Source organism: Pantoea sp. 18069 (genome assembly GCF_902706035.1).
Lineage (GTDB): Bacteria > Pseudomonadota > Gammaproteobacteria > Burkholderiales > Burkholderiaceae_C > Comamonas.
Genome location: NZ_CACSJA010000001.1, coordinates 112,899 through 168,114 on the forward strand (window position 1 = coordinate 112,899; position 55,216 = coordinate 168,114).

A 55,216-nucleotide genomic window follows, 5' to 3' on the forward strand; every position below is an offset into this window, starting at 1 on the left:
CGGCTTGATCTGCGCTTTTATTGACTGAATGCCGCTTTCCATGGACCACGCTACCGCCGCGCCGCCGCCCTTCATCGACGCGCACCACCACTTCTGGGATCTGACGCACAACCCGCACCCCTGGCTGCAGGACGCGCCCGTGGCCCACTTCCGCTACGGCAGCTACGAAGCGCTCAAGCGCAACTACCTGCCGGGCGATTTCGCGCGCGACACAGGTGCCTGCGCCCCCGCGGCCAGCGTGCACATCGAGGCCGAATGGAGCCGGGCCGCGCCCGTGGACGAGACCCGCTGGCTCACGACGCTGGCGCAGCGCTACCAGCGGCCGTCGGTGGTGGTGGCGCATGCGGATCTGGGCCATGCACAGGCGCGGCATGTGCTCGCGGCGCAGGCCGCTTTCCCCATGGTGCGCGGCATTCGCCACAAGCCCGTGGTGTCCCTGACGGCGCAGGAGGCGCGCCGTGGGGAGCCAGGCTCCATGGACGACACGCGCTGGCGCGACGGCTATGCGCTGCTGGCGCAGTTCGGCCTGTCGTTCGACCTGCAGGCGCCCTGGTGGCATCTGGAGCAGGCACTGGATCTGGCGCGCGACTTTCCGGCCACCACGCTGGTGCTCAACCACACGGGCCTGCCTTCGGAGCGCAGCGCGGCGGGCCTGGCCGGCTGGCGGCGCGCCCTGGCACGCCTGGCCGACGCCCCCAACACGGCCTTGAAGATATCGGGCCTGGGCCAGTTGGGCCGGCCATGGACGGCGCGGGACAATGTGCCGCTGATCCAGGAAGCGATTGCCATTTTTGGCGCCGAGCGCTGCATGTTCGCCAGTAACTTCCCCGTGGACAGCCTGGTCACCAGCTACGGCGCCATCGTGTCCGCCTTTGCCCAGGCCATTGCCCCCCTGACCCCGGCCGAGCAGCAGGCGCTGTGGGCCGGCAATGCGGCGCGCATCTACCGCATTGCGGGCTGGGCCTAGGCCCGCGCCTCATGCGCTGGCCGCGAGCTCCGCGCGCATCCACTGCACAAAGGACTGGATGCGCGCATCGTCGGCGCGCTCCTGCGGGTAGACCAGGTAGTAGGCGTACTCCACCGGCAGGCTCAACTCGGGAAACAGCCGCAGCAGCCGGCCCGCCGCCAGGTCCTGCCGGACCCAGTTCTTCTTGACCAGCGCCACGCCCTGGCCGTCGATGGCCGCATCGATGACCAGATGGCTGGGCCAGAACGCAGGCCCGCGGCTGGTGTCTATGTCATGCATGCCCATGTGCGCCAGCCAGGCGGCCCAGTTGGGGTTGCTCACATCGTCATAGGTGCTGTCATCGTGCAGCAGCACATGGTGGCGCAGGTCGCTGAGCGTTTGAATGGGATGCGCGCCCTGCTGCAGCGCCGGGCTGCACACGGCAAATACATCGACCGGCAGGCACAGCTCGGCCTGCAGGCCGGCATACACGCCGCGCCCGTAGCGCACTTCCATGTCGACGTCGTCCCGGGTGAAATCCACCATGTGCTTGGAGGTGGAGATCTTCAGGTCCAGCCCGGGAATGGCCTGGGCCAGGCCGCGCATGCGCGGTATCAGCCATTTGACCGCAAAGGTCGGCGGCAGATTGATCTTGAGCGCCGGCGAGCTTTGCTCGCGGTGCAACTGGTAGGTGGCCACGGCCAGCTGGCGAAACGCCTCCTGCACGCCCGGCAGATAGGCCTTGCCCGCGGGCGTGAGCGTGAGCGTCTTGGAGTCCCGGATGAACAGCGCGATGCCCAGATTGGCTTCGAGGGACTTCACCTGATGGCTGACCGCCGACGGCGTGACGAACAGCTCTTCGGCCGCTTTGGTGAAACTCATGAGCCGCGCCGACACTTCAAAGGCGCGCAACGGATTCAAGGGGGGAATTTTCCGGGGCATGGAGAAAAAGCGGGGCTTGGGGATGTAGTACCCCAGAGGATAGCGAAGCCGCGTGCCCGCGTACAGCCAGCGGCCCGCGCCGCTTCTCCACCCGCAGCAACCGGCAACCAGCATCAAGCCACGGCAGGCAGGCCCTTCAGCAGTTTGTCCAGCGTGATCGGGTAGTCGCGCACGCGTATGCCGGTGGCGTTGAAGATGGCGTTGGCCACGGCTGCGGCGGCGCCGCAGATGCCCAGCTCGCCCACGCCCTTGGCCTTCATCGGCGAGGACATGGGGTCGGTCTCGTCGAGGAAGATCACTTCCTGGTGCGCGATGTCGGCATGCACCGGCACCTCGTAGCCCGCGAGGTCGTGGTTGACGAAGAAACCATGGCGCTTGTCGATGGCAAGCTCCTCCATCAGCGCCGCGCCCACGGCCATGGTCATCGCGCCCATCACCTGGCTGCGCGCGGTCTTGGGGTTGAGGATGCGGCCCGCGGCGCACACGGCCAGCATGCGCCGCACGCGGATCTCGCCGGTGTCCGCATCGACGCCGACTTCGACGAAATGCGCGCCGAACGTCGACTGCTGTTGCTTGCTGGCGAGATCGCCGAATTCGATCTTGTCCTCGACTTCGAGGCCGTCTTCGCCCGCGGCCTGGGCCAGCGGCGCGCAGCGCCCGCCCGCGCTGACCTGTCCATTGGCGAACTGCGCCTCGCCGGCGCTCCAACCCAGCTTTCTTTCGACTTCAGCGCGCAGCTTCATGCAGGCCGCGTAAACGCCCGAAGTCGCGCTGTTCGCGCCCCATTGGCCGCCCGAGCCGGCCGATGCGGGAAACGCCGAGTCGCCCAGGCGCACAAACACTTTCTCCAGCGGCACGCCCATGACTTCGGCCGCGGTCTGGGCAATGATGGTGTACGAGCCCGTGCCTATGTCCGTCATGTCGGTTTCCACCGTGACGACGCCGCGGCTGTCCAGGCGCACGCGCGCGCCCGAAGTCATCACCAGGTTGTTGCGAAACGCCGCGGCCATGCCCATGCCCACGAGCCAGCGGCCATCGCGCACCTGGCCCGGCTGCGCCTGGCGCCGGCTCCAGCCGAAGCGCTCGGCGCCGGTGCGCATGCATTCGATCAGCCGGCGCTGCGAGAACGGCCGCTCGGGATGCTCGGGGTCGACCTGCGTGTCGTTGCGCACGCGCAGCTCGATGGGGTCCATCGCCAGCCGGTGCGCGAGCTCGTCCATCGCCACCTCGAGCGCGCTCATGCCGCTGGCCTCGCCGGGCGCGCGCATGGCATTGCCTTCGGGCAGATCGAGCACGGCCAGGCGCACGCCGCTTTCGCGGTGGGGCGCGGCATAGAGCAGCCGCGTCTGGTCCACGGCCGGCTCGGTCGAGCCGCCGGGCAGATTGCCCGACCAGCTTTCGTGCGAGAGCGCCGTGAGGCGGCCGTCGGGCGTCGCGCCCAGGCGTATGCGCTGTATGGTCGCGGGCCGGTGCACGGTGTTGTTGGCGATCAGCGGGCGCTGCAGCGCGACTTTCACGGGCCGCTTGACGGCGCGCGCGCCCAGCGCCGCGAGCAAGGCGTCGGCGCGCACCCAGAGCTTGCCGCCAAAGCCCCCGCCGATGAAAGGCGACACCAGCCGCACATCGGCCTTCGGGATACCCAGCGTCCTGGCCACGTCCCCCGCGCTCCAGTCGATCATCTGGTTGGACGTCCACAGCGTGAGCTGCTTGCCGCTCCATGCGGCCGTCGTCGCATGCGGCTCCATCATCGCGTGCGACTGATCGGGCGTCGAATAGGTGGCGTCCAGCGTCACCTCGGCCTTTGCATAGGCAGCGGCGAAGTCGCCGACCACCGAATGCGCAGGATTGTCCTTGGAGCCCGGCGCGCGCGGCGCGCCATCGCGCGCTTCGGCGAGATCGTATTTTCCATCGGCAGGTGCATAGGTGATGCGCACCAGCTGCGCCGCGGCGCGCGCTTGCTCGAACGTGTTGGCGACGACCAGCGCCAGCGCCTGGTGGTAGTGCGCTATCACCGGGCCGCCGAGCAGCGGCGCGGTATTGTTCCTGGCCTGGCCCAGCTGGCCCGCATTGCGCGCGGTGACGATGTGCAGCACGCCGGGCGCGGCGCGCGCGGCTTTCAGGTCCATGGCCGCGATGCGGCCCTTGGCGATGCCCGCGCCGACGACCCAGCCATAGGCGGCATCGGCCGCGACGTCATGGCGTTCATAGGCATAGGGCGCCGTGCCCGTGGTCTTGAGCTTGCCGTCGACACGGTCGATGGGTTGGCCGATGTACTGCAGCCGGTCTATGGGATTGGTGGTCGCGGGAGTATCGAATTTCATGCTCAGGACCTCGCTTGCAGCAGGGCGGCGGCGAGCGTGCGCTCGACCAGGGGCAGTTTGAAGGTGTTGTCGTGCGTGGGCGCGGCGCCCGCGAGCAACTGCGCCGTCACGGCCTGCGCGCCTTGCGGCAGCAGGCTTTCCGCGCGCGGCGAACGCCAGGGCTGGTGGGCGACACCGCCCAGCCCCACCCGGCCCGTGCCATCGGGCTGCACCACCAGCGCCACCGACACCAGCGCGAATGCATAGGATGCCCGGTCGCGCACCTTGCGATAGATATGCGCGCCACCCAGCGGCCCGGGCAGCGTGACCGCGGTGATCAACTCGCCCGCTTCGAGCACGGTCTCGAGGTGCGGCGTCTGGCCCGGCGGACGGTAGAAGTCGGCGATGGGAATCACGCGTGCCTGGCCATCGGGCCGCACGGTCTCGACGGCGGCGTCGAGCACGCGCATCGCCACCGCCATGTCGCTCGGATGCGTGGCGATGCAGGCGCTGCTCGCGCCTATCACCGCATGCTGGCGCGTCACGCCGCCCAGCGCGCTGCAGCCGCTGCCGGGCTGGCGCTTGTTGCAGGCCTGGTCGGTGTCGTAGAAGTAGGCGCAGCGCGTGCGCTGCAGCAGGTTGCCCGCGGTCGTGGCCTTGTTGCGCAGCTGGCCCGAGGCGCCGGCCAGCAGGGCGCGCGACAGCAGCGCATAGTCGCGGCGCACGCGCATGTCGGCCGCCAGGTCGGTGTTGCGCACCAGCGCGCCTATGCGCAGCCCGCCTTCGGGCGTGGGCTCGATCTTGTCGAACGCCAGGGCGTTGACATCGACCAGATGCTGCGGTGCCTCGATCTGCAGCTTCATCAGGTCAAGCAGATTGGTGCCGCCCGCGATGAACTTCGCGCCGGGCTGGCGCGCAACGGCAGCCGCGGCCGCGGCAGGGGTTCTGGCGCGCTCATAGGTGAAAGCCTTCATGCGAGACCTCCGACTTCGGCCATCGCGTCGACGATGTTCGCGTACGCGCCGCAGCGGCACAGATTGCCGCTCATGCGCTCGCGCAGTTCATCGACCGACAGCAGCGGCTGCGCGCTGAGATCGGCACTCACATGGCTGGGAATGCCCTGCCTGATTTCATCGAGCACGGCCACGGCCGAACAGATCTGCCCGGGCGTGCAGTAGCCGCACTGGAAGCCGTCGTGCTTGACGAATGCCGCCTGCATGGGGTGCAGCTGCTGGGCCGAGCCCAGCCCTTCGATGGTGGTGACCTGCGCGCCTTCGTGCATGACGGCCAGCGTGAGGCAGGCATTGATGCGCCGCCCGTCGACGATCACCGTGCAGGCGCCGCACTGGCCGTGGTCGCAGCCTTTCTTGCTGCCCGTGAGATGCAGGTGTTCGCGCAGCGCGTCGAGCAAGGTGGTGCGGGGGTCGAGTTCGAGCCTGCGCGCCTGGCCATTCACGTGCAGCGACACCGCCATCAGCGCAGAGCTGCTGGCCGTTGTGGCGGGGGCGGGGGCCGGGACCGTCTCCACGGCCTGCGCCGCCCTGGCGCCCGCGGCAGTGGCGGCGCAGGCGATCAGCGCATCGCGGCGCTTGATGACAGGCACTTCAAGGCGGTTCATCGCGGCTCCTTTTTTTCGTGGGAATCCGCATTACCGTTTCTGAACGCAGCGCAGTCAACACCTTGAGCGGCGCCTGCGGGCACAAGGCGGCGCTGGCCTACAACGCGGGCTTGCTGCGCGGCAATCTGCGCTGCGGTGTCGTCGGTGCGTTCGCCAGCATGGCCGCGCTGCGCGCCTGCGCGGCCTGGACCAGCGGCGAGATCAGCTGGGTTTCGGGCAGGTTGTGCCAGTACTTGCGCGGCATCTCCTTGCGCATGGCCGCGATCTTGAGCCGGGCGGGATTGAAGATATGCGCGTAATAGGTGAGCCACAGGCCTTCGCCGGCGTCGGCATCGGGCGCGTCGTCGGCGCGCGCCCCCGGGCCCCAGCTGAGCACGCCGGGCCGCCCTGCGAGCGGCTGCACGGCAAAGCGGGGCTGCACGCCCTGGTCGGCCAGCGCCGCGATGTCGGGCGCCTGCGGCCACCAGCGCAGGCTGCACTGGGGCGTGAGAATCGCCCAGCGCATGTTGGCGAAGCGCTGCACAAAGAACGGCGCCGCGGCCTGCACGATATGGTGCTCGGGCTCGAACCAGGCGACATGCAGCGGCCCGCTGCCGTCCTGCGGATCGTCGGCCAGCGCCACAGGGCGAAAACGCACGAACGCATGGGCCTTGTGCACTTCGCGGCGCACGGCCTGGATCCAGTGCTGCATCTGCACGCTGTCGGCATCGAGCAGGTCGTGGCGCAGGCCGGGCGTGAGCTGCATGCGCCACAGCAGCCGGTACAGCAGCGCAAAGCGCGAGGGCGCGCGGTGCAGCAGGCATTGCTCGGCCTGGGCCAGCCAGGAGCGCGGCACGGTCAGCGGCCGCTCGGGCGCGGCGGGCAGGTCAGCCAGTTGCGTCGCGTGCGGCGCCGGCGCGAACAGGTCGGGCGCCCGGGCCTGCGCGTCTTCGGTATGCCAGACCACGGCTTCGGGCGGCACCTGCTGCGCCCACAGCCAGCGCGCCAGACCGCGCCAGTGCGCGAAGTCGCAGCCATCGCGCGGCAGGATGAAAGTGTGGGTGATCATGGGGCGTCAGAAAAGACTTGCCTGTACGGGCTTGGGCGCCATGGGCTCAACAAGTTTGGCCGCAAGCAGCGGGTCGTCCAGGCTGCGCCCCGGGCTCCAGTCCTGGCATTCGACAAACGGCAGCACCTTGGCCTGGGGCACGCGCAGGCGCTCGATATCGGCGCTGCGCAGCTGGCGCCAGCGGCGCACGGCCAGCAGCTTGTCGACACTGCCCACGCCAAGGCCCGGCACACGCAGCAGCATTTCACGCGGCGCGGTGTTGAGGTTCACGGGAAACTGCGCGCGGTGGGCCAGCGCCCAGGCCAGCTTGGGGTCGTGCTCCAGCGACAGCATGCGCTGGCCCCGGGCACCGGGCGGAACGATTTCATGCGCTTCGAAGCCATAGAAGCGCATCAGCCAGTCGGCCTGGTACAGCCGGTGTTCGCGCACCAGCGGCGGCGCAATCAACGGCAGTTCGGCCGTCGCGTCGGGAATAGGGCTGAACGCCGAGTAGTAGACGCGGCGCAGGCCGTAGCCGGTGTAGAGCCTGGAGCTGGTGACGATGATGTCGCCATCGTCCGCGCCATCGGCGCCGACGATCATCTGCGTGCTCTGGCCGCCGGGCGCGAACGCCTGGGGCGCGGCCGGCCGCGTGCGGCGCGACTGGGGCATGGAGACGATGGCGCGGCTGGTGGCGTCCTTGCGCTCGGCTTTGGACGTGGCGATGTGCTCGTGCAGCTGGCCCATCGCCCGGTGGATGGTCGCGCTGTCCTTCTCGGGCGCGAGCTGGGCCAGGCCCTGCACCGTGGGCAGCTCGATATTGATGCTCAGCCGGTCGGCGTACAGGCCGGCCTGGGCCAGCAGTTCGGCGTCGGCATCGGGAATGGTCTTGAGGTGGATATAGCCCTTGAAGCCATGCGCAAGGCGCAGCGTGCGCGCCACGCCCACCATCTGCTCCATGGTGTAGCTGGGGCTGCGGATGATGCCGCTCGACAGGAACAGGCCTTCGATGCAGTTGCGCCGGTAGAAGTCCAGCGTGAGGTTCACGACTTCGGCCACCGAGAAGCGCGCGCGTGGAATATTGGAGCTGACGCGGTTGATGCAGTACTTGCAGTCGTAGACGCAGAAGTTGGTCAGCAGGATCTTGAGCAGCGAAATGCAGCGCCCGTCGGGCGTATAGCTGTGGCAGATGCCCGCGCCCTCGGTCGACCCCATGCCGCCGCCCACGGCATTGCGCTTGGCGCTGCCGCTGGACGAGCAGGACGCATCGTACTTGGCGGCATCGGCCAGAATGGCGAGTTTGTTTTGCAGATTCACTGTACAAATGTACAGCCATATGCAACGCCACGCAAGCCGCCAAGTCCCTGCTCAGAGCGTGTGCACTTCAAGCACCAAGGTCTGTCCGGACACATTCAATCCTTCACGCGCCGCCGCAGCGATCAGGCCCGCATGCAGTTGCGCATCCTCGAGCATCACGCTTTGCCCGCTGCGCCGGCAGATCAGCCGCACCCCTTGCGTGTCGGTACTGGCCTGCGGCAGCCGGTAGTGCACCTTGCCGGTGTCGTCCATCTCGCGCAGCAGCATGCCGACCGCGTAGAGCTTGTGCGCGATGCGGTAGACCGTGCTCAGGCTGGTGCGCATGCCGCGGCGGCGCATGTCGCGAAAGATCTCCTCGCTGTTGAGCCGCCGCGGGTCGTGCGCGGCCATCACCTGCAGCACGCCTATGCGCGCGGAGGTCGGCGTCAATCCCGCGGCGCGCAGGCTCTGCAATATGGTCATGCTGGCGGTACTCATGGGGTCAGGCCTTCAATGGTCATTGAATTCGCGGCAAGCGCCGCCTCGGCCGGCCGCGACCAGCCGCCACCCAGCGCCTTGTAAAGCGCAACCGATGCCTGCAGGCCCAGCGCCTGCAGCTGCACCGCCGCATCCTGCGCCGCATACAGCGTGCGCTGCGCGTCGAGCAGCGTCAGCAGGCTGTAGTCGCCCGCTCGGTAGCGGCGCTCGGCCAGAGTGAGTGCCCGTTGCGCCTGGGTAAGTTCCTCGGCCTGCGCCGCGGATTGCGCGGCCACCCCGGCCACGGCATTGAGCGCGACTTCCACATCGGCAAAAGCCGCGAAGATGGCCGCGCGGTAGTTGGCCAGCAACTCCTCGCGCCGGGCCCGGGCCAGGTCGCGCCCGGCCGCAAGCCGCCCGGCATCGAAGACCGGCGCGGCCAGGCCCGCGGCCAGCGAGTACAGCGGGTTGTCGAACACGCGGCGCAACCGGTCTGCGCCGCTGGCGATGCCCCCGGTCAGCGTGAGGCGCGGCAGCAGCGCTGCGCGCGCGGCCAGCAGATTCGCATCGGCCGCGACCAGCTGCGCTTCGGCGCGCGCGATATCGGGCCGGCGCGTGAGCAGCTCCACCGGCAGGCCCGCACCAATGGCCGGCGCCTGCAGCGCCGCCAGCGTCTGCGTGGCAATGGCCGGGCCACCGCTTTGCCCCAGCAGCAAGGCCAGCGCGCTGCGCGCGTCGCCGGCCTGCTGGCGCAGCGCCTCGACGCCGCGCCGTTGGCCGGCAACCAGGCCGCGCTGCTGCGCGAGTTCCAGCGGCGTGGCCGCGCCCGCGCGCACCCGTGACTCGACCAGCGCCAGCAGCCGGGCCGCGCTTTGCAGATTGCGCTCGCCAATCGCAATGCGTTCGCGCAGCGCCACCGCCTGCAGCCAGGCCGTGGCCACGCCCGCGGTCACGGTGAGCTGCAGCGTGTCGCGCTCGAACGCGCTGGCCTGCAACGTCGCCAGCGCACTGCCCTGGCCCGCACGGTTGCGGCCCCAAAAATCGATTTCATAGCTCGCGCTCAGGCCCGCGCCAAAAAGGCGGCCGTCTACGCTGGCGTTGCCGCCCATGCGCTGCTGGCGGCTAGCGTTCAGGCCCGCACCGACTTCGGGCAGCAGCGCCGCGCCGGCGATGCGCGCCAGAGCGCCGGCCTGCTGCACGCGCGCCACGGCCGCCGCGACGTTCAGGCTCTGCGCCTGCGCCTGGTGCACCAGCGTGTCGAGTTCGGCGCTGCCAAAGCTGCGCCACCAGTCGGCGGAGATGCCCACGGGCGACGCGACGGCATCGCCGCGCCATTGCGTTGGCAGGGCCATCATGGCGGCCCCCGATGCTGGTGGCGTGGGCGCGGCGCACCCGGCCAGCACCAGCGCCATGACCACCACCCCCATCTTGCGGTTCAGTCCCACGTTCATCCTCATTTCCCCGCCAGTGCGATCACCGGATCGAGCCGCGCCGCCGTCCTGGCCGGCATGAAACCAAACAGCAGGCCGGTCGCGACCGCGCAGCCAAAGGCGCCGGCCATGGCCGTCGCCGAGAACACCACGGGCACGCCGGCCACGATCAGCCCCGCGCCAATCGCCAGGCCTGCGAGCACGCCCGCCGTGCCGCCGACCAGCGTGACCAGCACCGCCTCGGTCAGGAACTGGCGCAGGATGTCGCGCTGGCGCGCGCCGGTCGCCATGCGTATGCCGATTTCGCGCGTGCGCTCGCGCACCGTCATCAGCATCACGTTCATCACGCCTATGCCGCCGACGACCAACGACACCGCGGCAATCAGGCCCAGCATCATGGTCATGCTCTGGCGCGTCGCGGCTTCGGCCTGCAGGCGCGCGGCGGCGTTGCTGATGGCGAAGTCTTCACGCCCGCCATGGCGCGTGAGCAGCAGCTTGCGCATCGCCGCCTCGGCTTCGAGCACCTGGCCCGACGAAGCCACGTCGACGACCACATAGTCGGGCTGGGTCTGCGCCTGGTAGACGCGCGCCCGGCCCGACTGGTAGGGAATGAACACCATTTCGTCGTAGTTCTGCGCGGCCGATTCGGCGCCGCGCTCGGCCATCACGCCGATGACGATGAACGGCGAGGTGCCGATCAGCAACTGCCGGCCCAGCGGGTTGGGCGTGTCGGGAAAGAAATGCTCTTTTGCCTGGTGGCCCAGCACCACCAGCGGCGCGAGTTCGCGGTCCTCGGCGGCGGTGTAGTAGCGGCCCTGGGCAACGCGCCAGTGGTGCACCGCGGGCATGCGCTCGCTGGCCGCGAACACGTAGACCTGGCGGTCGACATTGCCATGGCGCACGGTGATCGGGTCGCCGATCACCGGCATCACGGTGCGGATCTGCGCCAGCGCGGCGACCGCCTCCAGGTCTTCGGGCGTGAGCTGGCCCGCCGGGCCGCCGCTGGCCGGCGTCTTGCTGCCCATGTACATGATGGTCGTGCCCAGCGTGCCCATCTGGGCGACGATCTTCTGGCGCGCGCCTTCGCCAATGGCCAGCATCACGATCACCGACGCCACGCCGATGACGATGCCCAGCAGCGTCAGCACCGTGCGCGAACGGTTGATGCGCATGCCGCGCCAGGCGGTGCGCGCGGCTTCGCGCAGGTCCTGCCACAGCGAGGCGCCGTCATCGCCCGCGGCGCCGGCCATGTCGAGCACGGGCAGGGCCATGAGCGCGCGGCGCGGGTCGCTGGCGCTGTCGGCGACGATATCGCCGTCGTGGATTTCGATCACGCGCTGCGCCTGCGCGGCGACGCTGCGGTCGTGGGTGATCAGCACGATGGTGTGGCCGGCGTCGGCGAGCTCGTTGAGCAGGCGCATGACTTCGGCGCCGCTCCTGGAATCGAGGGCGCCGGTGGGCTCGTCGGCCAGGATGATGCGCCCGCCGTTCATCAGCGCGCGCGCGATCGACACGCGCTGCTGCTGGCCGCCCGACAATTGGTTGGGCCGGTTGTGCAGCTTGTCGCCCATGCCCAGGCGTTCGAGCAGCGCCGCTGCGCGGCGCGCGCGCGCCTCGCCCGACATGCCCGCGTAGATCGCCGGCATCTCAACGTTCTCGCTGGCCGATTCGGTGGCGATCAGGTGGTAGCCCTGGAACACGAAGCCGAAGGCCTCGCGCCGCAGCCAGGCCTTTTCATCGGCGTCCAGCGAGGCCACATCGCGGCCGTTGAAAAGATAGGTGCCGGCGCTTGCCTGGTCCAGGCAGCCGAGCAGGTTCATCAGCGTCGACTTGCCCGAGCCCGATGCGCCGACGATGGCGACGAACTCGCCCGCATGTATCGTCAGGTCGATGCCGTGCAGCACCTCGACTTCGGGCTGCTGGCCGTCGGTCTCATCCGCCCCGCCGTAGCGCTTGCGTATGCCGCGCAGCTCGATCAGCGGCGTGAGGCTGGCTACCACTGGAATCTCCGCACGCCGGCATCGGGCGGCGCTTCGCCGGTGATCAGGCGCTCGCCCTCTTCCAGGCCGCCCGTGACTTCGGCCAGCAGCCGGTTGCGCGTGCCCAGTTGCACACGGCGCACTTCGACCAGCTGATCAGGCGTCTTCTCGGCCAGGATGCGCGCCTCGTAGGTGCCGGACTCGCCATCGAGCGCCGTGAAGGCCGCGAGCGGCGCGGTGAGCACGTCCTTGACGGCCGCCGACACAAAGGTGACCTGGGCTGTCATCTGCGGCATCAGCGCGCCGTCGGGGTTGTCGACATCGAACAGCACCGTGTATTGCACAGCCTTGGTGCCCGCAGGGGGCATGCCGCCCGTCGCCGCGCCCGGCGCTGCCGTCGACACGGCGGGCGCGGGCAGCACCTGGCGCACCGTGCCGCTCCAGCGGCGGCGGTCGCTGCCCAGCGTGCTGAAGTAGGCGGGCATGCCGGCCTGGACCTGGCGGATGTCGGCTTCCGACACATCGGTCCAGACCGTCATGCGGAGCAGGTCGGCAATGCGCAGCACCGTGGGCGTCTGGTAGGTGGCATTGAGCGTCTGGCCTTCCTTCACATCCAGGCCCGTGACCGTGCCCGCGATGGGCGCGTAGATGCGCGTATAGCCCAGCCGGGCTTCGTCGGCGCGCAGGCTGGCGGCGGTCTGGATGATCTGCGCTTCGTACTGCGCGATGCGCGCCGCCGCAGACTTGAGCGTCGCCGCCGCGGTCTGCAGGTCTTCGAGGCGCGTGGCCTCGTCCCTGGCCATCTGCTGCTGGCGCGCGTACTGCTGGCCCGCAAGTTCATGCTGGGCGCGCGCGTCGTCGGCCTGGGCGCGCAGACCGGCAATCTGCGCGCGGCCGGCTTCGACCGTGGCGGCGAGCACGCTGGCGTCGATCTCGGCGAGCAGCTGGCCCTTCTCGACGACGTCACCCGCGCGCACCAGCAGGCGCGTGATCTGGCCCGACACCTGCGCGCCGACATCGACCGAGCGCAGCGGCTGCAGCGTGCCGATGGCCGCCACGCTGGCCTCGATGTCGCCCCTGGCGACGGTCACGGTCTGCCAGGGCGAGGCCGCCGCCGGGCGCAGCGCCAGCCACAGCACGCCCAGCGCCAGCACGGCAGCCAGCGGCAGCAGATAGCGCGTGGCGCGCGAGCGCCGGCGCGGAAAACTGGAAGAAAAATCAGGCGAAGTCATTTCAACGTACCACTTCGAAACTCAGCGTCGCGGTGTGGCGCACATCCGAGTATTTCTTGCCATCAATCGTGACCGAGCCGTTGTCCACACGCGCCGAGACTTCCAGCACGTAGAGGCCGGGAAACGAAGGCTCGAAACTCACCGTGCCGTCACTGGCCGGCGCCAGCACGCGGCGCCAGCCTTCGGAGGTGTCGACATTGACCTGGCTGGCCGCGACCGGACGGCCCTTGAACACCAGCTGGAAGGTATTGCCGCCGGCAACCGTGGGCACCAGCTCCAAGTCGTTGACGGCCTTGGTCTCGGTGCGGCCGAGCCTGGCCTGGAAATAGGTCAGCACGCCCTCGGCGTCGGCGCGCGTCGCAGTAAAGCGCGCATCGCCCTGCTCCGCCGGCGTGAACGCAAAATGATTGGCTGCGGTCTCGACCGCCAGCGGCTTGCCTTCGGGCGCGACCGGCTTGGCGTCGCGCAATGCGGGCAGTTGCGCCAGCGGCCTGGGCAGCTCGCCGGCAAACACGCGCGCCTGCGCGCCGTCGCGCTGCAGCCAGAGGTAGTCGGCGCGGGCCGACTGGGCCAGCGACAGGGACAGCGCGAGCGCGGCCAGGGCGGGCGCGACGCTGCGGGAGATAGGAAATGCAGTCATGGAATGGACAGGAATATGAGAGGTCGGAACAGCGCCGCTCAGCGCGGGCGCAGCGCGTCGACAAGGCGCGCGGCCAGGGCGGCCATGTCGGCGACCGGCTGCTGGCCGTCGGTGGCCAGCACCACCACGGCCGCGCCCGCAGCCGTCACGGCCTGGGCGAGTTCGGCCGGCAGTTCCTCGTGGTGCAGCACCGCGGCCACGCCTTCGCTGCGGATCAGCGCCGCCAGGGCCTGGGTATCGGCGCTGCCCGGCACGAGTTCGAGATGGAAGGCTGAAGCGAGATAGTCCAGGCGCGGCGACAGCGACACCACCGTGAGATTGGGCGCGGCCAGCAGCGCGGACTCGGTGCGGCCCGACAGTGCGACCAACTGCTGCTTGAGGCCCGCCAGGTTGCGCGCCAGCACCGGCGCGGCCTGGGGCGCGAGCCGTTCAAGATCCGTGGCAAGGATATCGGCCATGCGGCCCAGGTTCACCGGATGCAGCCACGGGTAGCTGCCCAGGTCCGCGCCCGGCTGCAGCGCAATGCCGGGCAGCGCGCCGTCGATGGGCCGCGCGGCGTCGATTTCGACGATGCGGATATTCGCGCGGCGCGCCAGCGGAAACAAAGGGTCCTGCGGCCACAGCGAGCGCATGGTGATCACCGCGTCGGCCTGCGCCGCCGCCTGGGCCAGCGCCTTCGCGCCACGCCCTTCGAAATAGGCCAGCTGGCGCGCGGGCGGCAGGGTCGCCGGCGCGGCGCGCGCCAGCGTGATGCCGCTGCCTTCGATCAGTTGTGCGGCCAGGCCATGCGCGACCAGGTGGCCGACGAGCACCTGAACGGACTTGGACGGTGGGGCGGCGACAGGCGTTTGCGCCTGCGCCGTCACGGCCGTGAACAGGGTCGCCGCAGCGGCGAGAAGCACAGTCAACAAGGGTTTCACGACGGCAGTCCTTTCAATCCCGGAACCAGGCCGCGCAGGATCGCGGCCAGCATGAAGACCGCCCCGGCCACCAGGATGATGGCCGCGCCCGAAGGCAGGGGCAGTGCGAATTCGATGGGCAGCAAAATGCCCGCGAGGGTGCTGAACGTGGCGATCAGCACGCTGAGCCAGAAGAAGCCGCGCAGCGACTGGCTCAAGAGCCGGGCGGCCGCGGCCGGAATCACCAGCAGCGCGCCGACCAGAATCGCGCCTATGACCTTGACCGAAGCCACGGTGACCACGGTCACCAGCACCACGAACAGATAGTCCATGGCCTTGACCGGCACGCCGCGCACCGCCGCGAGCTGCGGGTTGAAACTCGCGAGCATCAGCCGGTTGTAGTTGGGCAGGCTCAGCGCCACCGTCAGCAGCGCGACCACGGCCAGCACCGCGAGGTCCTGGCTGTTGACGGTCAGCACCGAGCCGAACAGCACGTTCTCCAGGATATGGATATTGACGCGCCCCGACAGCAGCAGCAGCAGGCTTGCGCCCAGCGCCAGCGATACCGACAGGAACACGCCGATCAGCGTGTCGGGCGTGAGCCCCGTGCGGTTGCGCAGGTAGTTGAGGCTGATGCCGAACAGCAGGCAGTAGCCGAACAGGCTGCCGTAGGGCCCGGTATAAGGCTCGCCCAGCAGGATGCCTATGGCCACGCCGGTCAGCGCCGAGTGGCCCACGGCTTCGGAGAAGAACGCGAAGCGCTTGACCACGACCAGCGTGCCCAGGCCCCCGAGCACCGGGCCGATGATCAGGCCCGCGAGCACGGCGTTGACGACAAAGCCATAGGTCAGCGCGGCGGGCAGCGCGCCGGCTTCGGCCCAGCCCTGGATCGCAAGGCGCAAGGTATCGAAGAGCGTCATGCTGCGGCCTCCTGGGCCGAAGCCCGCGCGGTGCGCGGGCGGGTGGAGAACAGGTCAAGCAGGGTCTGCGGCGTCAGCACCTCGCGCGGCGGGCCGTCGAACAGCACGCCGCGGTTCAGGCCCGTCACATGGTCGGCCAGCCGGCCCACGGCTTCGAGGTCATGCTCGACCCAGAACACCGTCACGCCGGCCTGCTTCCAGTCGGCCAGCAACTGCTCGAACACCTGCGCGCCGGCCTCGTCGAGCGCGGCCATGGGCTCGTCGAGCACCAGCAGCGACGGCGCGGGCACCAGGCCCTGGGCGAGCAGCACGCGCTGGCGTTCGCCGCCCGACAGCGCGCCCATGCGGCGATTGCGCTTGTCGGCCATGCCGACACGGTCCAGCGCCGCGCCGATCTCGTTGACGCGTGCCCGCGCAAAGCCCAGGAACGCGGGCTTGCGCTGGGTCATCGCGGCCATGAAGTCATTGACGGTCATCGGCAGGCCGGCGTCGAACGCCAGCGCCTGCGGCACATAGCCCATCACGCCCGCCGCGCCCGCCCATTCGAGCGCCACGCGGCCCTGGTGCGGCGTCTGGCCCAGCAGCGTCTTGATCAGCGAACTCTTGCCCGCGCCGTTGGGGCCGACCAGCGCATGCACGCTGCCCGGCGCCACGCGCAGCGAGACCTTGCGCAGCACCGTGGTCTGGCCCAGCGTCAGGCCCACGCGATCGAACGCGATGGCCGGTCCATGCTGCGGCGTCATTGGCCGGCCTCGCGGATGGCGCGCACCACGGTCGCGAGGTTTTTCGCCGTGTCCTGCTCGAACTTCTGCGGGGTGTAGTCGCCGTACGAGATGTGCGTGAGCGCATAGAGACGCACGCCGGTTTCGCGGCGTATGGTGTCGACATAGGCCGAGGGAAAGTCCATTTCCGAGAAGATGACCTTGACGTCCAGGTTGCGCATCTGGTCTATCGTCGCCTTGAGCTGCGCCGGGCTGGGCTCTATGCCGTGCGCGGGCTCGACGACGGCCGTGACTTCGAGGCCGAACTCGCGCAGCAGATAGTCATAGGCGCCGTGGATGGTGGCCACGCGCAGGCTGCGGCCCGGGGCTTCGGCCAGGCCCGCGAGCGCGTCGGCGCGCAGCTTGCGCAGCTTCTGGCCATAGGCGCGCGCATTCGTGCGGTAGGCCTGGGCGTTGGCCGCATCGAGCTTGCCGAGTTCGCGCGCAATGGTGTTGACCTGGGCAATGGACGCGGCCACCGACAGGAAGGTGTGCGGGTTCACGACCTGGCCCGAGCTGTCCTTGCCGCTGCGGCCGGCGTTGGCCGCGCTGCCTACGGCGGCCAGCAGCGGCACCTGGGCATTGGCTTCGATGACCGGCAGCGTGGGCTTGCTGCTGGCGGCAATCATGCGTTCGGCGAAGTCGTCATGGCCTATGCCGTTGAGCACCACCACGTCGAGGCCGCCAATGCGCTTGATGTCCTCGGCGCGCGGCTCGTAGGCATGCGGGTTGAAGCCGGCCGGAATCAGCGGAACGACTTCGGCCAGATCACCGACGATATTGGTGACGTAGCTGTAGTACGGGTGCAGCGTGATGCCTATGCGCAGCCGGCGCGCCTGCGCGGCCAGGGGAAACAACGTCAGCGCGGCAGTGGCGGCCAGGCCGGTCTGCAGCAAGCGGCGGCGGCTGAAAATGGGGGACATGGGCGTGAGACTCCAACGAAAGGGCACGCTGCGCGCAGGCAGCGAAAAGGCATCAAGGAAAAAGGCGGCGGCGACAGCGACGACGCAGCGGCGCTAGCGCTGCAGCCGGGTCACGCCCGCATCGAAGCGCGCGACGACCTGGCGCCAGCCCGCGCGCGTGAGCTGCGCGGCGTCCAGCGCCGCGGGCGCGGCCTGGGCACTGCGGTGCATCCAGATATCGGGCGGGCTTTCATGCGCGTGGGCCGCGCCGGAATCACCGTGGCCATGCGCGGGCGGCGCCACGCGCAGCAGCACCGAAGCCGCGACGGCGCTGTCGGCGCTCAAGCCCAGATAGGCCTGGGTGGCGCCATCGCCGACCAGCGTCCAGACATGGGCGCCGCGCTGCGCGCTGCTCGCGTCCTGCGCGAACGGCGGCAGGCCCATTTCGGCCAAGGCGGCCACCGCGGGCAGGCTGGCCTGCGCACCGCGCTCGGCATCGATCTCTTCGAGCGCGATGCGCAAATCGGCGTAGACCCCCTGCTCGGCCGCCGTCAGGTCGCGCCGCGCATCGAGCTGGTTTGCGGCCACGGCATGGCTTTGCTGCGGTGCGGCGCGCAGCGTCACCACCGTGCCGGCAACGGCCAGGATCAGCGCGCAGCCGGCGAGCACGGCCAGGGTTTCGTGCCCGGCGCCAGCCGGGCGCACGATCTGCGTCGTGCTCATCGCGCCGCGCCCGCGACGATTTCGGCGTGATCGACTTCGACCACATGGCCCGGGCCCGCGTCGAACAGCACGAAGAATTCGCCCTTGGGTTTCTTGAAGCTCAGCATCGAGCTCTTGTCGAGCTTGCCCGACAGCAGCACCTTGTCGTCGTAGCCCATGACATCCAGGCGCACGCCGGGTGCCAGCGAGCCGTCGGAGAACGCGCCGCGGCACTGGATGGTGTCGGCCGAAATCTGGCGGCATTCGACCACGGGGTTGTGGGCCAGGGCCGGCGCGGCCACCGACAGCAGCAGCGCGCAGGCGGCCAGTGCCCGGCGGGCGCGGCAAACAGGGTGTGGAGATGTCATTTCAATGGCCTTTCTAATTGACCTGCGATGGGGCTTGCTGCGGGGCGTCGCGCCCCGCTGGCGGCCTTGCTTCGCGTTGCTCGAACCAGGCGACCGTCGCCGGCGACACGTCGCCCAGGCGCACCTGCGCCTGATGCACGCCGCCGTCCTTGCCCACCACCGTGAGCCACAGCGCGCTGTCGGCCGTGGTGTTGGCCGGCAGCTGGATGTCGACGCCGCGGTCCCAGCGCGTGCCGTTGAGAACGATGCCCGCAGCGCGCAGCGAGCGCGGCTTGTTGACCTTGAGATAGGCCGCGCGGATCTGCTCGTCGCAGGCCTCGCAAAAGCGCAGCTGGTAGGACTTCATCGGAATGTCCATGGCCACCAGATCGGGCCCGCGGCGCTCGGCTTCGGCGAGGCGGAAGGTCCATGGGCCGACCGTGCCGTCGATCGCATCGGCGCGCAGCAGCGGCTTGACCGGCGTGGCCTGCAGGGCCAGCAGATAGACCAGCGGCACCGCCGCCAGCAGCGCCGCAGCGGTCCAGCGGCGCGCACGCGGGGGCGCAGGCGGCGCGGCTTGCGCCGCTGCTGCGGGTTTGGCGGCGCGCGCGGGCCGCGCCGGTTTGGCGCGTACCTGCGGCTGCCAGGGCCATTTGGGAAACGCAAACACCAGCGCCAGCGCGGCAATGCTGAGCCACCCCAGCCACAGCGTGATGCCCACGCCCGTGCCCAGCCAGGCGATGCCCAGCGCCAGCGCCAGCGCGAGCAGCAGCCAGCCAGTGACGCGCGCCAGCAGGCGCCAGTGCGGCGCGGGCACGCGGCGCAGCAGATGTTCGGCATGGCGTTCGGTGGCCAGCGCCAGCGCGGCAAGACCCGCGAGGCTGACCAGCAGGATGGCAATGTGTACCCAGGTCATGCCGCACCTCCGGTCCTGAGCAGCCAGGCGAGCGCGGACACCGCGGCGGTGACCAGCACCAGGCCCACCCAGGCGCGCGTTGCCGTGCGCGCCATGAACACCCAGATCACCGCGACGCTGTAGATCGCAAAGCTCAGCATGCTGGCCCACAGCAAGGCCTGGGACTGGGGCGCAGGCCAGACCAGCGCCAGCAGCACCGTGGCGGCCGACGCCAGCGCATAGCCGCCGAATGCGGCGGCAAGCACGCGCGAAGCCACGGCCAGGCGGTAGGCGCGTGAAAGTGCAACCGCCTTGCTCATGCCGCACTCCCTTCCTGCACCGGCAGTGCAGCGGCGGCCTTCCTTGCCGCGCGTGCCGGATCGAGCCGGCGGGTGACCTTGACGGCCATCAGCCCCAGCAGCGCGGCCAGCCCCCACATCGTCAGATCAAAGCCCGCGAGCACCCAGTCGCCGGCGCGCAGGCTGTTGAGCAGGTGTCTGTCGGTGGTCAGCGCATTGATGACAGGCACCAGCGCATAGGCCGCGCAGCCCGCCCAGAACAGCTCTATCCAGGCGCGGTGCAGCGGCCGCGCGAGCGCGTAGAACAGCGTGCCCAGCCAGACCGCGAACAGGCTGTGCACCTCCCAGGCCGGACGGTCGGTGATATCCAGCGGCAGCAGGCGGTTGGCCCAGAAATACACGGCCACGGCCAGCGGCAGGCCGGCAATGGTGGCAACGTTGAGGTTCTCGACCAGGCGCACGCCGAAGTGCTCCTTGCCTTCGAAGCCGCTGCCCAGATGGTGCTTGCGGCGCTTGACCGTCCACAGCACCAGGCCGGTGCCTATCATCGCGCAGCCCAGCAGGCCCGCGAGGAAATACACCCAGCGGCCCCAGGCACCGACAAACAGGCCTTCGTGCAGGTTGAGCATCACGGCCTGCGTGGTCCGGGCCGCGCCGCCCGCCAGCGGTTCGGGCGCCAGCGGCGCGGCGCTGCGCGCATCGAAGCGCAGCGTGTCGGGCCGCTGGAAATCCAGCGAGCCGCCATTGACGCGGGTCAGCGTCAGTGCCAGCGGTTCGCCCTCGCCCTGGCTCTGCATCAGGCTGATGCTGCGCACCTGCCCCGCGCCCCAGGCTTCCTCGGCCTTGGCCACCAGCGGCGCCAGCGCGGTTTCGGGGCGGGTCACGGCCACCGGCTTGCGGTTGAACTCGGGAAACATTTCAGTGAAGTACGGCTTGCGGCTTGGCTGGTCGCTGCCGTAGAGCGTGTTGATGCCCGCGGGCATGTACATGAACAGGAAGAACACCAGGCCGCTGTAGGTGATCATCAGGAAAAACGGCAGCGCCATCACGCTCACGGCGTTGTGTGCGTCCAGCCAGCTGCGCTGGCCTTTTCCGGGGCGAAAGGTGAAGAAGTCCTTGAAGATCTTCTTGTGCGTGATGACCCCGGTGACGATGGCCATCAGCATCAGCATGGTGCAGACGCCGACAATGCGTATGCCCCAGTCAAAATCGATGTAGTGCAGCAGATAGTGCATGCGGTAGAGCGTGCCGCCACCGGCCGTGGCGCGCGGCTCGGCGCCCGATGGCAGCACCGTGCCGGTGGCCGGATCGAGCTTTTCGCTGCCGCTGGGGCCGCGGTCGTGGCCATCGGGCGGCATCTCCTCCCAGCCTATGCCGAATTCCTGCCAGCCGCGCGGCTGCAGCGACGCGTGCGGCAGGTTGATGTGCCAGCTCGCGGCGCCCGGGGCGACCTGCTGCAGGCGGTCAAGCGCGAGATCGAACGCGGCGGCCCGGTCGGCCAGCGGCTGGGCCTGGACCATGGGCCGCTCGGGCTGCATCCAGCGCGTGATTTCCGACTGGAAATAGCCGGGCGTGCCGGTGACGAACACGAAGAACAGCACCCAGCCTACGACCAGGCCGGTCCAGGTATGCAGCCAGGAGGTGCACTGGCGAAGCGAAGAAAACATGGCGGTGCTCCGGCTCAGGAAAGGGCGATCGCCGGCACGGTCCAGCGCAGCGCGCCGCGCGCCTGCGGACCGCCTTGCGCGGCTTTCAGAGTGAACGAGCGCGCGCGCTGCGTCGCAATCGCCAGGCCGGTGCGCGCGAGCAGCAGCTCGAGCGCCTCCTGCGGCGTATAGGCGCCGTAGACCGCAACCGCTTCGCGCCCGGAAAGCAGGGCTTCGTGGAACAGCACCTGGGACCGGGTCTGCAGACCGAAGGCCCGCAGTGCGCTCAGCAGGGGCTGGGCAGGAATGCTCACCGCGACGCGCGGCTCCTGCGCGCTTGTCGCACGCTGCGGCAACGGGGGAGTTGTGATGTCCTGCGCCGCCGCCGGCATGAGCACGCCACAGGCCAGCCAGGCCATCACCGTGGATGCCGGATACCCCCGCCGCCCTGCCCGCCCCCTGGGGAAATGGGCTCTCTTGCTGCCTTGACCTTGCCGCATTGCACTGCTTCCGTCTTCGTTCGGCGCCTTGTCGAAGCGGCTCGGCAGGAAGTCGCCCCGTTTCCGGGAAGCATCAGCCCACTGCAAGCACTTCGCGCAAGCTGCGCGCTGTGTTCGTGGCTGTTGGCGGAAGAACGAAGGTCACCCTTCTGGTCCGTGGCTGGCAGCCGGGGCACGGAAGAATTTCCGCGCCCTCAATAGGTAGAACGGAGATGGGTGCAAACATGGAACCTGCGGAATGAAAATTATTTCAATTATTTTTGCGGGGCGCGCCGGCGCCTTCCATCATGGACTGAGGACAGAAAAATCCCCGCCCTGTTTCCGAGGACAGGCCGTTCACCCTTCGACGGGGCCGCCCAGGCGGGCTCTCAAGAAACAGCTTTTTTTGTCACGTAAATCAATGACTTAGAAAGCACTCGATTTGAGCAAACAGCGGCGAAGAGTGGCCTACGTTCAAAATACCGACCCTTCGACAAGCTCAGGGCGAGCGGGTAAAAACCGTTCGTGGTGAGCCCGTCGAACCATGAACGGCCTGTCCTCATGGACAAGCCCCGCTGTTTCTCGTCAACGCATTGCGAGACTTCGTCTCGCTTACCTTGCTCAGGGCGAGCGGTTTGTTGGCGTGACAACGCCCGCCCGCGGCAAAACCTCGCCGCCTCAGCGCCTGGAAATCAGCCAGTTCCCCACCGGGTCGCGCTCGACGCGCACCGGTACCACATCGGGCAGCGCCTGGATGAAGTCATCGGCCGAGTGGATCATCAGGAAGCCCGAGATCGTCATCGCCTTCAGGCCCTCGTCATCGACCGTGACCGACTTGCCCAGGTAGCGTCCCAGCTCCTGCGCGACTTCGCCCAGCGTCGTGCGGCTGAAATGGATCTGGCCCGTGCGCCAGCGCCCGACTTCGTCCGGCGCGGCGCGCAGGCTCTGGTGGCGGCCGGAGGCAGTGTCGATGGCCACTCCGACGCCCGGGCCCAGCAGCAGCGCAGGCTCGGCCGTGGCGCTGCGCCGGGGCTGGACTTCGACCTTGCCTTCGAGCACCTTGACGGTCAGCTGGGGCGGCGCGGCGCGCACGTTGAACGCCGTGCCGACCACGCGCACGCGGCTGTCACCGCTGTCTATCGTGAACGGCTGGCTTGCGTTGGGCGCGACGCGAAAGAACGCTTCGCCTTCGCCCATCAGCACTTCGCGCCGGCGCGGGTAGTAGCGCACCTGCACGCGGGTGCCGACGTTGAGCGCGATCTGCGAGCCGTCGGGCAGATCGACGGCGCGCGTCTCGCCCGGGCCGGTCGCGAGATCGAGGCGGTAGCTGGGCGTGGCGTCCCAGCGCCACCAGCCCGCGACCACCAGCGCCACGCAGGCCGCGACCAGCGCCGGCGCGAAGCTGCGCCGGCGTGCGGGCGTGAGCCATGGCGCCCGGCGCGCACCGGCCGTGGCCGGCTGTGGCGCGGCGGCGGCCTGCGCGCCCGAGGTCTCGGCGCGGAACTGTTTCAACTGGCCCGCGAGCCGCAAGGTGCGGCCCATGGAATCCATGATTTCGCGGCGCTGCGGGTCGGCGTCCAGCCAGGCCTGCAGCGCGCGCTCATCGGCAGCCGTCCAGCCGGGCTGCTCGCGGCGCACGCACCAGTCGGCCACGGCGCGGTGCTGCTGCAGCAGCGCGCTGTGGGTCGTGCCGGCGGGCATGGGCCTCATGGTGCGTCTCCATTGTCGGCGTCGGCGGCTTCTTGCGCGCCGCTGAGCACGACATGCATCTGCCGCATCTGTGCGCTGCTGGCATAGCTCACGCGCACCTGGCAGTACGCGAGGCCGCGGCTCAGGTGCTTGACCACCATGCGCGTGGAAATGCCCATGCGCAGCGCGGTTTCCTCGACCGTATGGCCTTCGATGCGGTGCAGCGTGAACGCTTCGCGCTGGCGCGCGGGCAGCTCCTGGATCGCCTGGTCGAGGCGGCCCAGCATCTGGTGGTGGCCCGCGTGCGCGTCGGTATGGCCGGCGTCGGTGTACAGGCCAGGCTCGTCGGCCCCGTCTTCGAGCGCGACACGCTGCAGGCCTTCGCGCTGTGCGCTCTTGCGCCAGCCATCGATGGCGACATTGCGCGCGGCGCGGCGCAGATAGGGCTGCTCCTCGGCGGGCGCAATCGCCCTGCCCGTGGCCGCCAGGCGCGCGAACACTTCCTGCGTCGCGTCCTCGACTTCGGCGGCCGAGCCGAAATAGCGGCGCATCATGCGCGCCAGCGGGGCGCGCCAGCGCGCATAGAGCTGGCCCAGCTGTTCGCCCGGCGCGGGCGAAGCCTGCGCCTGCAGCGGCCCGCCTTCGCCCGGCAGGAAGTCGCGCTTCATGCCCTGCCCCCATTGCGGCGCGGCCACGCCAGCGCCGGCCCTGAACCGGTCAGGGCATGCAGTCGCGCGGCAGAAGAAGTCGTTGAAGCGGGCAAGAAAATCCGTCACGGGTAAAACGCCGGATCCGGCAAAGGTGGTCGATATTCTACTGAGAATCGTTCTCATGCGGCGCGCGCGTGCAGACCGCGACCAACGCTCCCGGCGCCGCCGAGGGCCAGTTCGCCAGACGCATCGATACTGGTTGCGCTTACTTCTTCGCGTCGCGCTGCAAGCGCTGCACGGCCGCCTTGGTCTGCTCCACATGCTCCACCGGATCGGAGCCGACATGGGCGAACTTGATACGGCTGTCCTGGCCGATCACATACGAGATGCGGTCGGCGCGCTGGGGATTGGCGGCCGCCGATGCGTCGTAGGCGCGTATGGTCTTGGCCTGGGGGTCGGACGCCACGGCAAACTGGTCTCGGCAGGCTTCGGTGGAAAAGCGCTGCAAGGTGGCGATGTCATCATGCGACATGCCCACCACCTGCGCGCCCATGGCGTTGAACTGCGGCGAGGCCTCGGCAAACGCGTGGGCCTCCAGGGTGCAGCCCTGGGTGAAGGCCTTGGGGAAGAAATACAGCACCACCGGCCCCTTGGCAAGCGCGGCCTTCATGTCGAACTCGAAAGGCTTGCCCGCGACGGCCGCCTGGGTGGTGAAGGCCGGCGCCACATCGCCGACCTTGAGCACCGCGTGCGCGGCCGGGGAGAACAGGGCCGCGAGCAAAGCGGCTGCGGAAAATGCGGTGGAGATGCCAAAGCCGGTAGTGCGCATGGGAGCTTTCTTCCAAGGGTGTATGGAGACATTGTCCAGGCTTTTGGGTTTTCCCTGGCTGCGCATGCCCTGCCCGCCGACACGGTGTCTGCGACCAAAGACCGATGCAACGCGGGCCCCGAGCCGGTCAGCGCTCAGCCCCCACCGCAATGAACTCACAATAGGGTTCGACATCACGCTGGAGAATTTGAAATGACAGACAAGAAGGTAGCGGTCATCACGGGCGCAGGTTCGGGCATTGGCAAGGCCGTGGCCCATGCATTGCTGGAGGGCGGCTTCCATGTGGTGCTGGCCGGTCGGCGCGCCGAGCTGCTCGATGAGGTCAGGCAGGAAGCGCAGACATTGCATGGCGCGGGCGATCGCGTGCACTGCGTGCCCACCGATGTGAGTGACGCGGATGCGGTCGCCGCGCTGTTCGCCAGCGCGGTCGCCCGCTTCGGCCGCGTGGACCTGCTGTTCAACAACGCCGGCCGCAGCAATCCGCCGGGCGACTTCATCGACTGGACGCCGCAGCAGTGGCGCGAAGTGGTCGACCTCAACCTCAACGGCATGTTCTATTGCCTGCAGCAGGCGTTCAAGGTGATGCGCGACCAGAGCCCGCAGGGCGGGCGCATCATCAACAACGGCTCTATCTCCGCGCATGCACCGCGCCCCAACTCCATCGCCTACACGGCGACCAAGCATGCGGTGATGGGGTTGACCAAGACCGCTGCGCTCGACGGCCGCCAGTACGACATTGCCGTGGGGCAGATCGACATCGGCAATGCGATGACCGACCTGGCCGCGCGCATGGCCAAGGGCGTGCCCCAGGCCAATGGCGAGATCGCCGTCGAGCCCATGATCGATGTGGCTGTCGTCGGCCAGTCGGTGCTCTACATGGCCAACCTGCCGCTCGAGGCCAACGTGCTGTTCCACACCGTCATGGCGACGAAGATGCCTTTCGTGGGCCGGGGCTGAGAAGCCCGGCTTTCTACGGCTGGTCCTCAGGAACGCGCAGGTCATGCGGGCTGCGCGCGACAACGATGCGCCCCTTGCCCGCCCGCTTGGCGGCGTACATCGCTTCGTCGGCCAGTTGCAGCAGCTTCGCCGCCGAATCGCCGGATTCGGCATTGAGCGCCACGCCCATGCTCGCGCCGACATGCACCACCGCTGCGTTTCGCAGCCGGATAGGCTGGGTGATCGCCGCCAGGCAGCGCTCCATGATTTCCACGGCTTCCTGGGGCGAGCCCAGGCCGACCAGCAGCGCGACAAACTCGTCGCCACCGAGCCGGGCCACACAATCCGAGGCCCGCGCCTGGGCCTTGAGCCGTGCGGCGACGACCTTGAGCACCTCATCGCCGGCATCGTGCCCGTAGGTGTCGTTCACGCGCTTGAAGCCGTCGAGATCCATGAAGCAGACGGCCAGCAGCGCATGCCCGGCCTTCGCCAATGAAGCGGCCAGTTCATGCTCCAGGGTTTCCTCCAGCGCACGGCGGTTCGCGAGCCCTGTCAGTGCGTCATGCTTGGCCAGGTACTGCGCCGTCTGCTCGTCACGCTTGAGCCCGTCGATATCCACGAAAATCCACAGCGACTCCTCGTCGTTCAGCCGGATGCCGCTCACATCCACCCACAAGCGCTGCGCATCGCTGCCCAGCAATTGCATCTGGGTGTGGAATTTCCCCCTGGCGCGCAGCGAACCGTAAGCCAGCTCGCCCCCTTGCTGGTATGCGGCATCGTCGGTGTAGAGGATGCGGATCGGTGCGCCCAGCAGATTCTGGGCGGAGCGTTTGGCCAGGCGCTGCATCGCCTGGTTGGTCCACAGCACCTGGCGATCGCGCAGCCGCGCGATGCCGATCAGATCATTGTCGATGAACAGCTCCTGCTCCTTGAGCAGTTCCGTCACCTTGATCTTCGCCAGTCGCTCGCGCTTTTGCAGGCGGTAAAGGCTGACCGAACCCAGCGCGATGAGCACGATGCACAGACCCGTGAGCCCCCAGGCGCGCCAGGCGGACGCCCGCCACATCGCCAGGTAGGTCTCGGTGCCCAGGCCCGTGGAGACCGTCAGGGGATAGTTCGTCAGCCGCTGGTAGGCGGTGATGCGCTCCACGCCATCGAGCAGCGTGGGCGTGATGTACCAGCCATGTTCGGCATGGTGGCGCAGCGCCTCGTGGTATTGCTCGGACACCACCGCCCCGCCGGTGCCTTCCTCGGATTGCGGCTGGTTCGCATCGAAGCGCGCAACCAGGCGCGCATCGTCGGTACGCAACGCCATGGCGCTGTCCGGGCCCAGCGATTGCTGGCTGAACAGCCGCTGAAAATGCTCGGCCGCGACGATGGCATAGACAATGCCCTGGAAACTGTCGTCTTCGGCCTGCAGACGCCGGGCCAGCACGATGGCCCATTTATCGAAGGATTGGCTCACCAGCGGGGCGGACACCACCATCTGGTCCGTGCGCCGGGCCTGCTCGAAATAGTCCCGGTTCTGCACGGAAAACGGCTCGGTGACTTCACTCGCGATCAGCAGCACCTGCCCATCGCCGTCGGCGGCCCGAAGCGCCGTGACAAAGGGAATCAGCGCCCGCTGTTCCTGCAGCATGTCCTGCAATGCGCGCTGGGCAGCAGGCAGGCCGTCAAAGGACCGGGTGCGAAACCGGCTGGCAATGGATGACAGCGCGTTGTCCACCAGCCGCAACTCTGCCGTGAGCTCCAGGCCCAGGCTCCGGGCCTGGTTTCGCGTGACGGCGACCCCCAGCTCCATGTCCGCCTTGTAATTGGCATGCATGCTGAGCCCGGTGGCAAGGCACAGCAGGGCCGCAACCAGCAGGTTGCCGAGAACGATGCGCCGCAGCACTGTTTTGGAAATCCCGAGACTCATACCGCCTTCATCTCATTTGGAATGCGATGCAGCGCATCCGGTTGCAGCTCGCCTGGCCAGCGGGAATGCGGGCCCAGGCACGGCGAATTGACAGGAGGCAGTGTGCCGCTTTACGCGAAAAATGAACAGTCTCCCGCGCCGGCGGAACGCGTCAGCCTGCGACCCGCCATCCCGGCAGCGCCCATCCATATCCGCCGAGGCTGTCGGCGCCGGCTCGTGGACTATCCACTCGCCATCTGTAATAATTCTCATTTAGACATTCAACACCGCATTTCCCGCAGACAAAAGGCCCGCCCTGCCGGTGCCCGGCTCTCCCTCCTCCCGATACCTTGCCGCCCGGACTGGCTGCACTGCGCCTGTCGCGGTGCACCTATCCGGCGTAACGGTATCGGGAATCCGCTGTAATGGGAAATTGCACAAACGGACCCATGCCATGACCACCAAGACCTCGCTGGACAAGTCGAAGATCAAGTTTTTGCTGCTCGAAGGTATCCACCCCGGCGCCCTGCAGCTGCTGCAGAACGCGGGCTACACCAATGTCGAAGCGGTCTCGGGCGCGCTGCCATCCGAAGAGCTAGAGCGCAAGATCGCCGACGTGCACTTTGTCGGCATCCGTTCGCGCACCCAGTTGACCGAAGCCGTCTTCCAGGCCGCGCACAAGCTGGTGGCCGTGGGCTGCTTTTGCATAGGCACCAACCAGGTCGACCTGAACGCCGCACGCCAGCGCGGCGTGGCGGTGTTCAACGCGCCCTACTCGAACACCCGCTCCGTGGCCGAACTGGTGCTGGGCGAAGCCATCCTGCTGCTGCGGGGCATTCCCGCCAAGAACGCCGCGGCCCACCGTGGCGGCTGGCTCAAGACGGCCGACAACGCCTACGAAATCCGCGGCAAGACCCTGGGCATCGTTGGCTACGGCTCGATCGGCACCCAGCTGTCGGTGCTCGCCGAAGCCCTGGGCATGCAGGTCGTGTTCCACGACATCGTCACCAAGCTGCCGCTGGGCAATGCGCGCCAGGCCGCCTCGCTGCAGGAACTGCTGGCCGTCAGCGACATCGTCAGCCTGCATGTGCCCGAGCTGCCCTCGACGCAATGGATGATGGGCGCGGCCGAAATCGCCGCCATGAAGCCCAGCGCCATCCTGATCAATGCCTCGCGCGGCACCGTGGTCGAGATCGATGCGCTGGCCACCGCCCTGCGATCGGGCCAATTGCTGGGCGCCGCCCTGGACGTGTTCCCCGTCGAGCCGCGCACCAACAAGGACGAATTCGCCTCGCCCCTGCGCGGCCTGGACAACGTCATCCTGACCCCGCACATCGGCGGCTCCACCGCGGAGGCACAGGCCAACATCGGGCTTGAGGTCGCAGAAAAGCTGATCAAGTACAGCGACAACGGAACGACCACTTCGGCCGTGAACTTCCCCGAAGTGGCGCTGCCCGCCCACCCCGGCCAAAAGCGCATCCTGCACGTGCACCACAACGTGCCCGGCGTGCTGTCGGCCATCAACCAGGTGTTCGCGCAGCACGGCATCAACATCGCCGGGCAGTACCTGCGCACCGATGAAAAGCTCGGCTACGTGGTGATGGACATAGGCGCGGACTCGGCAGAGCTGCCCATGGCCCAGCTCCTGGACATTGCGGGCACGATACGCTGCCGCGTGCTGTTCTAGGAACTGCCGATACGACGGCATTGCGCCGTCGCCCACAAAAAAGCCAACCTCGAAAGGTTGGCTTTTTTCCAACCTCGCAAGGTTGGTTGCTGATTGGTGGGCCTCCCGTGAGTCGAACACGGCACCAACGGATTATGAGTCCGCTGCTCTAACCAAGCATGAGCTAGAGGCCCTTAACTGGATTATCTGCAAGCGCCGCACAAAAGAGTGGCGGCTGCAAAACTCGACTATTGTAGAGCCTATCTGCGATGACTCAAGGCATTCGTGACGAGCTTGGACGTGATGTCGACGATCTGGATCATCTTGTCGTAGTGCATGCGCGTCGGGCCGATCACGCCCAGGGTGCCGACGATCTTGCCGTCGACCTCGTACGGCGCGCTCACGACCGACAGTTCCTCGAAGGGCACGACATGGCTTTCGCCGCCGATGTAGATGCGCACGCCTTCGGCCTGGCTGGAGATGTCGAGCAGGCGCAGGATCTGGGTCTTTTGCTCGAACAGGTCGAACGCGCGGCGCAGGTGGTCCATGTCGCTGGAGAAATCGCTCACGGCCAGCAGGTTGCGCTCGCCCGAGATCACGACGTCGGCTTCATCGCTTTGCATGGCTTCGGTGCCTACGTTGACGGCGGCCTGCATCAGCGCCGCGACTTCGCCGCGCAGCAGCTCGACCTCTCCCTTGAGGCGCTCGCGCACCTGCTCCATGGCCAGGCCCGCGTAGTTGGCGTTGAGGAAGTTCGCGGCTTCGACGAGTTGCGACGAGGTGTAGTCGACTTCGGTGAAGATCACGCGGTTTTGCACATCGCCTTCGGGCGAGACGATGATCACCAGGAAGCGCTTCTCGGACAGGCGCACGAACTCGATCTGGCGAAACACCGAAGTGCGCTTGGGCACCATCACCACGCCCACGAAGTGCGACAGGCTCGACAGCAGATGGGCCGCGTTGGCGATGACTTTCTGCGGCTGTTCGGCGGGCAGCGCGGGCGCGTGGAAGTCGTCGCGCTGGACTGTCAACATGGTGTCAACGAACAATCGGTAACCTTTGGCCGTGGGAATGCGGCCCGCCGAGGTGTGCGGGCTGACAATCAGCCCCAGTTCCTCGAGGTCGGACATCACGTTGCGTATCGTCGCAGGCGACAATTCAAGGCCCGAGGCACGCGAGAGCGTGCGTGAACCTATGGGCTGGCCGTCGGCGATGTAGCGCTCGACCAGCGCTTTGAGTAACAACTTGGCACGGTCATCGAGCATGTAGTGATTTTAATGATGTAATTTCAAAATGACGTCTAAGTTCCGCCGAGTCGCACTGATCGGGAAATACCAGTCGCCCGCATCCAGCAGCGCCAGCCCTGACAGTGCACGCCACGCCCTCCAGGATATTGCCAGCTTTGTCAGCAGCCAGGGATGCGAAGTCATTGTCGACGCCGATACCGCCAGACATGCGGGCATACAGAACTATCGATCAATGGATGTCGACGGCCTGGGTGCGCACTGCGACCTCGGGCTGGTCGTGGGCGGCGACGGCACCATGCTGGGCATAGGCCGCCACATGGCGCGCTACGGCACGCCGCTGATCGGCATCAACCAGGGGCGTCTGGGCTTCGTCACGGATATTCCGCTCGAAGATTACCAGACCACCCTCACGCCCATGCTCCAAGGGGAATATGAGGAAGACCTGCGGCCCATGATCCTGGCGCGCGTGATGCGCGGCGATCAACTGGTGTTCGAAGCGCTGGCAATGAACGACGTGGTCGTCAACCGCGGCGCGACTTCGGGCATGGTCGAGCTGCGCGTAGAAGTCGGCGGCAATTTCGTCGCCAACCAGCGCGCCGACGGCCTGATCATCGCCACGCCCACGGGCTCGACGGCCTATGCGCTGTCGGTGGGCGGGCCGATGATGCACCCCTCGATTCCGGGCTGGGTCATGGCGCCGATCGCGCCGCACACGTTCTCCAACCGCCCCATCGTGCTGTCGGATGCGACCGAAGTCGTGATCGAAGTGGTGGGCGGGCGCGATGTCAGCGCCAATTTCGACATGCAGTCGCTGGCCTCGCTGCTGCACGGCGACCGCATCCTGGTCACCAAGGCCGAGCACTCCGTGCGCTTCCTGCACCCCAAGGGCTGGAATTACTTTGCCACGCTGCGCAAGAAGCTCGGCTGGAACGAGGGAGGCAGCTGACATGGGTCTCAAACGCATTGCGCTGCGCGACTTCGTCATCGTCCAGGCGCTGGACCTGGACCTGCATGGCGGCTTCACGGCGCTGACCGGCGAGACCGGCGCGGGCAAATCCATTCTGATCGACGCGGTGCAGCTCGCGCTGGGCGCGCGCGCCGATGCGGGCGTGGTGCGCGAAGGCGCGCCGCAGGCCGATATCTGCGCCGAGTTCGAATGCCCGGCGCGGCTCAAGCCCTGGCTGGAGCAAGGCGGCTTCGCGCTCGAGGACAGCCTGCTGCTGCGCCGCGTGATCGATGCCCAGGGCCGCAGCCGGGCCTGGATCAATGGCGCACCGGCGACGGCCACGCAGCTGCGCACCGTCGGCGAGCAGTTGCTCGACATCCATGGCCAGCACGCCTGGCAAAGCCTGGCCCGCCCCGATGCGGCGCGCGAGCTGCTCGACGCCTACGCGGGCCTGCAGACCCAGCCGCTGCGCAATCTCTGGACCGTCTGGCGCAACGCGCGCCAGGCACTCGAGCATGCCATTGCCGCGCAGGACAGCCTGCAGCGCGAACGCGAGCGCCTGCAGTGGCAGATCGGCGAAGTCGACAAGCTCGCCCCGGGCGATGACGAATGGGAAGACCTCAACGCCCAGCACACGCGCCTGTCGCATGCGCAATCCCTGCTCGACACGGCGCAGGGCGCGCTGTTCGCCATTGAAGACGATGAAGCCGGCAGCCTCGCGGCGCTCACGCGCGCGCACGGCGAGCTGCAGGACCAGGAGCACCTGGACCCCGAATTCAAGGAAATCGCCGAAGTGCTGGCCTCGGCGCTGGCGCAGATCGGCGATGCGCGCCATTCGCTGCAGTCCTATCTGCGCCGCACCGACCTCGACCCGGAACGCCTGGCCGAACTCGACACCCGGCTGTCGCTGTGGATGCAGCTCGCGCGCCGCTACAAGCACCTGCCCGCCGAGCTGCCGCAGCTGTTCGCGGGCTGGAAGGAAGAGCTGCGCCAGCTCGATGCCGTGGTCGATATCGCCGGCCTGCGCGCCCAGGCCGATGCCGCCCAGGTGCAATATGAGCAGGCCGCGCGGGCGCTGTCGCAGCAGCGCGCCAAGGCCGCACCCAAGCTGTCGCGCGCGATCACGCTGGCCATGCAGGGACTGGGCATGCAGGGCGGGCGCTTCGAAGTCGCGCAGACCGCAGCCGACGAGCCCGGCCCGCACGGCATGGACGCGCTGGCGTTTCTCGTCGCCGGCCATCCGGGCGCCAGCCCCAAGCCCATAGGCAAGGTCGCCTCGGGCGGCGAGCTGTCGCGCATCTCGCTGGCGATCGCGGTCACGACCAGCGAGCTGGGCGAAGCCTCGACGCTGATCTTCGACGAAGTGGATTCAGGCGTGGGCGGCGCCGTCGCCGAGACCGTGGGCCGGCTGATGCACAAGCTCGGCCGGGACCGCCAGGTGCTGGCCGTGACCCACCTGCCCCAGGTCGCGGCCTGCGCCGACCACCACCTTGTCGTCGCCAAGAAGCGCGACAAGCAGACCACCACCAGCACCGTCACCGCGCTCGTGCCCGAGACGCGCGTCGCCGAAGTCGCGCGCATGCTCGGCGGCGAGCGCCTGTCCGAAACCACCATGGCACACGCGCGCGAAATGCTCCAGCAAGCGACAGTGCCCGCGCGCAAAGGTTGATGCATGTCACTTGAAATCGTGTTGGTCACCGGCATGTCCGGTTCCGGAAAATCCGTGGCGCTGCATGCGCTCGAGGACGCGGGCTACTACTGCGTCGACAACCTGCCGCCCGAGCTGCTGGCCTCGTTCGTCGCGCTCGAGCATGCGCACCATGGCAACCGCGTGGCCATCGCCATCGATGCGCGCAGCGCCACCGCCCTGCCCGAACTGCCCGCGCAGCTCGCGCTGCTGCGCAGCCAGGGCGCAGTGGTGCAGTCGCTGTTTCTCGACGCTACCACGGCCACGCTGGTGCGGCGCTTTTCGGAAACCCGGCGGCGCCACCCGCTGTCGAGCGACGAGCTGCAGCAAGGCCGCCAGGCGCTGGTGCAGACCATCGAATGGGAGCGCGAGCTGCTCGCCGACCTGCGCGAGCAGTCGCAGGTCATAGACACCAGCAGCATCCGGCCGTCGCAGCTGCAAAGCTATGTCAAGAGTCTGCTGACCATGCCCCAGGGGCAGATGACGCTGGTGTTCCAGTCGTTCGGCTTCAAGTACGGCATTCCGGCCGACTGCGACTATCTGTTCGATGTGCGCATGCTGCCCAACCCCTACTACGACACCGAGCTGCGGCCGTTTTCCGGCAAGGATGCGCCGGTGCAGGCCTTCCTGCGCCAGCAGCCCGAAGTGCTGGAGATGCGCCAGCAGATCGCGCAGTTCTTCGAGTACTGGCTGCCGCTGCTCGAACAGAACCACCGCAGCTATGTCACGGTGGCCATAGGCTGCACCGGCGGCCAGCACCGTTCGGTCTATCTGGTCGAGCAACTCGCCGCGCACTTCGGCAAGGACTGGCCTACGCTGACCCGGCACCGGGAGCTTGATGCGCGCACGGCGGCAGCGGAAATCTAGCCCTCGCGCTCCAGCAATTTCCTCACCGGCGCCGGCAGCCCCATATCCGTCCACTGCGCCCGCGTATACCAATCATCGGCCGCGGGTTCAGCGGCGGCTACGCGCGCGAGTACCGCATGCAGATGCAGATCGCGGTGCGTGAGCACATGCAGGAAGGCGGGCTGGTGCTCGAGCTGCACGCCGCCCCGGGGCCAGCGCGCCTGCACTGCGGCGTCGAGCGCGGCCGCGTCCTCGAACACCGGCGGGCTGTAGAGCCCGGCCCAGATGCCCGTGGCCGGGCGCTTGCCCAGGCAGATGCGGCCTGCGCTGTCCTGGGCCACGAGCAGCCACCAGGACTGCGAACTGCGCTTGAGCTTGCGCGTGCGCACCGGGTAGTCTTCGGGGTTGCCGGCGCGCGCCGCGCGGCACTGGCTGTGCAGCGGGCACAGCAGGCAGGCCGGCTTGCGCGGCAGGCACAGGCTTGCGCCCAGGTCCATCATGCCCTGCGTATAGCCCGGCATGGCCTGGTGCAGATCGAGCTCGCGCGGATCGGGACACAGCCCGGTCGCCAGATCCCACAGTGCGCGCTCGTTGCGCGCCACGGCCAGGTCGGCGTCGAAGGCCAGCACGCGCGTGAGCACGCGCCGCACGTTGGCGTCGAGAATCGGCACGCGCTCGGAAAAGCAGAACGCCGCGATCGCGCCCGCGGTCGAGCGGCCTATGCCGGGCAGCGTCGCGAGCTGCTCGGCCGTCTCGGGAAAGCGCCCCCCGTGCAGCGCCATCACGGCCTGCGCGCACTTGTGCAGATTGCGCGCGCGGCTGTAGTAGCCCAGGCCGCTCCACAGCGCGAGCACCGCGTCTTCGGGCGCGGCCGCAAGGCTCGCGACATCGGGAAACTGGGCGAGAAAGCGCGGGTAGTAACCGAGCACCGTCGCGACCTGGGTCTGCTGCAGCATGATCTCGGAAAGCCAGACCCGGTAGGGGTCGCGCGTTTGCTGCCAGGGCAGATGGTTGCGGCCATGCGAGGCCTGCCACTGCACGACGGCGGCGGCGATGGAAGATGTCGTCAAGATCAGATTACCGGTGTGGGGTCCTGGGTTGCAAGCGCCGGCTGCGCCGCGGGCGGCTCCAGCAACTGCTCGCAAAGTTGCGCCAGTTGCTGCGTGAGCGCCGTGATCTCGTGCTCGGCCGCATCGATTTCGGCGATGCGCTCGACCAGGCTGCTGGCCGCGAGCTGGATGCGGTCCACGGCCTCGATGCGACGCGTGAAGCTGCGCTTGCGTTCTGTCCATTGTGCATCGAGTTGCGCCATCGCCGATTGGCTCCACAGCGCCATCTCCTGGCCGGCCGCGCCAAAAACGCCGGCCAGGCGCTGGGCCAGCGCGCGGATCAGGCGCTGCGAATAGTCGCCGCGCGCGAGCTGCAGCGCATGGCCAAGGCCCAGGTAATGCAGGTAGCCGCGCTCGATCTGGCCCAGGTCGCGCGCCAGATCCTGCAGCGGCCACGAGGCCGTGGCCTGCAGCGAAAAGCCGAACTCGGCATTGAGCGCGCGAAACGATGCGACCACCATCTGCTGCAGCTCGGCCGCGTCGGACAGCACCTGGTCGACCACGCCGCGCAACTGCGCGAAAGTCGCAACGTAGGCCTTGCGCGCGCCGAATTTGAGGCCAGCGCGCGCCAGCGCCTCGCGCAGCGCCGCGAGCCGGGCTTCGATCGCGCCCGCGCCCAGCGACTGCAGCAGGGCCTGCAGCATGCGCGCCTGCACGGCACGCAATGCCTGGATGCGCGCCGCGCTGGCGTCGAACTCCGCCTGCTCCTGCTCGATGCGCGCGCGCATCGCCGCGATCACGCTGGAATTCTTGCCGCGCAGGCTGCGCAGCTCGGCCATCTGGTCGTCGAGATCACGCCGGCGGATGGTGAGCCGGCGCACGACTTCGGTCTGCAGGTGCGCAACGCCGCTCGCCACGGCCGCGCGCAGCACGCTTTGGCGCTGCCCCATGATGCCTTCGGACAGCGCCTGCTCGAACGCCATCAGCCCGCTGGCGCGCAGCAGCGCGGCCTCGTTGCCGATTTTCGCGACCAGGCCTTTTTGCGCCGATACCGGCAGCACGCGCTCGACGCAGAGGCCCAGCGTTTCGGCCGACGCCGTGCGCTGGCGCTGTATCTGCGCGTGCACCTGCTGGCCGGTGCTCAGCCGGTCCCACAGCGTATCGATCTTGTTGAGCACCACCAGCCGCGACAGGTCGGCGCTGTCGCTGGGCGCGAGGTGAGCGCGCCAGACGGCCAGGTCCGACTGCGTCACGCCCGTGTCGGCCGCGATCAGGAAGACGACCGCATGGGCCTGGGGAATCAGGTTGACGGCGAGCTCGGGCTCGGCGCCGACGGCATTCAGGCCTGGCGTGTCGAGAATCACCAGCCCCTCGCGCAGCAGGGGATGGGGCAGGTTGATCAGCGCATGGCGCCACATCGGCACTTCGACCAGGCCCAGGGCATCGACACGAGGCTGTTCATCGGTGCTCGCCTCGTCCTGCCAGAAACCCCAGGCCCTGGCCTGGGACAGCGGCACGCGGCGCGTTTCGGCCACCTTGGCGAGCATGGCCGCGAGCTGGGCGCCGTCATCGACGGCTAGCGGCCACTGCTGCCAGGCCTCGGGCCGCAGGCGCCACTCGGCAAGGCTGGGCGCGTGCTCGCGCGTTTCTATCGGCAGCAGGCGCAGGCTGGGCTCAAGGCCCTCGTCCCAGCCGAGCTCCGCCGGGCACATGGTGGTGCGGCCCGCGCCCGCGGGCATCAGGCGCCGGCCATAGGATGCAAAGAACACCGCATTGATCAGCTCGGACTTGCCGCGCGAGAACTCGGCGACGAAAGCCACCATGACCTTGTCGCCGCGCACCTGCGCCTGCAGGCGCTGCAGGCGCTCGTCGACGGCCGCGTCCAGCAGCTCGTGGCCCGAAAGCCAGTCGCGCAGATGGTGCAACTGCCGGGCGAAATCACGGCGCCAGTGGCCGTGCTGGTCAAACTGCGCATTGAATGGTGTGGCCAACTTCGCTCTCCCGCGGATGTACTGCGGACAGGGCGCCCGACTTCACAAAATATATAGCAAGTGCCAACCAACGATACAGGGCACGTTGCAATGATACCGGCGTGACCCAGCGCCGGCGCAGCAAGCCGGGGGCCGCTGGGGGCTGCTCAAAGCTTCTGGCAATGCGTGCAGTAAAAGGTGCTGCGCTGCCCCTGGCGCAGCATGCGCAGCGGCGCCGCGCACTGCGTGCAGGGCAGGCCTTCGCGGTCGTAGACCTGGGCCTGGAGCTGGAAATGTCCGGGCATGCCGTCGGCATTCGAAAAGTCCTTGAGCGTGGTGCCGCCCTGCGCGACGGCGGCCGCGAGCACCTGCCGGATCGCATCGTAGAGCCGGCGCGCGCGCCGCGGCCCTATGCTGTTGGCCGGCGCCAGCGGTGAGATGCGCGCCATGAACAGCACTTCGGACGCATAGATATTGCCCACGCCCACCACCAGCTTGCCGCCGAGCAGCAGCAGCTTGATCGGCGTGCGGCTGGCCTGCAGGCCCGCATGGAACGCCTGCGGCGCAAACGCATCCTCGAGCGGCTCCATGCCCAGGCGACCGAGCAGCTTTTGCGCCACCGGGTCGCCCTCGCCCGCGGCATAGACCACGGCGCCAAACCGGCGCGGGTCGTGCAGGCGCAGCACGCCCTGGTTAGTGACCAGATCGAAATGGTCGTGCGTGCCCGCCGGCGGCAATGCGTGCGCGGGCGCGAAGCGCAGGCTGCCCGACATGCCCAGGTGCAGCAGCAGCAGGCCTTCGCTCATGTCGACCAGCAGGTATTTGCCGCGGCGGCGCACGGCCAGCACTTCGCGCCCGACCAGCGCTTCGGGCGCGAGCCCCAGCGGCCAGCGCAAGGGCTTGCCCAGGCGGGCCGACTCGATGCGCGCGCCCGCGATCGAGGGCGCAAACGATAGGCGCGTGACTTCCACTTCGGGTAATTCGGGCATGACAGTCCTGAAAAATGGGCCCCCTGCGGGCCCGGCGCCGATGCGAAACGCGCGGCGGCATCTTTCGCAATTGGGGCTTTTTCACCATGATGCAAGCCCCGCTGCGCGGCCTCGCCCCGGTGCCGCGCGCCACAGCACCGCATTCGCCGCAGGGAGACCCCGTTCGATTATTATCATTCGATGGTTCATCCTCTACGCCCTCGGGCCCTGGCGCTGGCCGCCACATTGGTCGTCGCTCCCGCAATTGCCTGGAGCCAGGCGGCGCCAGTGCCCCCGGGCGCCGAAACCCTGGCCCCGCAGACAGAGAGCGACGCAGGCGATGCCGTGGCCCTCAACGCCGAGCTGTTCTATGAAATCCTGGTCGGCGAAATGGCTGCAGGCGTGGGTGACCCGGCCAGCGGCCAGGCGCTGATGCTCAACGCCGCGCGCCAGAGCAACAACGCCCAGCTGTACCGCCGTGCCACCGAAATGGCGCTGCAGGCGCGCGCCGGCAACCAGGCGCTGGCCGCGGCCCAGGCCTGGCGCCAGGCCTTCCCCGAATCGCGCAACGCCAACCGCTATGTGCTGCAGATCCTCGTGGCGCTCAACCGCATGGCCGACACCCTGCCGTATCTGCGCCAGGAAATCGCCACCACCCCCGCGCCGAGCAAGCCCGTGGTCTTTCTGTCTATCACCCAGCTTTTCAGCCGCGTCAGCGACAAGGCCCTCGCGGCCGACATCGTCGCCCAGGCGCTGCAAGGCGAGCTCGGCGATCCGGCCGCCGGCCCTGCGGCCTACGCCGCCATCGGACACATGCAGCTGAGCGCGGGCAAGCCCCAGGCCGCGCTCGAAGCCATACAGCGCGCCGAAGCCCTGTCGCCGGGCAATGGCGCTGCCGCGCTGCTGGCGCTGGAACTGCTCGAAAACGGCCACCGCGAAGCCGAGCCGGTGGTCGCGCGCTATGTCGACAAGCAGCGCGGCGCCGACATGCGCATGGCCTACGCGCGCATCCTGCTGGGCCAGGAGAGGCTAGAGCCCGCCGAAGCCCAGCTCATCGCGATCACGCGCGAAAACCCCGATTACGCCGACGCGTGGTTCACGCTGGCCAGAATGCAGGTGCAGACCCAGCGCTGGCAGGCGGCCGAAGCATCACTGCAGCGTTTCGATGCACTGATTCCCCAGCTGTCCAATGCCGGCATCCAGCGCAACGCGCGCACCGAGTCGGCCTTGCAGCACGCGCTGATCGCGCAAAAGCAGGGCCGCTTTGCGCAGGCCCTCGAATGGCTGGACCGCATCGACGGCGGCGCGCAACTGCTCAACGTCCAGGTGCGCCGCGCCTCGATACTCGCCCAGCAGGGCCAGCTCGACCAGGCGCGCGCCGTGATCCAGGCCGTGCCCGCGAACACCGCGCAGCAGCAGCGCCTCAAGCAGCAGGCCGAAGTGCAGCTGGTGCGCGAAGCCGATCAGCCGGCGCTGGCCTATACGCTGCAGTCGGCGCTGCACCAGCAGTTCCCGCAGGACAGCGAAATTGCCTACGACACCGCCATACTGGCCGAAAAGGTCGGCCGCCTGCCGGAAATGGAAAGCCTGCTGCGCGCCATCATCGAGCGCGACCCGGGCTTTCACCACGCCTACAACGCGCTGGGCTTCTCCTTTGCCGAACGCGGCGTGCGCCTCGACGAAGCGCGCGCGCTGATCACCAAGGCGCTCGAAACCGCGCCCAACGACCCGTTCATCATCGACAGCCTGGCCTGGACCGAATTTCGCAGCGGCAACATCACGCAGGCCCTGGCCTTGCTGGAAAAAGCCTTTGCGCTGCGCCCCGACGCCGAAATCGCCGCCCACCTGGGTGAAGTGCTCTGGAGCAACGGCCAGCAGCGCCAGGCGCGCATCATCTGGAAGAAAGGCCTGGAGCTGAACGCCGAGAACGACACGCTGCGCGAAACGCTGCAGCGCCTGGGCGTCGAGCCATGAAGGCCAGGCCGCGCCCATTGCCCACGCGCCGCGCGCTGCTGCTCGCGGCAGCGCCCGCGGTGCTGTGGCTCAGCGGCTGCGCCCAGCCGCCCGCTCGTCCCGCGCCCGCCGACACCGCTGCCTACTGGAGCGGGCGCCTGGCGTTGCAGCTGCACGACACGCAGGAGCAGGAGCAGTCGTTCAGCGCCTCGTTCGAGCTTGAGGGCTCGGAACGCGCGGGCCAGCTCGCGCTGCTGAGCCCCTTCGGCGCGGTGCTCGCCGAGCTGCAGTGGAGCCCCGCGGGCGCGCAGTTGCGCCAGGGCGGCCAGCTGCGCGAATCGCCTTCGCTCGACGCGTTGGTGCGCGACACCGTGGGAACGGCGCTGCCCATTGGCTCGCTGTTTTCCTGGCTCGCGGGCGAGCCGGCTGCGGCGCCGGGCTGGCAGGCCGATCTCACGCAACTGGCCCAAGGCCGTCTGCGCGCCGAACGCACCGATCCGCTGCCACGCGCCACGCTGCGCCTGGTGCTCGAGCGCTGAAGCCCGGCGCCCGCCATCCTCCAGGTTTCCTTCTGATTTTTTCGGTTTCCATTCCATGCGTTCGCTCTACGATGTGCCGGCCCCGGCCAAGCTCAACCTGTTCCTGCACATCACCGGCCGCCGGCCGGACGGCTACCACCTGATCGAATCGGTGTTCATGCTGATCGACTGGCAGGACAGTCTGCATTTCGATCTGCGCGCCGATGGCACGATCACGCGCGAAGACCTGAGCGGCATGCGCCTGCCGGACGACGACCTGATCGTGCGTGCCGCGCGCGCGCTGCAGCAGGCTACGGGCTGCGGCGCGGGCGCGCATATCGGCATCGACAAGCGCATTCCCGCCCAGGCCGGCATGGGCGGCGGCTCGTCCGATGCGGCAACCACGCTGCTGGCGCTCAACCGTCTCTGGAAGCTGGATCTGCCGCGGCCGGCGCTCGAGGCCATAGGCCTGCGCCTGGGCGCGGATGTGCCGTTCTTCCTGCGCGGGCGCAATGCCTGGGTCGAAGGCATAGGCGATATAATCACGCCACTCGAAAAAGCGCTGCCGCGGCAGCGCTTCGTTGTAGTCAAGCCTGATGCGGGACTGGAAACAAAATTGATTTTTTCCTCCCCCGACCTCAAACGTAATTCAGAGCATGCTATAATGCCGGTCTTCGCTGCAAAGCACTTTGACTTCGGTCATAACGACTTGCAGCCGGTCGCACAAACCCTGTGCCCCGATGTGGAAAAAGCAATCAATTTGCTCCAAGCACACGGATTACACGGTAGAATGACGGGCTCAGGAAGTGCAGTGTTTGCACCGATGAAGCAAGCAATTGCCATGACAGACGCACCCAGCGAATGGATTGTCAAAGTTTGCGAAAATCTCGACGTTCATCCGCTTCGCGGGTGGGCAAGAGATTAAAAGTTACCGGTTGGTTGCATACGCAATTGACCCGTGTAGGGGAGTCGCCAAGTTGGTTAAGGCACTGGATTTTGATTCCAGCATGCGAAGGTTCGAGTCCTTCTTCCCCTGCCAAATGTCTTATTGCGTACAAGCAAACCCATAAACACTGGGAAGCTCATGCAGACCAATCATCCAGACTTCATGATTTTTACCGGCAATGCCAACCGTGGCATGGCCGAAGAGATTGCCAGCCATCTCGGCACCAAGCTTGGCGCCGCGGAAGTGGGCAGATTCTCCGATGGTGAAGTCACCGTCGAGATCAAACAAAACGTTCGCACCCGCGACGTTTTTGTTGTTCAGCCGACATGCGCTCCCACCAACGAGAACCTGATGGAACTCCTGGTGATGGTCGATGCGCTCAAGCGCGCATCCGCCGAGCGCATCTGCGCCGTGATCCCCTACTTCGGTTATGCCCGCCAGGACCGCCGCCCGCGTTCGTCGCGCGTGCCGATCACGGCCAAGGTCGTGGCCAACATGCTCCAGGCCGTCGGCGTGGGACGCGTGTTGACCATGGACTTGCACGCTGACCAGATCCAGGGCTTCTTCGACATTCCCGTGGACAACATCTACGCGTCGCCGGTGCTGCTGGGCGATCTGCGCCAGAAGAACTACGAAGACCTGATCGTGGTGTCGCCCGACGTCGGTGGCGTGGTGCGCGCACGCGCCCTGGCCAAGCAGCTCAACTGCGATCTGGCGATCATCGACAAGCGCCGCCCGAAGGCGAACGTCTCCGAAGTGATGCACGTCATCGGCGACATCGACGGCCGCAACTGCGTGATCATGGACGACATGATCGACACTGCCGGCACCCTGGTCAAGGCTGCCGAAGTGCTCAAGCAGCGCGGCGCCAAGAAGGTCTACGCCTACTGCACCCACCCGATTTTCTCGGGCCCGGCCATCGAGCGCATCGCCGGCGGCGAGGCACTCGACGAAGTCGTCGTGACCAACACCATTCCCCTGAGCGCTGAAGCCCAGGCCTGCAACAAGATTCGCCAAGTCTCCGTGGCACCGCTGATCGCCGAAACGATCAAGCGCATTTCCACGGGTGACTCGGTACTCAGCTTGTTCTCGGAATAAGACCTCATACGAGATCTCCGGCCGCCTGGCCGGCGCAAACCTCCTTCGGGAGGTTTTGTGTGTTTCAGAGCATCCCAAGGACAGTCGGGCATGTGCCGGTCTGTCTTTTTATCAAACGAGTCCGACTGGTCGCGGTCGACTCACACAGGAGCTAATCATGAACTTCGTCGCTACAGAGCGCGCCAAGCAAGGTACGGGTGCGAGCCGCCGTCTGCGTAATTCGGGCAAGACCCCCGGCATCGTGTTCGGCGGTTCCGCTGAACCTTTGGCCATTGAACTGGACCACAACGACCTGTGGCACGCCCTGAAGAAGGAAGCGTTCCACTCCAGCGTTCTGGAAATGGACATCGCCGGCCAGACCAGCAAGGTCGTGCTGCGTGACGTGCAATTCCACCCCTTCAAGCAACTCGTCCTGCACGTTGACTTCCAACGCGTGGACGAAAGCACCAAGCTGCACCTGAACGTGCCCCTGCACTTCGAAGGCGCCGACAAGTCGCCCGCAGTGGCCCAGGACAAGTGCATCGTGACGCCTCTGGTCACCGCCCTGCCCGTGGTCTGCGTTCCTTCGGACCTGCCCGAGTTCATCACGGTGGACCTGAGCAACCTGCAAAAGGGTTCCTCGTTCACGCTCAAGCAAGTCCAGCTGCCCAAGGGCGTGGTTGCTCACGTGCGTGGCGCGCAAAGCAATCCTTCGCTGGTTTCCATCGTGCCTCCGGCCGATGAACTCGTCGCTCCCGTCGAAGGCGCTGCAGCTCCCGCTGCTCCCGCCAAGAAGGGCAAGAAGTAATCACTTCTTGAGTGCAGCGTCCAGGCCGCAAGGCCTGTGCGCTGCCCCAAAGCCAACGGCCCACCGCTTCATGCGCGTGGGCCGTTCGCTTTGGGGAGACCTATGCTTGCGGTCCATGGAGATAATTCACACATGATCAAACTGTTTGTCGGCCTGGGCAACCCCGGCCCCGAGTATGCGGACACGCGCCACAACGCCGGTTTCTGGTGGATAGACGGGCTGGCCCGGGAGCTCAAGGTCACGCTGCAGCCCGAACGCAGCTATTTCGGCCTGGCCGCGCGCGCCAGCGTCGACGGCAACAACGTATGGCTGCTGCAGCCGCAGACCTTCATGAACCTCTCTGGCAAGTCCGTCGGGGCGCTGGCGCGCTTCTTCAAGATCCTGCCCGAGGAAATCCTTGTCGTGCACGACGAGCTCGACCTTCTTCCGGGCCAGGCCAAGCTCAAGCGCGGCGGCAGCCACGCGGGCCACAACGGCCTGCGCGACATCCATGCGCAACTCGGCACGGGTGACTACTGGCGGCTGCGCATAGGCATAGGCCACCCGGGCGACCGCGCCGAAGTCGCCAACTGGGTGCTGAAAAAACCCGCGCCCGACCAGCGCACGCTGATCGAGGACAGCATCGCGCACTCACTCAAATCCTGGAAATTGCTGCAGGCGGGCGACATGGAGAAGGCGACGCTGCAGATCCATACCACCAAGCCGCCCAGGCCCAAGCCGGCGAAGCCGGTGGCTGAGGGCGGAAGCGTGAAAGTCGGCTGAGACGCGTGTGGCGACTAAACACAACGCCTTGCAACCACTGGACTGCAGGCCGTCCACCCTTCGACCGGGCCGCGCAGGCAAGCTCAGGGCGAACGGATCACCGTTCGTGGTGAGCCTGGCTCGGCGCCCCCGTCGAACCATGAACGGCCTGTCCTCAAAATCCGTCAACCCCCCTGTGCCTTCACCGCCTCCAGCCGCGTGAACTTCTCGAACAGCGTCTCCCGGCTTTCCACATGGTCGGGATGCACTGGAATGCAGGCCACGGGGCAGATCTGCACGCACTGCGGCTCGTCGAAATGGCCTACGCATTCGGTGCACTTGGACGGCGTGATCTCGTAGATCAGCTCGCCCATGTAGATCGCGTCATTCGGGCACTCGGGTTCGCAGACGTCGCAGTTGATGCACTCGTCGGTGATCATCAAGGCCATGTCGGCACCCCGCGCGCGCGCAGCCGCGCCTGGCAACACAATGGAGAAGACGGCACAGGTTTCATATAGGCGCAATTATCCGGCCCAGATCAATAGTCCCGCAGCGATAGCGGACATGCCCATGCCGCGCGGCCTGTCCCGGCCGCCTGGTATCGATTTTTGCCGCTATGCTCTGCCCTGCCTGCTGAACCGCCCCTTTCATGAGTGTCTTTCTCCTCAAACGCCTCCTCACGCTGATCGCCACCCTGGTCGCCACGTCGGCCGTGGTGTTCGTGGTGCTGGAAGTGCTGCCCGGCAATGCGGCCCAGGTGCTGATGGGGCCGGACGCCGCGCCCGAAGCCGTGCAGGCGCTGGCCGAGCAGCTCGGGCTGAACCAGCCGGCCTGGCAGCGCTACCTGCAATGGGTGCAGGGACTGCTGGTGCTCGACCTGGGCAACAGCTATGCCTATGGCAGCCCGGTGCGCGACCTGGTGCTCGAGCGCCTGGCGCTCACGGTGCCGCTGGCCGTGCTGGCCATGCTGATCACCACCGCGCTGGCGCTGCTCGCCGGTGTCTATGCGGCCTCGCGCCACAACCGCTGGGGCGACGTCGGCGTCATGGGCCTGGCGCAGCTGGGGATTGCGATTCCGAATTTCTGGTTCGCCATCCTGCTGATCCTGCTGTTTTCGGTGAAGCTGCAGTGGTTCGCTGCCGGCGGTTTTCCGGGCTGGACCGAAGACGCGGGCGGCGGTTTCTGGGTCGCGCTCAAGGCCTTGCTGCTGCCCGCGATCTCGCTGGCCGTGGTGCAGGCCGCGATCCTGGCGCGCATCACGCGCTCGGCCGTGCTCGAAGTGCTGCGCGAGGACTTCGTGCGCACCGCGCGCGCCAAGGGCTTGTCTGCGCGCGCCGTGCTCTGGGGCCATGTGCTGCGCAATGCCATGGTGCCCGTGATCACGGTGATGGGCCTGCAGTTCGCCAACCTGCTCGCCGGCACCATCGTCGTCGAGAACGTGTTTTACCTGCCCGGGCTGGGCCGGCTGATTTTCCAGTCGATTGCCAACCGGGACCTGATCGTGGTGCGCAATTGCGTGATGCTGCTGGCGACGATGGTGATTGTGGTCAATTTCGTCGTCGACCTGCTGTACGCGGTCATCGATCCGCGCCTGAAAGCCAGCGACCTATGAGCCCGCCCGCCCTTCTTGCCCGCAGCGCCGCACCCACCGCCTGGCAGCGCGCACTGCGCCAGCGCAGCTTCGTGCTCGGCGCGGCGCTCACGCTGGCATTGCTGTTCGCCGCGGGCCTGTCGTTTGTCTGGACGCCCTGGTCACCTTACGAGATGGACCTGCCGTCCAAGCTCCAGCCGCCCGGCGCCGCGCACTGGCTGGGCACCGACGCGTTCGGGCGCGACGTCGCCTCGCTGCTGCTCGTGGGCGCGCGCAATTCCATTCTCGTCGGCGTGATCGCCGTGGGCATAGGCCTGGGGCTGGGCACGGCGCTGGGCCTGCTGGCCGCCGCGCGCCGCGGCTGGGTCGAGGAAGCCATCATGCGGCTGGCCGACTTCACGTTCGCGTTTCCCGCGATCCTGTCGGCCATCATGCTCACGGCGGTGTTCGGCGCGGGCATCGTCAACTCCATCATCGCCATCGGCATCTTCAACATCCCGACCTTCGCGCGCGTCACGCGCGCTTCGGCAAACGCGGTCTGGTCGCGCGAATACGTGCTCGCGGCGCGCGCCTGCGGCAAGAACCGCTGGGCGATCACGCGCGAACATGTGCTGCCCAATATCGTGCCGATGCTGATCGTCCAGGCAACCATTCAGTTCGCAATCGCCATCCTGGCCGAAGCCGCGCTGTCCTACCTGGGCCTGGGCACGCAGCCGCCCCAGCCTTCGTGGGGGCGCATGCTCAGCGAAGCCCAGACATTGATGTTCGAAGCGCCGCTGCTGGCGATCTGGCCGGGCCTGGCCATCGCGCTGGCGGTACTGGGCCTGAACCTGCTGGGCGACGGCCTGCGCGACCTGCTGGACCCGCGGCTGGCGCGCTCGCGCTGAAACCTGTACCTTCGCAGCACCATGGCATTGCTTGAAGTTTCCAATCTGCAGCTCACGCTGGCCACGCCGCGCGGCCCGGTCACGGCCGTGCGCGACATGGACTTCGCGCTCGAGCGCGGCGCCACGCTGGGCATCATCGGCGAATCGGGCAGCGGCAAGTCGCTGACGGCCATGGCGCTGATGGGCCTGCTGCCCGAACGCGCGCAGCTCTCGGGCAGCATACGCTTCGATGGCCAGGAACTCATAGGCCTGCCCGAGTCCGAACGCTGCGCGCTGCGCGGCAACCGCATCGCCATGGTGTTCCAGGAGCCGATGACGGCGCTCAACCCGCTGCACAGCATAGGCCGGCAGGTGGCCGAGCCGCTGCGCCGCCACCGCGGCCTCGATGCCGCCCAGGCCAGGCGCCGGGCCCTGGCCCTGCTCGACCGCGTGGGCATCGCCAACGCCGCGCGGCGTTTCGACGCCTATCCGCATGCGTTCTCGGGCGGCCAGCGCCAGCGCGTCACCATCGCCATGGCCCTGGCCTGCGAGCCCGACCTGCTGATTGCCGACGAGCCCACGACCGCGCTCGACGTGACCATACAGCAGCAGATCCTCGACCTGATCAGCGACCTGGTCGACGAACGCCAGATGGCGCTGATCCTGATTTCGCACGACCTGGGCGTGGTCTCGCAGAACGTCGACCAGCTGCTCGTGATGTATGGCGGCAGCGTGGTCGAAAGCGGCACGACCGAAGCGATCTTCGGCCACCTCGGCCACCCCTATACACGCGGACTGCTGGCCGCGCGGCCGCAGATTGCCGCGCACGGGATGGTGACGCACCGACGCCTGCCGACGATCGCCGGCAGCGTGCCCGAACTCGCCGACATGCCGCCCGGTTGTCCGTTTGCCGGACGCTGCCCGCACACCATGGATCTGTGCTCGCAGCAGCGCCCGCCCGCCATCCGCGTGGATGCCGGCGCCGACGCAGACCACCGGACGCGCTGCCTGCGGCCCGAAGTGGTGCATGCCCCCTTCCCCGCGACCGCCGCCCTGCCATGATGTCCCCTGTCACCCCACCTGTCCCGCCGCTGCTCGAAGTCACCGACCTCGCGCGCAGCTACCGGCTGCCGCGCGAGCGGCTGTTCAGCGCGCCGCCGCGCATCGAGGCCCTGCGCGGCGTGAGCCTGCGCATGGAAAACGGCCGCAGCCTGGGCGTGGTCGGCGAATCGGGCTCGGGCAAATCAACGCTGGCCCGGCTGGTGATGGCGCTGGACAAGCCCGACGCCGGCCAGGTGAAAGTGCTGGGTCAGGACCTGCACCGGCTCGCGCCAAAGGCGCTGCGCGGCGCACGGCGCGATTTCCAGATGGTGTTCCAGGACCCCTATGGCTCGCTGGACCCGCGCCAGCGCGTGGCACGCATCGTCGCCGAGCCGCTGCAGGCGCTGCGCCTGGGCAGCCGCGCCGAGCAGCGCGAGCAGGCCGCGCAGGCCCTGGCCGAAGTCGGCCTGCGCAGCAGCGACCTGGACAAATACCCGCACGAATTCTCGGGCGGCCAGCGCCAGCGCATCGCGATCGCGCGCGCGCTGATCACGCGCCCGCGCCTGATCGTCGCCGATGAGCCCGTGAGCGCGCTCGACGTGTCGGTGCAGGCCCAGGTGCTCAATCTCCTGCAGGACCTGCAGCAGCAGCACGGCCTGGGCTATCTGCTGATCAGCCACGACCTGGCCGTGGTGCAGCAGCTGTGCGACGAAGTGGTCGTGCTCTACCAGGGGCAGATCGTCGAGCGCGGTGCGCCCGCGCAGCTGTTCAGCGACGCCCGCCACCCCTATACCCGCGCCCTGGTCGCGGCCGTGCCGAGAATCGCGCCGGGACGCGCGCGCGCGCGCCGCCGCGAGCGTGCCGCTGCCAGCGCCGCAATAGTGTAAAAAGGGGGATGCACCGCCAGCCTGCAAAGGCTGAACACGCCCCCAGAACGTTTCGCCCGGAGACATCCCCCATGTTGAATCGCCGCAGTGTATTGGCCGCCAGCACCCTGGCCAGCACGACCTTGCTCGCGCCCTGGAGCGCCATTGCCCAGGACAGGAAAAACAGCGCCGTGGTGCTCGCGCTCACGCTCGAGCCGCCAGGGCTGGACCCCACGGCCGGCGCGGCCTCGTCGATTGCCGAGATCGTGCACTACAACATCTTCGAGACCCTGACCAAGATCAATTCCGACGGCAGCGTCTCGCCGCTGCTCGCCGAGAGCTGGGAAGTCGGCGCCGATCTCAAGACGTTCACTTTCAAGCTGCGCAAAAACGTCAAGTTCCACAACGGCGTACCGTTCAATGCCGATGCGGTGAAGTTCTCGTTCGATCGCGCCGCGAGCGAGACAAGCACCAACAAGGACAAGCGCAACTTTGCGAGCATGCGTACGCAGATCGTCGATCCGCACACGGTGGTGATCACCAACGAGGACATAGACCCCGACTTCCTGTTCGTGCTCGGCCAGGCCACCTCCATCATTGTCGAGCCCAGGAGCGCGGCCACCAACGCCACCCAGCCCGTGGGCACCGGCCCCTACCAGATGGGCCGCTGGAGCAAGGGTGCGTCCGTCACGCTGCAGGCCTGGAAGGACTACCGCACGGCCAAGGACATCCACATCCAGCGCGCGACGTTCCGCTTCATTCCCGATCCCGCGGCCCAGGTCGCGGCGCTGATGGCCGGCGACGTCGACTGCTTCCCGCGCGTGTCACCGCGCAGCGTCGCGCAATTCAAGGCCAACCCGCGCTTCCAGGTGCTGGTCAGCGGCTCGCGCGCCAAGACCATTGTCGCGATCAACAACGCGCGCAAGCCCTTGAACGATGTGCGCGTGCGCCGCGCCATCGCCGCCGCCATCGACCGCAAGACGGTGATCGACGGCGCGGCCGAAGGCTATGGCGTGCCCATAGGCAGCTACTACGTGCCCACGGCCTTCGGCTATGTCGACACCACGGGCATCAACCCCTACGACCTCGACAAGGCCAAGGCGCTGCTGGCCGAAGCCGGCGTGAAACTGCCGCTGACGCTGACCATGACGCTGCCGCCCGCGCCCTATGCGCGCCAGGGCGGTGAAGTGATTGCGGCCCAGCTCGCCAAGATAGGCATCGAAGTCAAGCTGCAGAACGTCGAATGGGCGCAGTGGCTCAGCGGCACCTATGGCAACAAGAACTACGACCTGACGATCATTTCCCACGTCGAGCCTTTCGACCTGGGCAACTTCGCCAAGCCCGACTACTACTGGGGCTACCAGTCGCCGCAATTCAACGCGCTGTTCGACCAGATCAAGCGCGCGTCCCGCCCCGCGGACCGCGCACGGCTGCTGGCCGAAGCCCAGCGCCTGATCGCGCAGGACGCGGTGCATGCCTTTCTCTACCAGCCGCAATGGGTCACGGTGGCCAGGAAGGACCTGCGCGGCCTGTGGAAAGACATGCCGGTGTTTGTCAACGACCTCTCGGCCCTGTCCTGGGCCTAATGGGCCCGGCCGGCGTTTAGCGTACGCAGCCTTTGAAACTGGCGCGCCCCAGCCGCTTGGCAGCGAGGAAGGGCCGCCCCGTACCGAGGCTGCCGTCCCTAGCCGGGCGCCCCCCTCCACCGAAGGTTGAGAGGGGGAAGCCGGGGCGCGCCTAGCGCGAAGCGGCTCAGGGGGTGCCTACTTTTCCAATGAAGCCAGGCGCGCGGCCAGGCCGACAAAGACCAGCGCGGTCAGTCGGTTGAGCCAGCGCTGGCCGTGGGCCGAGCGCTGCAGCAGGCGGCCAAACGCGCCGGAGAAGCAGGCCATGGCGCCAAACACCAGGAAGGCGGCCAGCATGAACACGCCGCCCAGCACCATGATCTGCGGCGCCAGGCTGCCGCGTGCCGGATCGGCAAACTGCGGCAGGAACGCCAGGAAGAACATCAATACCTTGGGGTTGGTCAGGCTCATGAGCATGCCGCGCGCGCTCATGCGGCGCAGCGCGCGGGCACTCAGTTCGACACCGGCCTGGCGCGCTGCGGTGTCGGCCTGCGTGACAGGTGCACGCCAGGCCTGCCAGGCCAGATACGCGAGATAGGCCGCGCCACAGTATTTGAGCACGGTGAAGGCCATCGGCGACGAAGCAAAGACCGCGGCCAGCCCCAGGGCCACGGCCGCCGTATGCACCACCAGCCCGGCGCAAAGCCCCACCACCACGGCCATGCCGGCGCGCGCGCCGTGGCGTATCGATTGCAGCAGCACAAACACATTGTCCGGGCCGGGGCTGAAGGCCAGCAGCACGGCAACGCCAAAGAACGCGATCAGGGTTTCGGGAGTGGGCATGAAAAGGCTTTCAGACGCTCTTGAACCGCGGCGCTCGTCACCAGCCTGGATCACCAGTCCCTCGATGGTGCGTGGCAAGGGGCTAGTGGAGGGCCGGTACGATTGAGCAGAGAGTTCGGGAAGGGCGGATCGAGCCGCCGCCGGGCCGCCCCAAGGCGGCGAGGGCCCCCCTGGGGGACAGCGCGCTACGCGAAGCGAGCAAGCGTGGGGGCTATGGTCAAGCCCGGCCCATGATGGAGGCAGTCGCCATCAACTCTTCCAGCAGCGCCAGCGACATCTTCCCCGACACCGCATAGGGATCGAGCTCGATGGTCTCGGAATACTTGAGAACGATCGCATGGTTGATGCGCGACAGATTGACCTGGCCCATGGTCCAGCCGCCAAAGCGGCGCTCGTCGATTTCCTCGTAGTACAGCAGTTCCACATCCTGGTGGCGCGCATCGCGCTGGATATGGCCAAACAGCGCGCTGACCTGCGAGCGCCCGCCTTCGATGGCCTGCAGGAACACGCCGCCGCCATAGCACAGCACGCCGGTGATGCCCGAGGCCGGGTTGTGCTCGCGCGCCTGGGTCAGGATGGCTTCGATCGCAGCGGCAGAATCGTCTGCGGCTCGGCTTGCATAGATCAGGCGCACCAGCATGTATCAGTTCCTTCCGGGAATCAGCGAGAGAAATTCGCGACGCAGCGTCGGGTCCTTGAGGAATACGCCGCGCATCACCGAGTTGAGCATCTTCGAGTCCATCTCGCGCACACCACGCCAGGACATGCAGAAGTGCGAAGCTTCCATGACGATGGCCAGGCCGTCGGGCTGGGTCTTTTCCATGATCAGGTCGGCCAGTTGCACCACGGCTTCTTCCTGGATCTGGGGGCGTCCCATGACCCAGTCGACCAGGCGCGCGTACTTGGACAAGCCTATGACATTGGTGTGTTCGTTGGGCAGCACGCCGATCCAGATCTTGCCTATGACCGGGCAGAAATGGTGGCTGCAGGCGCTGCGCACCGTGATCGGGCCGACGATCATCAATTCGTTGAGGTGCTCGGCGTTGGGGAACTCGGTGATCGCCGGGGCCTGCGTATAGCGGCCCTTGAACACTTCGTTGACATACATCTTGGCCACGCGCCGCGCCGTGGTGCGCGTGTTGTGGTCCTTGGCGGTATCGATGACCAGGCTGTCGAGCACGCCCTGCATCTTGGACTCGACTTCGTCGAGCAATTTCTCGAGTTCGCCGGGTTCTATGAATTCCGCGATGTTGTCGTTGGCGTTGTAGCGCTTGCGTGCCGCAGCAAGCCGCTCACGAATTTTCACGGAAACGGGCGTCCCTTCGTCGGGGCTGGCGGTATTCATGTCGGCGGCAGCGAGTTCTCTGAGCATGCGGGCATCCTACCAGCGATTGCGCTGTTTGCCCTCGCAAAGGACTTCCCCGGTTTTCGCTGCAAAGCCCGGTGATCCGGGGCCGCAGCCTCAGAGCTTGAACTCGGCGATCAATGGCAGGTGGTCGGACATGCGCCACCAGATCTTGCCCTTGGGCACATGCAGGCCGCAGGGCGTGAGCCCGCGCACATAGACATGGTCGAGCTGGGCCAGTGGCAGACGCGAGGGATAGGTCATCATGCCCGCAGCATCATCGAACTCGTAGAGGCCAAAGCCGGCGAGCATGCGCTTGATCTGGCCGCCCCAGTCGTTGAAGTCGCCGGCGACGACCAGCGGCGCGCCCGGCGGCACTTCGCGCTCGATGAAGCGCTGCAGCTGCGCGATCTGGCGCATGCGGCTGCCGCGGATCAGGCCCAGATGGACGACGATCGCATGCACGCACCGGCCCTGGATATCGATCTCCACATGCAGCAGGCCGCGCTGCTCGAAGCGGTGGTCGGAGATGTCCTCGTGCTTGTGCGCCAGCACCGGCCAACGGGTCAGCAGCGCGTTGCCGTGCTCGCCGTCGCGCGTATAGGCATTGGTGCGGTAGATCGACTCATAGCCTTCGGGTGCGAGATATTCAGCCTGCGACACCTCGGGCCAGCGGTCGAAGTACAGCGCTTCGCGCCGGTTCATCTTGCGCACTTCCTGCAGGCAGACGATGTCGGCGTCGAGCTGCTCGACGGCCAGGCCCAGGTTGTGGATCTCGAGCCGCCGCGCCGGGCCCAGCCCCTGGACGCCCTTGTGGATGTTGTAGGTCGCGACACGCAGGATGCCGGAGTCGGAAGGATGGGCAACAGTCATGTACAGCGGGTAGAACAAAGGATAGGGGACGCGAGGCGAGGCAGAAGCAATATCGCTTCCGCGTTCGATGCAGCCGTACAGCGGTCCGCCGCTTCGTGCCAAGCATGCCAAGCAAATGCGGTATGTTCGCGAGGATTCAAGCCCACGCAGGTGTAGGACGGAACCTCCAGACCGAACACCCGCTCGGTGTTGTGCCAGACACCCGGTGCGTAGCGGTGCTGCCACTCAGGGTAGATGGTGTAGACGTTCTCGAGCTGCCAGTCGAGCAGGCGGCAGCCCGGGCCATGGGCGTCGATGCCGGTTTCCTCGCGCACCTCGCGCGCGGCCACGGCTTCCCAGTCTTCGTCCTCGAAGTCCTTGCTGCCGGTCACCGACTGCCAGAACTCCGGCTGGCCCGTGCGCTGCAGCAGCAGTACCTGCAGTTGCGGCGTGTGGATCACCACCAGCACGGATTGCGGAATTTTCGCCATGGACCATTGTGGCCCAGGCGGGCACCCAAGAAAAAACGGCACCCGCCTGACCCTAGGGTCAAGCGGGTGCCGCTGTTCAGGAAAGCCGGGAGCTATTAAGCCTTTGCTGCGTCGAGGTTCCGAAGACGGATGTGCAGTTCGCGCAGCTGCTTCTCGTCGACCGGGCTCGGTGCCTGGGTCAGCAGGCATTGGGCGCGCTGGGTCTTGGGGAAGGCGATCACGTCGCGGATCGACTCGGCACCGGTCATCAGCGTGACGATGCGGTCCAGGCCGAACGCCAGGCCGCCGTGCGGGGGCGCGCCGTATTGCAGCGCGTCGAGCAGGAAGCCGAACTTGAGCTGTGCGTCTTCGGGCGTGATCCTGAGCGCGTCGAACACCTTCTTCTGGACTTCGGCGCGGTGGATACGGACCGAACCGCCACCCATTTCCCAGCCGTTGAGCACCATGTCGTAGGCCTTGGCGATGCACTTGCCGGGATCGGTGACCATCAGGTCTTCATGGCCATCCTTGGGCGCCGTGAAGGGGTGGTGCACCGCGACCCAGCGGTCGTTTTCCTCGTCATGCTCGAACATCGGGAAGTCGACCACCCACAGCGGCGCCCAGCGGTCTTCGAACAGGCCGTGGCTCTTGCCGAACTCGCTGTGGCCGACCTTGATGCGCAGCGCGCCGATGGCGTCGTTGACGATCTTTTCCTTGTCGGCGCCGAAGAAGATCAGATCGCCGTCCTGGGCGCCCGTGCGCTTGACGATTTCGGCCAGGGCCGCGTCGTGCAGGTTCTTGACGATGGGCGACTGCAGGCCTTCGCGGCCCTTGGCAGCTTCATTGACCTTGATCCAGGCCAGGCCCTTGGCGCCGTAGATCTTGACGAACTCGGTGTAGCCGTCGATCTCGCCGCGGCTGATGGCCGCGCCACCGGGCACGCGCAGTGCCACGACACGGCCACCAGGCGTGGTCGCGGGTGCGGAGAACACCTTGAAGTCGACATCGGCCATGACGTCGGTCAGTTCGGTGAATTCGAGCTTGACGCGCAGGTCGGGCTTGTCCGAACCATAGAGACGGGCTGCGTCCTGGTAGCTCATGACCGGGAAATCGCCCAGGTCCACGCCCAGCGCGGTCTGGAACACGGTCTTGATCATGCCCTGGAACATGTCGCGGATTTCCTGCTCATCCATGAACGAGGTTTCAATATCGATCTGGGTGAATTCAGGCTGGCGGTCGGCGCGCAGGTCTTCGTCGCGGAAGCACTTGGTGATCTGGTAGTAGCGGTCGAAGCCCGCGACCATCAGCAACTGCTTGAACAGCTGGGGCGACTGGGGCAGCGCGAAGAACTGGCCGTCGTGCACGCGGCTGGGCACGAGATAGTCGCGCGCGCCTTCGGGCGTGCTCTTGGTGAGCATGGGCGTTTCGATGTCGACGAAGCCATTGGCGTCGAGGAACTTGCGCACTTCCATGCTGACCTTGTAGCGCAGCATCAGGTTCTTCTGCATGTAGGGACGGCGCAGGTCGAGCACGCGGTGCGTGAGGCGCACGGTTTCCGACAGGTTCTCGTCGTCGATCTGGAACGGCGGCGTCACGGAAGCGTTGAGCACGTTGAGT

At 67.6% G+C, this 55,216-nt stretch carries 54 protein-coding genes and 2 tRNA genes (2 of these 56 only partly in view); 19 read left to right on the forward strand and 37 right to left on the reverse strand.

Going from position 1 to position 55,216, the window contains the following annotated elements:
- Both GVL12_RS00525 and GVL12_RS00530 read left to right on the forward strand, forming a co-directional pair.
- Window positions 1–8: the final stretch of a CaiB/BaiF CoA-transferase family protein gene (locus tag GVL12_RS00525; protein ID WP_159910687.1), read on the forward strand. 1,213 nt of this gene lie to the left of the window's left edge; the window shows 8 of its 1,221 coding nt (coding positions 1,214–1,221); its start codon lies beyond the left edge, outside the window; the stop codon is at window positions 6–8.
- Window positions 9–40: 32 nt separating this feature from the next.
- On the forward strand, window positions 41–967 hold the full coding sequence (locus tag GVL12_RS00530; RefSeq protein ID WP_159910688.1) for an amidohydrolase: 927 nt from the start codon (window positions 41–43) through the stop codon (window positions 965–967).
- A 9-nt stretch (window positions 968–976) separates the two neighbouring features.
- Here the strand turns inward: GVL12_RS00530 and gcvA are convergent, their stop codons facing one another.
- The 24 genes from gcvA to GVL12_RS00650 form a co-directional block, all read right to left on the reverse strand.
- Window positions 977–2,002 carry a transcriptional regulator GcvA gene (gcvA, locus tag GVL12_RS00535; RefSeq protein WP_306770567.1) on the reverse strand — a complete coding sequence of 342 codons (1,026 nt, stop codon included), beginning with the start codon at window positions 2,000–2,002 and terminating at the stop codon, window positions 977–979.
- On the reverse strand, window positions 2,002–4,209 hold the full coding sequence (gene paoC, locus GVL12_RS00540) for an aldehyde oxidoreductase molybdenum-binding subunit PaoC (RefSeq protein WP_159910690.1): 2,208 nt from the start codon (window positions 4,207–4,209) through the stop codon (window positions 2,002–2,004). Before paoC ends, gcvA begins: the two co-directional genes overlap by 1 nt.
- Before the next feature lie 2 nt (window positions 4,210–4,211).
- Complete coding sequence (locus tag GVL12_RS00545; RefSeq protein WP_159910691.1) at window positions 4,212–5,162, reverse strand: xanthine dehydrogenase family protein subunit M; 951 nt, start codon at window positions 5,160–5,162, stop codon at window positions 4,212–4,214.
- The gene (paoA, locus tag GVL12_RS00550) at window positions 5,159–5,806 is read right to left on the reverse strand and encodes an aldehyde dehydrogenase iron-sulfur subunit PaoA (RefSeq protein WP_159910692.1); all 648 of its coding nucleotides are present in this window, start codon (window positions 5,804–5,806) and stop codon (window positions 5,159–5,161) included. The genes GVL12_RS00545 and paoA overlap by 4 nt, the downstream gene beginning before the upstream one ends.
- Before the next feature lie 97 nt (window positions 5,807–5,903).
- Window positions 5,904–6,854: a TIGR03915 family putative DNA repair protein gene (locus GVL12_RS00555; protein WP_159910693.1), complete on the reverse strand. Its 951-nt coding sequence runs from the start codon at window positions 6,852–6,854 to the stop codon at window positions 5,904–5,906.
- A gap of 6 nt (window positions 6,855–6,860) precedes the next feature.
- The gene (locus GVL12_RS00560) at window positions 6,861–8,150 is read right to left on the reverse strand and encodes a putative DNA modification/repair radical SAM protein (RefSeq protein WP_159910694.1); all 1,290 of its coding nucleotides are present in this window, start codon (window positions 8,148–8,150) and stop codon (window positions 6,861–6,863) included.
- A gap of 51 nt (window positions 8,151–8,201) precedes the next feature.
- A complete protein-coding gene (locus GVL12_RS00565; RefSeq protein ID WP_159910695.1) occupies window positions 8,202–8,627 on the reverse strand; it encodes a Fur family transcriptional regulator in 426 nt (141 codons plus the stop codon).
- Entirely contained in the window at window positions 8,624–10,057 is a 1,434-nt protein-coding gene (locus GVL12_RS00570; protein WP_200843393.1) for an efflux transporter outer membrane subunit, read from the reverse strand. Before GVL12_RS00570 ends, GVL12_RS00565 begins: the two co-directional genes overlap by 4 nt.
- A gap of 2 nt (window positions 10,058–10,059) precedes the next feature.
- Complete coding sequence (locus GVL12_RS00575) at window positions 10,060–12,036, reverse strand: ABC transporter permease (RefSeq protein ID WP_235033776.1); 1,977 nt, start codon at window positions 12,034–12,036, stop codon at window positions 10,060–10,062.
- Entirely contained in the window at window positions 12,030–13,247 is a 1,218-nt protein-coding gene (locus GVL12_RS00580; protein ID WP_159910697.1) for an efflux RND transporter periplasmic adaptor subunit, read from the reverse strand. Before GVL12_RS00580 ends, GVL12_RS00575 begins: the two co-directional genes overlap by 7 nt.
- A gap of 1 nt (window position 13,248) precedes the next feature.
- Entirely contained in the window at window positions 13,249–13,887 is a 639-nt protein-coding gene (locus tag GVL12_RS00585) for a hypothetical protein (RefSeq protein ID WP_159910698.1), read from the reverse strand.
- A 38-nt stretch (window positions 13,888–13,925) separates the two neighbouring features.
- Window positions 13,926–14,807 (reverse strand): metal ABC transporter solute-binding protein, Zn/Mn family, encoded by an 882-nt coding sequence (locus tag GVL12_RS00590; protein ID WP_200843394.1) that lies wholly within the window; start codon window positions 14,805–14,807, stop codon window positions 13,926–13,928.
- Window positions 14,804–15,706, reverse strand: a complete 903-nt coding sequence (locus GVL12_RS00595) for a metal ABC transporter permease (protein WP_159910699.1) — start codon at window positions 15,704–15,706, stop codon at window positions 14,804–14,806. Before GVL12_RS00595 ends, GVL12_RS00590 begins: the two co-directional genes overlap by 4 nt.
- Entirely contained in the window at window positions 15,703–16,449 is a 747-nt protein-coding gene (locus GVL12_RS00600; RefSeq protein ID WP_159910700.1) for a metal ABC transporter ATP-binding protein, read from the reverse strand. The genes GVL12_RS00595 and GVL12_RS00600 overlap by 4 nt, the downstream gene beginning before the upstream one ends.
- Window positions 16,446–17,390, reverse strand: a complete 945-nt coding sequence (locus tag GVL12_RS00605) for a metal ABC transporter solute-binding protein, Zn/Mn family (RefSeq protein WP_159910701.1) — start codon at window positions 17,388–17,390, stop codon at window positions 16,446–16,448. The genes GVL12_RS00600 and GVL12_RS00605 overlap by 4 nt, the downstream gene beginning before the upstream one ends.
- A 93-nt stretch (window positions 17,391–17,483) precedes the next feature.
- The gene (locus GVL12_RS00610) at window positions 17,484–18,092 is read right to left on the reverse strand and encodes a DUF6162 family protein (protein WP_159910702.1); all 609 of its coding nucleotides are present in this window, start codon (window positions 18,090–18,092) and stop codon (window positions 17,484–17,486) included.
- The gene (locus GVL12_RS00615) at window positions 18,089–18,439 is read right to left on the reverse strand and encodes a hypothetical protein (RefSeq protein WP_200843395.1); all 351 of its coding nucleotides are present in this window, start codon (window positions 18,437–18,439) and stop codon (window positions 18,089–18,091) included. Before GVL12_RS00615 ends, GVL12_RS00610 begins: the two co-directional genes overlap by 4 nt.
- Before the next feature lie 13 nt (window positions 18,440–18,452).
- Window positions 18,453–19,334, reverse strand: coding sequence for a DUF3325 domain-containing protein (locus tag GVL12_RS00620; protein WP_159910703.1), 882 nt, complete (start codon window positions 19,332–19,334; stop codon window positions 18,453–18,455).
- The gene (locus tag GVL12_RS00625) at window positions 19,331–19,633 is read right to left on the reverse strand and encodes a DUF3649 domain-containing protein (RefSeq protein ID WP_159910704.1); all 303 of its coding nucleotides are present in this window, start codon (window positions 19,631–19,633) and stop codon (window positions 19,331–19,333) included. Before GVL12_RS00625 ends, GVL12_RS00620 begins: the two co-directional genes overlap by 4 nt.
- Entirely contained in the window at window positions 19,630–21,279 is a 1,650-nt protein-coding gene (locus GVL12_RS00630; protein WP_159910705.1) for a PepSY domain-containing protein, read from the reverse strand. Before GVL12_RS00630 ends, GVL12_RS00625 begins: the two co-directional genes overlap by 4 nt.
- 14 nt (window positions 21,280–21,293) lie before the next feature.
- Entirely contained in the window at window positions 21,294–21,680 is a 387-nt protein-coding gene (locus GVL12_RS00635; protein ID WP_235033777.1) for an STN domain-containing protein, read from the reverse strand.
- Between the two features lie 735 nt (window positions 21,681–22,415).
- Window positions 22,416–23,447 (reverse strand): FecR domain-containing protein, encoded by a 1,032-nt coding sequence (locus GVL12_RS00640; protein WP_200843396.1) that lies wholly within the window; start codon window positions 23,445–23,447, stop codon window positions 22,416–22,418.
- Complete coding sequence (locus GVL12_RS00645) at window positions 23,444–24,202, reverse strand: RNA polymerase sigma factor (protein WP_159910707.1); 759 nt, start codon at window positions 24,200–24,202, stop codon at window positions 23,444–23,446. The genes GVL12_RS00640 and GVL12_RS00645 overlap by 4 nt, the downstream gene beginning before the upstream one ends.
- A 139-nt stretch (window positions 24,203–24,341) precedes the next feature.
- A complete protein-coding gene (locus GVL12_RS00650) occupies window positions 24,342–24,905 on the reverse strand; it encodes a peroxiredoxin (protein WP_159910708.1) in 564 nt (187 codons plus the stop codon).
- A 192-nt stretch (window positions 24,906–25,097) separates the two neighbouring features.
- Here GVL12_RS00650 and GVL12_RS00655 point away from each other — a divergent pair, with 192 nt between their 5' ends.
- Window positions 25,098–25,862, forward strand: coding sequence for an SDR family oxidoreductase (locus GVL12_RS00655; RefSeq protein ID WP_159910709.1), 765 nt, complete (start codon window positions 25,098–25,100; stop codon window positions 25,860–25,862).
- Between the two features lie 13 nt (window positions 25,863–25,875).
- On the opposite strand, the gene GVL12_RS00660 is transcribed toward GVL12_RS00655, so the two are convergent.
- Window positions 25,876–27,759, reverse strand: coding sequence for a sensor domain-containing diguanylate cyclase (locus GVL12_RS00660; RefSeq protein WP_159910710.1), 1,884 nt, complete (start codon window positions 27,757–27,759; stop codon window positions 25,876–25,878).
- Window positions 27,760–28,192: 433 nt separating this feature from the next.
- On the opposite strand from GVL12_RS00660, the gene serA reads away from it, so the two are divergent.
- Complete coding sequence (serA, locus tag GVL12_RS00665) at window positions 28,193–29,425, forward strand: phosphoglycerate dehydrogenase (protein WP_159910711.1); 1,233 nt, start codon at window positions 28,193–28,195, stop codon at window positions 29,423–29,425.
- A gap of 94 nt (window positions 29,426–29,519) precedes the next feature.
- On the opposite strand, the gene GVL12_RS00670 is transcribed toward serA, so the two are convergent.
- Window positions 29,520–29,598: transfer RNA gene (locus GVL12_RS00670), tRNA-Ile, on the reverse strand.
- Window positions 29,599–29,664: 66 nt separating this feature from the next.
- The gene (gene hrcA, locus GVL12_RS00675) at window positions 29,665–30,669 is read right to left on the reverse strand and encodes a heat-inducible transcriptional repressor HrcA (protein ID WP_159910712.1); all 1,005 of its coding nucleotides are present in this window, start codon (window positions 30,667–30,669) and stop codon (window positions 29,665–29,667) included.
- 28 nt (window positions 30,670–30,697) lie between these two features.
- Here hrcA and GVL12_RS00680 point away from each other — a divergent pair, with 28 nt between their 5' ends.
- Genes GVL12_RS00680 through rapZ form a run of 3 tightly spaced genes read left to right on the forward strand, consistent with a single transcriptional unit; the run spans window position 30,698 to window position 34,151 of the window.
- A complete protein-coding gene (locus GVL12_RS00680) occupies window positions 30,698–31,597 on the forward strand; it encodes an NAD kinase (protein WP_159910713.1) in 900 nt (299 codons plus the stop codon).
- A gap of 1 nt (window position 31,598) precedes the next feature.
- A complete protein-coding gene (gene recN / locus GVL12_RS00685; protein WP_159910714.1) occupies window positions 31,599–33,266 on the forward strand; it encodes a DNA repair protein RecN in 1,668 nt (555 codons plus the stop codon).
- A 3-nt stretch (window positions 33,267–33,269) separates the two neighbouring features.
- On the forward strand, window positions 33,270–34,151 hold the full coding sequence (gene rapZ / locus GVL12_RS00690; protein WP_159910715.1) for an RNase adapter RapZ: 882 nt from the start codon (window positions 33,270–33,272) through the stop codon (window positions 34,149–34,151).
- Here the strand turns inward: rapZ and mutY are convergent.
- From mutY to mutM, 3 genes are all read right to left on the reverse strand, one after another.
- The gene (gene mutY / locus GVL12_RS00695; RefSeq protein ID WP_159910716.1) at window positions 34,148–35,200 is read right to left on the reverse strand and encodes an A/G-specific adenine glycosylase; all 1,053 of its coding nucleotides are present in this window, start codon (window positions 35,198–35,200) and stop codon (window positions 34,148–34,150) included. The genes rapZ and mutY overlap by 4 nt on opposite strands.
- A gap of 2 nt (window positions 35,201–35,202) precedes the next feature.
- The gene (locus GVL12_RS00700; protein WP_159910717.1) at window positions 35,203–37,170 is read right to left on the reverse strand and encodes a dynamin family protein; all 1,968 of its coding nucleotides are present in this window, start codon (window positions 37,168–37,170) and stop codon (window positions 35,203–35,205) included.
- Window positions 37,171–37,316: 146 nt separating this feature from the next.
- Entirely contained in the window at window positions 37,317–38,138 is an 822-nt protein-coding gene (gene mutM / locus GVL12_RS00705) for a bifunctional DNA-formamidopyrimidine glycosylase/DNA-(apurinic or apyrimidinic site) lyase (RefSeq protein ID WP_159910718.1), read from the reverse strand.
- Between the two features lie 180 nt (window positions 38,139–38,318).
- Here mutM and GVL12_RS00710 point away from each other — a divergent pair, with 180 nt between their 5' ends.
- From GVL12_RS00710 to pth, 7 genes are all read left to right on the forward strand, one after another.
- Window positions 38,319–40,091 carry a tetratricopeptide repeat protein gene (locus GVL12_RS00710; protein WP_200843397.1) on the forward strand — a complete coding sequence of 591 codons (1,773 nt, stop codon included), beginning with the start codon at window positions 38,319–38,321 and terminating at the stop codon, window positions 40,089–40,091.
- Window positions 40,088–40,609 carry a lipoprotein insertase outer membrane protein LolB gene (locus GVL12_RS00715; protein ID WP_159910719.1) on the forward strand — a complete coding sequence of 174 codons (522 nt, stop codon included), beginning with the start codon at window positions 40,088–40,090 and terminating at the stop codon, window positions 40,607–40,609. Before GVL12_RS00710 ends, GVL12_RS00715 begins: the two co-directional genes overlap by 4 nt.
- Window positions 40,610–40,682: 73 nt before the next feature.
- Window positions 40,683–41,513 carry a 4-(cytidine 5'-diphospho)-2-C-methyl-D-erythritol kinase gene (ispE, locus tag GVL12_RS00720; RefSeq protein ID WP_200843398.1) on the forward strand — a complete coding sequence of 277 codons (831 nt, stop codon included), beginning with the start codon at window positions 40,683–40,685 and terminating at the stop codon, window positions 41,511–41,513.
- A gap of 37 nt (window positions 41,514–41,550) precedes the next feature.
- Window positions 41,551–41,627, forward strand: a tRNA-Gln gene (locus GVL12_RS00725).
- 45 nt (window positions 41,628–41,672) lie between these two features.
- Window positions 41,673–42,632, forward strand: a complete 960-nt coding sequence (locus tag GVL12_RS00730) for a ribose-phosphate pyrophosphokinase (RefSeq protein WP_159910721.1) — start codon at window positions 41,673–41,675, stop codon at window positions 42,630–42,632.
- A gap of 157 nt (window positions 42,633–42,789) precedes the next feature.
- Complete coding sequence (locus tag GVL12_RS00735) at window positions 42,790–43,419, forward strand: 50S ribosomal protein L25/general stress protein Ctc (protein ID WP_159910722.1); 630 nt, start codon at window positions 42,790–42,792, stop codon at window positions 43,417–43,419.
- Between the two features lie 132 nt (window positions 43,420–43,551).
- Entirely contained in the window at window positions 43,552–44,181 is a 630-nt protein-coding gene (gene pth / locus GVL12_RS00740) for an aminoacyl-tRNA hydrolase (RefSeq protein ID WP_159910723.1), read from the forward strand.
- 164 nt (window positions 44,182–44,345) lie between these two features.
- Here pth and GVL12_RS00745 read toward each other — a convergent pair whose 3' ends face one another.
- Entirely contained in the window at window positions 44,346–44,609 is a 264-nt protein-coding gene (locus tag GVL12_RS00745) for a YfhL family 4Fe-4S dicluster ferredoxin (RefSeq protein ID WP_159910724.1), read from the reverse strand.
- A 200-nt stretch (window positions 44,610–44,809) separates the two neighbouring features.
- On the opposite strand from GVL12_RS00745, the gene GVL12_RS00750 reads away from it, so the two are divergent.
- The 5 genes from GVL12_RS00750 (at window position 44,810) to GVL12_RS00770 (ending at window position 50,110) form a co-directional block, all read left to right on the forward strand.
- A complete protein-coding gene (locus GVL12_RS00750) occupies window positions 44,810–45,772 on the forward strand; it encodes an ABC transporter permease (protein ID WP_159910725.1) in 963 nt (320 codons plus the stop codon).
- A complete protein-coding gene (locus tag GVL12_RS00755; protein WP_159910726.1) occupies window positions 45,769–46,638 on the forward strand; it encodes an ABC transporter permease in 870 nt (289 codons plus the stop codon). Before GVL12_RS00750 ends, GVL12_RS00755 begins: the two co-directional genes overlap by 4 nt.
- Before the next feature lie 21 nt (window positions 46,639–46,659).
- Entirely contained in the window at window positions 46,660–47,679 is a 1,020-nt protein-coding gene (locus tag GVL12_RS00760; protein ID WP_159910727.1) for an ABC transporter ATP-binding protein, read from the forward strand.
- Window positions 47,676–48,545 carry an ATP-binding cassette domain-containing protein gene (locus GVL12_RS00765; RefSeq protein WP_159910728.1) on the forward strand — a complete coding sequence of 290 codons (870 nt, stop codon included), beginning with the start codon at window positions 47,676–47,678 and terminating at the stop codon, window positions 48,543–48,545. Before GVL12_RS00760 ends, GVL12_RS00765 begins: the two co-directional genes overlap by 4 nt.
- 71 nt (window positions 48,546–48,616) lie before the next feature.
- A complete protein-coding gene (locus GVL12_RS00770; protein ID WP_159910729.1) occupies window positions 48,617–50,110 on the forward strand; it encodes an ABC transporter substrate-binding protein in 1,494 nt (497 codons plus the stop codon).
- A 177-nt stretch (window positions 50,111–50,287) separates the two neighbouring features.
- Here GVL12_RS00770 and GVL12_RS00775 read toward each other — a convergent pair whose 3' ends face one another.
- The 6 genes from GVL12_RS00775 to aspS all read right to left on the reverse strand — a co-directional run.
- Entirely contained in the window at window positions 50,288–50,932 is a 645-nt protein-coding gene (locus tag GVL12_RS00775; RefSeq protein ID WP_159910730.1) for a LysE family translocator, read from the reverse strand.
- 217 nt (window positions 50,933–51,149) lie between these two features.
- Window positions 51,150–51,572, reverse strand: coding sequence for a BLUF domain-containing protein (locus GVL12_RS00780; protein ID WP_159910731.1), 423 nt, complete (start codon window positions 51,570–51,572; stop codon window positions 51,150–51,152).
- A 3-nt stretch (window positions 51,573–51,575) separates the two neighbouring features.
- On the reverse strand, window positions 51,576–52,304 hold the full coding sequence (gene folE, locus GVL12_RS00785; RefSeq protein WP_235033778.1) for a GTP cyclohydrolase I: 729 nt from the start codon (window positions 52,302–52,304) through the stop codon (window positions 51,576–51,578).
- Between the two features lie 90 nt (window positions 52,305–52,394).
- Window positions 52,395–53,150, reverse strand: coding sequence for an endonuclease/exonuclease/phosphatase family protein (locus tag GVL12_RS00790; protein WP_159910732.1), 756 nt, complete (start codon window positions 53,148–53,150; stop codon window positions 52,395–52,397).
- Window positions 53,147–53,620 carry a dihydroneopterin triphosphate diphosphatase gene (gene nudB / locus GVL12_RS00795; protein WP_159910733.1) on the reverse strand — a complete coding sequence of 158 codons (474 nt, stop codon included), beginning with the start codon at window positions 53,618–53,620 and terminating at the stop codon, window positions 53,147–53,149. Before nudB ends, GVL12_RS00790 begins: the two co-directional genes overlap by 4 nt.
- A 95-nt stretch (window positions 53,621–53,715) precedes the next feature.
- Window positions 53,716–55,216: the 3' portion of an aspartate--tRNA ligase gene (aspS, locus tag GVL12_RS00800; protein WP_200843427.1), read on the reverse strand. The gene runs 293 nt beyond the window's last position; only the last 1,501 of its 1,794 coding nucleotides appear in the window; its start codon lies beyond the right edge, outside the window; its stop codon occupies window positions 53,716–53,718.

What these genes read in the sequence shown, in the direction of transcription:
- GVL12_RS00530 (WP_159910688.1), top strand. Translation starts at nt 41, where the DNA reads ATGGACCACGCTACCGCCGCGCCGCCGCCCTTCATCGACGCGCACCAC.
- gcvA (WP_306770567.1), bottom strand. Translation starts at nt 2,002, where the DNA reads ATGCTGGTTGCCGGTTGCTGCGGGTGGAGAAGCGGCGCGGGCCGCTGG.
- paoC (WP_159910690.1), bottom strand. Translation starts at nt 4,209, where the DNA reads ATGAAATTCGATACTCCCGCGACCACCAATCCCATAGACCGGCTGCAG.
- GVL12_RS00545 (WP_159910691.1), bottom strand. Translation starts at nt 5,162, where the DNA reads ATGAAGGCTTTCACCTATGAGCGCGCCAGAACCCCTGCCGCGGCCGCG.
- paoA (WP_159910692.1), bottom strand. Translation starts at nt 5,806, where the DNA reads ATGAACCGCCTTGAAGTGCCTGTCATCAAGCGCCGCGATGCGCTGATC.
- GVL12_RS00555 (WP_159910693.1), bottom strand. Translation starts at nt 6,854, where the DNA reads ATGATCACCCACACTTTCATCCTGCCGCGCGATGGCTGCGACTTCGCG.
- GVL12_RS00565 (WP_159910695.1), bottom strand. Translation starts at nt 8,627, where the DNA reads ATGAGTACCGCCAGCATGACCATATTGCAGAGCCTGCGCGCCGCGGGA.
- GVL12_RS00570 (WP_200843393.1), bottom strand. Translation starts at nt 10,057, where the DNA reads ATGAACGTGGGACTGAACCGCAAGATGGGGGTGGTGGTCATGGCGCTG.
- GVL12_RS00580 (WP_159910697.1), bottom strand. Translation starts at nt 13,247, where the DNA reads ATGACTTCGCCTGATTTTTCTTCCAGTTTTCCGCGCCGGCGCTCGCGC.
- GVL12_RS00585 (WP_159910698.1), bottom strand. Translation starts at nt 13,887, where the DNA reads ATGACTGCATTTCCTATCTCCCGCAGCGTCGCGCCCGCCCTGGCCGCG.
- GVL12_RS00595 (WP_159910699.1), bottom strand. Translation starts at nt 15,706, where the DNA reads ATGACGCTCTTCGATACCTTGCGCCTTGCGATCCAGGGCTGGGCCGAA.
- GVL12_RS00600 (WP_159910700.1), bottom strand. Translation starts at nt 16,449, where the DNA reads ATGACGCCGCAGCATGGACCGGCCATCGCGTTCGATCGCGTGGGCCTG.
- GVL12_RS00605 (WP_159910701.1), bottom strand. Translation starts at nt 17,390, where the DNA reads ATGTCCCCCATTTTCAGCCGCCGCCGCTTGCTGCAGACCGGCCTGGCC.
- GVL12_RS00610 (WP_159910702.1), bottom strand. Translation starts at nt 18,092, where the DNA reads ATGAGCACGACGCAGATCGTGCGCCCGGCTGGCGCCGGGCACGAAACC.
- GVL12_RS00615 (WP_200843395.1), bottom strand. Translation starts at nt 18,439, where the DNA reads ATGACATCTCCACACCCTGTTTGCCGCGCCCGCCGGGCACTGGCCGCC.
- GVL12_RS00620 (WP_159910703.1), bottom strand. Translation starts at nt 19,334, where the DNA reads ATGACCTGGGTACACATTGCCATCCTGCTGGTCAGCCTCGCGGGTCTT.
- GVL12_RS00625 (WP_159910704.1), bottom strand. Translation starts at nt 19,633, where the DNA reads ATGAGCAAGGCGGTTGCACTTTCACGCGCCTACCGCCTGGCCGTGGCT.
- GVL12_RS00630 (WP_159910705.1), bottom strand. Translation starts at nt 21,279, where the DNA reads ATGTTTTCTTCGCTTCGCCAGTGCACCTCCTGGCTGCATACCTGGACC.
- GVL12_RS00640 (WP_200843396.1), bottom strand. Translation starts at nt 23,447, where the DNA reads ATGAGGCCCATGCCCGCCGGCACGACCCACAGCGCGCTGCTGCAGCAG.
- GVL12_RS00650 (WP_159910708.1), bottom strand. Translation starts at nt 24,905, where the DNA reads ATGCGCACTACCGGCTTTGGCATCTCCACCGCATTTTCCGCAGCCGCT.
- GVL12_RS00655 (WP_159910709.1), top strand. Translation starts at nt 25,098, where the DNA reads ATGACAGACAAGAAGGTAGCGGTCATCACGGGCGCAGGTTCGGGCATT.
- GVL12_RS00660 (WP_159910710.1), bottom strand. Translation starts at nt 27,759, where the DNA reads ATGAGTCTCGGGATTTCCAAAACAGTGCTGCGGCGCATCGTTCTCGGC.
- serA (WP_159910711.1), top strand. Translation starts at nt 28,193, where the DNA reads ATGACCACCAAGACCTCGCTGGACAAGTCGAAGATCAAGTTTTTGCTG.
- hrcA (WP_159910712.1), bottom strand. Translation starts at nt 30,669, where the DNA reads ATGCTCGATGACCGTGCCAAGTTGTTACTCAAAGCGCTGGTCGAGCGC.
- GVL12_RS00680 (WP_159910713.1), top strand. Translation starts at nt 30,698, where the DNA reads ATGACGTCTAAGTTCCGCCGAGTCGCACTGATCGGGAAATACCAGTCG.
- recN (WP_159910714.1), top strand. Translation starts at nt 31,599, where the DNA reads ATGGGTCTCAAACGCATTGCGCTGCGCGACTTCGTCATCGTCCAGGCG.
- rapZ (WP_159910715.1), top strand. Translation starts at nt 33,270, where the DNA reads ATGTCACTTGAAATCGTGTTGGTCACCGGCATGTCCGGTTCCGGAAAA.
- mutM (WP_159910718.1), bottom strand. Translation starts at nt 38,138, where the DNA reads ATGCCCGAATTACCCGAAGTGGAAGTCACGCGCCTATCGTTTGCGCCC.
- GVL12_RS00710 (WP_200843397.1), top strand. Translation starts at nt 38,319, where the DNA reads ATGGTTCATCCTCTACGCCCTCGGGCCCTGGCGCTGGCCGCCACATTG.
- GVL12_RS00715 (WP_159910719.1), top strand. Translation starts at nt 40,088, where the DNA reads ATGAAGGCCAGGCCGCGCCCATTGCCCACGCGCCGCGCGCTGCTGCTC.
- GVL12_RS00730 (WP_159910721.1), top strand. Translation starts at nt 41,673, where the DNA reads ATGCAGACCAATCATCCAGACTTCATGATTTTTACCGGCAATGCCAAC.
- GVL12_RS00735 (WP_159910722.1), top strand. Translation starts at nt 42,790, where the DNA reads ATGAACTTCGTCGCTACAGAGCGCGCCAAGCAAGGTACGGGTGCGAGC.
- pth (WP_159910723.1), top strand. Translation starts at nt 43,552, where the DNA reads ATGATCAAACTGTTTGTCGGCCTGGGCAACCCCGGCCCCGAGTATGCG.
- GVL12_RS00745 (WP_159910724.1), bottom strand. Translation starts at nt 44,609, where the DNA reads ATGGCCTTGATGATCACCGACGAGTGCATCAACTGCGACGTCTGCGAA.
- GVL12_RS00750 (WP_159910725.1), top strand. Translation starts at nt 44,810, where the DNA reads ATGAGTGTCTTTCTCCTCAAACGCCTCCTCACGCTGATCGCCACCCTG.
- GVL12_RS00755 (WP_159910726.1), top strand. Translation starts at nt 45,769, where the DNA reads ATGAGCCCGCCCGCCCTTCTTGCCCGCAGCGCCGCACCCACCGCCTGG.
- GVL12_RS00760 (WP_159910727.1), top strand. Translation starts at nt 46,660, where the DNA reads ATGGCATTGCTTGAAGTTTCCAATCTGCAGCTCACGCTGGCCACGCCG.
- GVL12_RS00765 (WP_159910728.1), top strand. Translation starts at nt 47,676, where the DNA reads ATGATGTCCCCTGTCACCCCACCTGTCCCGCCGCTGCTCGAAGTCACC.
- GVL12_RS00770 (WP_159910729.1), top strand. Translation starts at nt 48,617, where the DNA reads ATGTTGAATCGCCGCAGTGTATTGGCCGCCAGCACCCTGGCCAGCACG.
- GVL12_RS00775 (WP_159910730.1), bottom strand. Translation starts at nt 50,932, where the DNA reads ATGCCCACTCCCGAAACCCTGATCGCGTTCTTTGGCGTTGCCGTGCTG.
- GVL12_RS00780 (WP_159910731.1), bottom strand. Translation starts at nt 51,572, where the DNA reads ATGCTGGTGCGCCTGATCTATGCAAGCCGAGCCGCAGACGATTCTGCC.
- folE (WP_235033778.1), bottom strand. Translation starts at nt 52,304, where the DNA reads ATGCTCAGAGAACTCGCTGCCGCCGACATGAATACCGCCAGCCCCGAC.
- GVL12_RS00790 (WP_159910732.1), bottom strand. Translation starts at nt 53,150, where the DNA reads ATGACTGTTGCCCATCCTTCCGACTCCGGCATCCTGCGTGTCGCGACC.
- nudB (WP_159910733.1), bottom strand. Translation starts at nt 53,620, where the DNA reads ATGGCGAAAATTCCGCAATCCGTGCTGGTGGTGATCCACACGCCGCAA.